General features: G+C 65.9%; 56 protein-coding genes and 2 pseudogenes. 26 read left to right on the top strand and 32 right to left on the bottom strand.

All coding sequences use genetic code 11. The annotated features are described in order from the left end of the window. Positions 1–198: 198 nt before the first annotated feature. Positions 199–798 (top strand): DUF8453 domain-containing protein, encoded by a 600-nt coding sequence (locus GOALK_RS23835; RefSeq protein WP_157139134.1) that lies wholly within the window; start codon positions 199–201, stop codon positions 796–798. A 52-nt stretch (positions 799–850) separates the two neighbouring features. Here GOALK_RS23835 and GOALK_RS04285 read toward each other — a convergent pair whose 3' ends face one another. Continuing rightward, positions 851–2,773 (bottom strand): hypothetical protein, encoded by a 1,923-nt coding sequence (locus GOALK_RS04285; protein WP_157139133.1) that lies wholly within the window; start codon positions 2,771–2,773, stop codon positions 851–853. An 84-nt stretch (positions 2,774–2,857) separates the two neighbouring features. Next, entirely contained in the window at positions 2,858–4,000 is a 1,143-nt protein-coding gene (locus tag GOALK_RS04280) for a hypothetical protein (protein ID WP_006357569.1), read from the bottom strand. Positions 4,001–4,462: 462 nt separating this feature from the next. Here GOALK_RS04280 and GOALK_RS23045 point away from each other — a divergent pair, with 462 nt between their 5' ends. Then, complete coding sequence (locus GOALK_RS23045; protein WP_157139132.1) at positions 4,463–5,209, top strand: hypothetical protein; 747 nt, start codon at positions 4,463–4,465, stop codon at positions 5,207–5,209. A gap of 205 nt (positions 5,210–5,414) precedes the next feature. Here the strand turns inward: GOALK_RS23045 and GOALK_RS04270 are convergent, their stop codons facing one another. After that, the gene (locus tag GOALK_RS04270; protein ID WP_040003998.1) at positions 5,415–5,792 is read right to left on the bottom strand and encodes an SRPBCC family protein; all 378 of its coding nucleotides are present in this window, start codon (positions 5,790–5,792) and stop codon (positions 5,415–5,417) included. Between the two features lie 394 nt (positions 5,793–6,186). Next, the gene (locus GOALK_RS04265) at positions 6,187–7,020 is read right to left on the bottom strand and encodes a DUF4436 family protein (protein ID WP_006357566.1); all 834 of its coding nucleotides are present in this window, start codon (positions 7,018–7,020) and stop codon (positions 6,187–6,189) included. A 250-nt stretch (positions 7,021–7,270) separates the two neighbouring features. Here GOALK_RS04265 and GOALK_RS04260 point away from each other — a divergent pair, with 250 nt between their 5' ends. Beyond that, complete coding sequence (locus GOALK_RS04260; protein WP_035752373.1) at positions 7,271–7,660, top strand: DUF1304 domain-containing protein; 390 nt, start codon at positions 7,271–7,273, stop codon at positions 7,658–7,660. 33 nt (positions 7,661–7,693) lie between these two features. Here the strand turns inward: GOALK_RS04260 and GOALK_RS04255 are convergent, their stop codons facing one another. After that, the gene (locus GOALK_RS04255) at positions 7,694–8,341 is read right to left on the bottom strand and encodes an LGFP repeat-containing protein (protein WP_035752370.1); all 648 of its coding nucleotides are present in this window, start codon (positions 8,339–8,341) and stop codon (positions 7,694–7,696) included. Between the two features lie 240 nt (positions 8,342–8,581). Between GOALK_RS04255 and GOALK_RS04250 the strand changes: the two are divergent. Beyond that, a pseudogene (locus GOALK_RS04250) lies at positions 8,582–9,909 on the top strand (oxygenase MpaB family protein). Positions 9,910–10,077: 168 nt separating this feature from the next. On the opposite strand, the gene GOALK_RS04245 reads toward GOALK_RS04250, so the two are convergent. From GOALK_RS04245 to GOALK_RS04230, 4 genes are all read right to left on the bottom strand, one after another. After that, positions 10,078–10,281 carry a hypothetical protein gene (locus GOALK_RS04245; protein WP_230461933.1) on the bottom strand — a complete coding sequence of 68 codons (204 nt, stop codon included), beginning with the start codon at positions 10,279–10,281 and terminating at the stop codon, positions 10,078–10,080. 122 nt (positions 10,282–10,403) lie between these two features. Further along, entirely contained in the window at positions 10,404–10,859 is a 456-nt protein-coding gene (locus GOALK_RS04240) for a nitroreductase/quinone reductase family protein (RefSeq protein WP_035752364.1), read from the bottom strand. A 66-nt stretch (positions 10,860–10,925) separates the two neighbouring features. Then, the gene (locus GOALK_RS04235) at positions 10,926–11,540 is read right to left on the bottom strand and encodes an AMIN-like domain-containing (lipo)protein (RefSeq protein ID WP_040003990.1); all 615 of its coding nucleotides are present in this window, start codon (positions 11,538–11,540) and stop codon (positions 10,926–10,928) included. 22 nt (positions 11,541–11,562) lie between these two features. Beyond that, positions 11,563–12,195: an LGFP repeat-containing protein gene (locus GOALK_RS04230; protein ID WP_035752551.1), complete on the bottom strand. Its 633-nt coding sequence runs from the start codon at positions 12,193–12,195 to the stop codon at positions 11,563–11,565. Between the two features lie 121 nt (positions 12,196–12,316). Here GOALK_RS04230 and GOALK_RS04225 point away from each other — a divergent pair, with 121 nt between their 5' ends. From GOALK_RS04225 to GOALK_RS04195, 7 genes are all read left to right on the top strand, one after another. Continuing rightward, entirely contained in the window at positions 12,317–12,940 is a 624-nt protein-coding gene (locus GOALK_RS04225) for a TetR/AcrR family transcriptional regulator (RefSeq protein WP_040003989.1), read from the top strand. 43 nt (positions 12,941–12,983) lie between these two features. Beyond that, positions 12,984–13,646, top strand: coding sequence for an enoyl-CoA hydratase-related protein (locus GOALK_RS04220; protein ID WP_006357556.1), 663 nt, complete (start codon positions 12,984–12,986; stop codon positions 13,644–13,646). A gap of 127 nt (positions 13,647–13,773) precedes the next feature. After that, positions 13,774–15,276, top strand: coding sequence for an APC family permease (locus GOALK_RS04215; RefSeq protein WP_006357555.1), 1,503 nt, complete (start codon positions 13,774–13,776; stop codon positions 15,274–15,276). Positions 15,277–15,334: 58 nt separating this feature from the next. Next, positions 15,335–16,336 (top strand): alpha/beta hydrolase, encoded by a 1,002-nt coding sequence (locus tag GOALK_RS04210; RefSeq protein WP_006357554.1) that lies wholly within the window; start codon positions 15,335–15,337, stop codon positions 16,334–16,336. Positions 16,337–16,441: 105 nt separating this feature from the next. Continuing rightward, entirely contained in the window at positions 16,442–17,071 is a 630-nt protein-coding gene (locus GOALK_RS04205; protein WP_035752350.1) for a TetR/AcrR family transcriptional regulator, read from the top strand. A 32-nt stretch (positions 17,072–17,103) separates the two neighbouring features. Beyond that, the gene (locus GOALK_RS04200) at positions 17,104–18,333 is read left to right on the top strand and encodes an oxygenase MpaB family protein (RefSeq protein ID WP_040003988.1); all 1,230 of its coding nucleotides are present in this window, start codon (positions 17,104–17,106) and stop codon (positions 18,331–18,333) included. Further along, positions 18,330–19,481 carry an SRPBCC family protein gene (locus GOALK_RS04195; protein ID WP_006357551.1) on the top strand — a complete coding sequence of 384 codons (1,152 nt, stop codon included), beginning with the start codon at positions 18,330–18,332 and terminating at the stop codon, positions 19,479–19,481. The genes GOALK_RS04200 and GOALK_RS04195 overlap by 4 nt, the downstream gene beginning before the upstream one ends. Before the next feature lie 157 nt (positions 19,482–19,638). On the opposite strand, the gene GOALK_RS04190 is transcribed toward GOALK_RS04195, so the two are convergent. Next, a complete protein-coding gene (locus tag GOALK_RS04190) occupies positions 19,639–20,130 on the bottom strand; it encodes a GyrI-like domain-containing protein (protein WP_006357550.1) in 492 nt (163 codons plus the stop codon). Positions 20,131–20,490: 360 nt separating this feature from the next. Between GOALK_RS04190 and GOALK_RS04185 the strand changes: the two genes are divergently transcribed. Next, entirely contained in the window at positions 20,491–21,237 is a 747-nt protein-coding gene (locus tag GOALK_RS04185; RefSeq protein ID WP_006357549.1) for an MBL fold metallo-hydrolase, read from the top strand. A gap of 22 nt (positions 21,238–21,259) precedes the next feature. Here the strand turns inward: GOALK_RS04185 and GOALK_RS04180 are convergent, their stop codons facing one another. Further along, complete coding sequence (locus tag GOALK_RS04180) at positions 21,260–22,432, bottom strand: acetyl-CoA C-acyltransferase (RefSeq protein ID WP_006357548.1); 1,173 nt, start codon at positions 22,430–22,432, stop codon at positions 21,260–21,262. Between the two features lie 121 nt (positions 22,433–22,553). Between GOALK_RS04180 and GOALK_RS04175 the strand changes: the two genes are divergently transcribed. Further along, positions 22,554–23,027, top strand: a complete 474-nt coding sequence (locus tag GOALK_RS04175; protein ID WP_035752544.1) for a winged helix-turn-helix transcriptional regulator — start codon at positions 22,554–22,556, stop codon at positions 23,025–23,027. Between the two features lie 149 nt (positions 23,028–23,176). On the opposite strand, the gene GOALK_RS04170 is transcribed toward GOALK_RS04175, so the two are convergent. Then, positions 23,177–24,553 (bottom strand): NAD-dependent succinate-semialdehyde dehydrogenase, encoded by a 1,377-nt coding sequence (locus GOALK_RS04170; protein ID WP_006357546.1) that lies wholly within the window; start codon positions 24,551–24,553, stop codon positions 23,177–23,179. 297 nt (positions 24,554–24,850) lie between these two features. On the opposite strand from GOALK_RS04170, the gene GOALK_RS04165 reads away from it, so the two are divergent. Next, on the top strand, positions 24,851–25,852 hold the full coding sequence (locus GOALK_RS04165; RefSeq protein WP_035752334.1) for an alpha/beta hydrolase: 1,002 nt from the start codon (positions 24,851–24,853) through the stop codon (positions 25,850–25,852). Between the two features lie 64 nt (positions 25,853–25,916). On the opposite strand, the gene GOALK_RS04160 is transcribed toward GOALK_RS04165, so the two are convergent. Next, positions 25,917–26,360, bottom strand: coding sequence for a hypothetical protein (locus GOALK_RS04160; protein ID WP_230461930.1), 444 nt, complete (start codon positions 26,358–26,360; stop codon positions 25,917–25,919). Positions 26,361–26,811: 451 nt separating this feature from the next. Here GOALK_RS04160 and GOALK_RS04155 point away from each other — a divergent pair, with 451 nt between their 5' ends. The 4 genes and pseudogenes from GOALK_RS04155 to GOALK_RS04135 all read left to right on the top strand — a co-directional run. After that, on the top strand, positions 26,812–27,177 hold the full coding sequence (locus GOALK_RS04155; RefSeq protein WP_006357543.1) for a hypothetical protein: 366 nt from the start codon (positions 26,812–26,814) through the stop codon (positions 27,175–27,177). Between the two features lie 45 nt (positions 27,178–27,222). Beyond that, positions 27,223–27,708, top strand: coding sequence for a GreA/GreB family elongation factor (locus tag GOALK_RS04150; protein WP_006357542.1), 486 nt, complete (start codon positions 27,223–27,225; stop codon positions 27,706–27,708). 736 nt (positions 27,709–28,444) lie between these two features. Next, positions 28,445–29,803: an NADP-specific glutamate dehydrogenase gene (gdhA, locus tag GOALK_RS04140; protein ID WP_006357540.1), complete on the top strand. Its 1,359-nt coding sequence runs from the start codon at positions 28,445–28,447 to the stop codon at positions 29,801–29,803. Positions 29,804–29,880: 77 nt separating this feature from the next. Then, positions 29,881–30,457 (top strand): annotated as a pseudogene (locus tag GOALK_RS04135) (hypothetical protein); the annotation flags it as partial. A gap of 46 nt (positions 30,458–30,503) precedes the next feature. On the opposite strand, the gene GOALK_RS04130 reads toward GOALK_RS04135, so the two are convergent. The 14 genes from GOALK_RS04130 to GOALK_RS04070 all read right to left on the bottom strand — a co-directional run bounded on the left by GOALK_RS04130 (position 30,504) and on the right by GOALK_RS04070 (position 43,666). Further along, complete coding sequence (locus tag GOALK_RS04130) at positions 30,504–32,171, bottom strand: gamma-glutamyltransferase family protein (protein ID WP_006357538.1); 1,668 nt, start codon at positions 32,169–32,171, stop codon at positions 30,504–30,506. Beyond that, positions 32,168–32,638 carry an allophanate hydrolase-related protein gene (locus GOALK_RS04125; RefSeq protein ID WP_006357537.1) on the bottom strand — a complete coding sequence of 157 codons (471 nt, stop codon included), beginning with the start codon at positions 32,636–32,638 and terminating at the stop codon, positions 32,168–32,170. The genes GOALK_RS04130 and GOALK_RS04125 overlap by 4 nt, the downstream gene beginning before the upstream one ends. Next, positions 32,635–33,324 (bottom strand): GntR family transcriptional regulator, encoded by a 690-nt coding sequence (locus GOALK_RS04120; RefSeq protein ID WP_006357536.1) that lies wholly within the window; start codon positions 33,322–33,324, stop codon positions 32,635–32,637. Before GOALK_RS04120 ends, GOALK_RS04125 begins: the two co-directional genes overlap by 4 nt. Positions 33,325–33,327: 3 nt before the next feature. Further along, positions 33,328–34,197, bottom strand: a complete 870-nt coding sequence (locus tag GOALK_RS04115) for a hypothetical protein (protein ID WP_006357535.1) — start codon at positions 34,195–34,197, stop codon at positions 33,328–33,330. Then, positions 34,198–35,568, bottom strand: coding sequence for an allantoinase AllB (allB, locus tag GOALK_RS04110; protein ID WP_006357534.1), 1,371 nt, complete (start codon positions 35,566–35,568; stop codon positions 34,198–34,200). Positions 35,569–35,582: 14 nt separating this feature from the next. Then, positions 35,583–37,034: an aldehyde dehydrogenase family protein gene (locus GOALK_RS04105; RefSeq protein ID WP_006357533.1), complete on the bottom strand. Its 1,452-nt coding sequence runs from the start codon at positions 37,032–37,034 to the stop codon at positions 35,583–35,585. Next, entirely contained in the window at positions 37,031–37,810 is a 780-nt protein-coding gene (locus GOALK_RS04100; RefSeq protein ID WP_006357532.1) for an ABC transporter permease, read from the bottom strand. The genes GOALK_RS04105 and GOALK_RS04100 overlap by 4 nt, the downstream gene beginning before the upstream one ends. Then, a complete protein-coding gene (locus tag GOALK_RS04095) occupies positions 37,807–38,613 on the bottom strand; it encodes an ABC transporter permease (protein ID WP_006357531.1) in 807 nt (268 codons plus the stop codon). The genes GOALK_RS04100 and GOALK_RS04095 overlap by 4 nt, the downstream gene beginning before the upstream one ends. Next, positions 38,610–39,440 (bottom strand): ABC transporter ATP-binding protein, encoded by an 831-nt coding sequence (locus GOALK_RS04090; protein WP_157139131.1) that lies wholly within the window; start codon positions 39,438–39,440, stop codon positions 38,610–38,612. Before GOALK_RS04090 ends, GOALK_RS04095 begins: the two co-directional genes overlap by 4 nt. Before the next feature lie 2 nt (positions 39,441–39,442). Next, positions 39,443–39,577 (bottom strand): hypothetical protein, encoded by a 135-nt coding sequence (locus tag GOALK_RS24475; protein WP_269724172.1) that lies wholly within the window; start codon positions 39,575–39,577, stop codon positions 39,443–39,445. 174 nt (positions 39,578–39,751) lie between these two features. Continuing rightward, positions 39,752–40,513 (bottom strand): ABC transporter substrate-binding protein, encoded by a 762-nt coding sequence (locus GOALK_RS23040; protein WP_006357529.1) that lies wholly within the window; start codon positions 40,511–40,513, stop codon positions 39,752–39,754. Positions 40,514–40,608: 95 nt separating this feature from the next. Next, positions 40,609–41,574, bottom strand: a complete 966-nt coding sequence (locus GOALK_RS04080) for a 2OG-Fe(II) oxygenase family protein (RefSeq protein ID WP_040003987.1) — start codon at positions 41,572–41,574, stop codon at positions 40,609–40,611. A gap of 117 nt (positions 41,575–41,691) precedes the next feature. Next, entirely contained in the window at positions 41,692–43,005 is a 1,314-nt protein-coding gene (locus GOALK_RS04075) for an amidohydrolase family protein (RefSeq protein ID WP_006357527.1), read from the bottom strand. An 85-nt stretch (positions 43,006–43,090) separates the two neighbouring features. Further along, on the bottom strand, positions 43,091–43,666 hold the full coding sequence (locus GOALK_RS04070; RefSeq protein ID WP_006357526.1) for a TetR/AcrR family transcriptional regulator: 576 nt from the start codon (positions 43,664–43,666) through the stop codon (positions 43,091–43,093). Positions 43,667–43,690: 24 nt separating this feature from the next. On the opposite strand from GOALK_RS04070, the gene GOALK_RS04065 reads away from it, so the two are divergent. Continuing rightward, positions 43,691–44,959, top strand: coding sequence for an MFS transporter (locus GOALK_RS04065; RefSeq protein WP_006357525.1), 1,269 nt, complete (start codon positions 43,691–43,693; stop codon positions 44,957–44,959). A gap of 14 nt (positions 44,960–44,973) precedes the next feature. On the opposite strand, the gene GOALK_RS23315 is transcribed toward GOALK_RS04065, so the two are convergent. Both GOALK_RS23315 and GOALK_RS04055 read right to left on the bottom strand, forming a co-directional pair. Continuing rightward, the gene (locus GOALK_RS23315) at positions 44,974–45,471 is read right to left on the bottom strand and encodes a DUF2332 family protein (protein WP_230461929.1); all 498 of its coding nucleotides are present in this window, start codon (positions 45,469–45,471) and stop codon (positions 44,974–44,976) included. 88 nt (positions 45,472–45,559) lie between these two features. After that, positions 45,560–46,243, bottom strand: coding sequence for a DNA alkylation repair protein (locus tag GOALK_RS04055; RefSeq protein ID WP_040003991.1), 684 nt, complete (start codon positions 46,241–46,243; stop codon positions 45,560–45,562). 70 nt (positions 46,244–46,313) lie between these two features. Here GOALK_RS04055 and GOALK_RS04050 point away from each other — a divergent pair, with 70 nt between their 5' ends. After that, entirely contained in the window at positions 46,314–47,972 is a 1,659-nt protein-coding gene (locus tag GOALK_RS04050; protein WP_006357523.1) for an alkaline phosphatase D family protein, read from the top strand. 25 nt (positions 47,973–47,997) lie between these two features. On the opposite strand, the gene GOALK_RS04045 is transcribed toward GOALK_RS04050, so the two are convergent. Together GOALK_RS04045 and GOALK_RS04040 are read right to left on the bottom strand one after the other, a co-directional pair. Then, positions 47,998–48,435, bottom strand: coding sequence for a VOC family protein (locus GOALK_RS04045; RefSeq protein ID WP_006357522.1), 438 nt, complete (start codon positions 48,433–48,435; stop codon positions 47,998–48,000). A gap of 64 nt (positions 48,436–48,499) precedes the next feature. Further along, positions 48,500–48,931: a PPOX class F420-dependent oxidoreductase gene (locus GOALK_RS04040; protein WP_006357521.1), complete on the bottom strand. Its 432-nt coding sequence runs from the start codon at positions 48,929–48,931 to the stop codon at positions 48,500–48,502. A gap of 105 nt (positions 48,932–49,036) precedes the next feature. On the opposite strand from GOALK_RS04040, the gene GOALK_RS04035 reads away from it, so the two are divergent. Continuing rightward, positions 49,037–49,942 (top strand): hypothetical protein, encoded by a 906-nt coding sequence (locus GOALK_RS04035; protein WP_006357520.1) that lies wholly within the window; start codon positions 49,037–49,039, stop codon positions 49,940–49,942. 49 nt (positions 49,943–49,991) lie between these two features. Further along, the gene (locus GOALK_RS04030) at positions 49,992–50,546 is read left to right on the top strand and encodes a DUF4334 domain-containing protein (RefSeq protein WP_006357519.1); all 555 of its coding nucleotides are present in this window, start codon (positions 49,992–49,994) and stop codon (positions 50,544–50,546) included. Positions 50,547–50,591: 45 nt separating this feature from the next. Here the strand turns inward: GOALK_RS04030 and GOALK_RS04025 are convergent, their stop codons facing one another. Continuing rightward, positions 50,592–51,485 (bottom strand): hypothetical protein, encoded by an 894-nt coding sequence (locus GOALK_RS04025; protein WP_006357518.1) that lies wholly within the window; start codon positions 51,483–51,485, stop codon positions 50,592–50,594. Between the two features lie 128 nt (positions 51,486–51,613). Here GOALK_RS04025 and GOALK_RS04020 point away from each other — a divergent pair, with 128 nt between their 5' ends. The 4 genes from GOALK_RS04020 (at position 51,614) to GOALK_RS04005 (ending at position 57,109) form a co-directional block, all read left to right on the top strand. Next, the gene (locus tag GOALK_RS04020) at positions 51,614–52,033 is read left to right on the top strand and encodes a Fur family transcriptional regulator (RefSeq protein WP_006357517.1); all 420 of its coding nucleotides are present in this window, start codon (positions 51,614–51,616) and stop codon (positions 52,031–52,033) included. A gap of 139 nt (positions 52,034–52,172) precedes the next feature. Beyond that, on the top strand, positions 52,173–54,401 hold the full coding sequence (gene katG, locus GOALK_RS04015; RefSeq protein ID WP_006357516.1) for a catalase/peroxidase HPI: 2,229 nt from the start codon (positions 52,173–52,175) through the stop codon (positions 54,399–54,401). Positions 54,402–54,590: 189 nt separating this feature from the next. Then, positions 54,591–55,841 (top strand): GTP cyclohydrolase II, encoded by a 1,251-nt coding sequence (locus GOALK_RS04010; RefSeq protein ID WP_006357515.1) that lies wholly within the window; start codon positions 54,591–54,593, stop codon positions 55,839–55,841. Next, on the top strand, positions 55,838–57,109 hold the full coding sequence (locus tag GOALK_RS04005) for a URC4/urg3 family protein (RefSeq protein WP_006357514.1): 1,272 nt from the start codon (positions 55,838–55,840) through the stop codon (positions 57,107–57,109). The genes GOALK_RS04010 and GOALK_RS04005 overlap by 4 nt, the downstream gene beginning before the upstream one ends. Positions 57,110–57,182: the final 73 nt, after the last annotated feature.

The following is a 57,182-nucleotide window of genomic DNA, read 5'->3' as shown; positions in this document are numbered from 1 at the left end:
GACGTTCTAGAACGACTACCTGATTCTGGGACTAGTCTACAACCGAACACGTTGCGTCGCATCTGTTTTCACCCGCCCAGTTAACTGGTAACGGGACGTGTTGAAGTGGGACGAGTCGACCTCGAAGCGATGAGGGAAGCTGAGCGACACGTGGCCGGGAACGCCTACATCCGCCTGCCGGTAGCTGAGAATGTCCCCATGGACGCTTCATCTATCGTTGCGGCAATCGCCGCCGGCATCGCCCTCGCCGCGTTGTACTTCACCTGGCGCCAGGTGAGCGCCGCCGAGGAACAAACCGCCCTCCAACGTCGGATACACGAGGATGCTGGGCAACCATATGTGTGGGCTGATATCCGCCCTCATGCCCAGCACGCCTCGTTCATGATGCTTGTTGTAAAGAACGATGGGCCGACCGTGGCCACGAGTGTCTCAATAAGTATCGATCCGCCATTTCCATCGGAATGGTCACGAGACGGTGACAACGAGAGGTTCGCGAACAATCGACGTTTTGCATCGTTACCGCCCGGACGAGTGATGCAGTGGAACCTCGGGCTGCCACAGAATATCTTGCCATCGCCCAGGAGTCCGGTCAACGAAAAAGGCCAGTTTAAGATCACAATATCATTCGATGGGCCATATGGACCCATTGATCCCTTGACGTACGCAATCGATCTTAGCGAGTATCGCTGGGTGGCGAAAACAACGCCAGGCACGCCGATGAGTATCTCCAAATCAGTGGATGACGCTTCGAGGGAATTGAGCAAGGCTATTAACAAAGTGGCAGAGCGGATCTCATAAACTAGCCACCCCTCTCGACCCTTCCAATGTCTATATCAGAAAAGCCGATGCACTACTCATCGTCAATCTGGTCAGATGACTGACGAGCCCGTAGTTCATCGCGACGTTGCCAGATCAACCGGTTGAGTGCATCGTTATCCCGGAGCATCCGCTGTGGGATAGGCGCCGGAAGCGAAACAATATCCAGGAACTCGCGCAGTGAGACAGGAACTGGGGTCGGCTGGTTAGTCCATCCACCCAACAGGTCCGCGATATCTCTAGTGTGCGTTGAGTAGAGCTCCCCGAGTCCCTCAAATATCGCGAGATCGCTCATCCTTAAGGGCACCGGTGGCCTTATGGAGCCTCGCAGTTCCTCAAACGGCGCTGCCCGAGTGCGCCAGTCTAACTGAACCGATGTAATGCTAGATATACCGTTGTCTGGCACCACAACATACGGGTAAAACACAGGGTTATCCTCTATGCCAAACGACAGGCGCTCTCTAGCTAGCTTCGCTGTCGAAACGATCTGTTTGAACTTTGTTGATACAAAGGCCGAGTCCATATCCTCGTTATAGGTTGAGAGATCCGCCAAACCTTGCGCCAATCCAGCGCTAAGGTGGTGGTTGGTGGCGTCGAGAATGATGCACGCGCGGCCGGCTACGAGCATGAAATCGCAGACTGAAGGCGTTCGCCCCGCGCCCGACCACTCGGCCTGCATTTCGGTCTCGGAAACCAACCGACTAATCTTAGAGCTGTACGAGGCAATCTTCTCCAAGATGTCGCCAGCCCTCCGCTCAAAGGCGTAATTCATCGCTTGGCTGAAAGTTTCAGACAAAGATCGTGGAGCGACAGGACCGAACGAGAAGAATGTTTGCCAGTAGAGCTGTGCGCCAAAGAATCGGTCCACAATCCATTGATATCGCAGGGCGAATACTGTCTCTCTGCCTCGCCGAAGAAAGGGTCTTTCAGTAAAGACGTAGCGCTGATTTGTAACAGACCCCTGTGCGCGATCGTCGCGAAGTCGTCTTTTAAACTGGGTCGGTTTGTAAGCCATATTGTTGAAGACGAACTCCACCGCGACTTCGGTTGCTCCAGATCGAACTAAGTCCGCACGATCGAACTCGAACTGTCCGGCTACGATTCTCTCGCTCACGATCTGCCCTACAAGCATCACATCGAGAAGCGGGACTTTGTTGGCCAGCTCGAACGCCTCCGCAGGGTTTGATCCAATCCGCGGGTCAGTTACTCGATCAGGCCAAGGCTGGAACCATAGGTCGTAAGTGGAGGCCTTGATCAACTCGATTTTGACGGGTTCGTTGCTGAGTAGGTTCGCCATATCGTTCAGGGCGTGTTGCCGAACCGCTACGACAGTCTCGTCGGAGGTGTACGCCTCGATCGCCGCGATCTGCGCTCTGTACTCGGCGGGATCTGGATTCGCCAGCATGTCGAGGGGGTTCTGTTCACCAGCGTGCTCACTCGTAATCGACATCACGAGTTCAAGAACGTCAACAATCTCAATATCTCGTACACCGCTGCCATCGACTTCGGAACACGCCTCGAAAGCCTCGCGTATCAGCTGTGTCATCGATCTCGGAGGAACGAGGCGATGAGTCACTCCCACCTTAGTTGCCAATTGGGCGGCCCACTCCGTGCCGGCCTCCGCAAGCATCGCTCGTTCAACACGCGATTCCGACCAGTCAGTGGTGGTTGCGACATCGAGTCGAGACTGAATTGCGGCCAGAACATGAAGAGCGGATGCCTGCGAAATCTGGCCAAGACGCTCGGCCCGCAGGGTGTGACTCAAGGCAGTCAATCCGGCATGATCAGAGATGATCGGAAATACTGGCACCGGTTGTCCACTGGGTACTCCACTAATTTCGGCAGCACCTGCAGTCGTCCTACGCGAACCGTCTGAACGAGCTTCGCGGCGACGTTGTTTCGTCGTCTTTCCTGTCCGAGGGGTCCCGCGCTTCTTTTTCGACATCATTGCCTCCATCTAGGTGTCGACCGTAGCCTGATTGTTCGAAACCACAAGCTTCTGAATGACGCTGGCCACGAGTGCATCCCAGGCTGCGCAAGCTCAGGCATCAGCGTCAAACATCGATACATATCGGGCATAGGTGGCGGCAGAAGCCACCGCATGTCGCTCGATGGTGGCAGGGGAGTAGCCGAGAGTGTCGGCGAGTATCGCTGCGGGTGCGAGCTTGGTGAGTTCATGTAGGGTGCCCAACCGGGCGGTCCGGGTACTGAAAGTCGCCTTCAACCGGTTCCGTAGGTGAGTCGGGTTGATGTGTCGGCCTGGGACGTAGCCGCGCAATACCCAGTTAGTGGCCGGGTGCGCGGCGGTATTCGCGAGGTCTCGTTCTCCGGCGAGGTGGCGGAATGGTTCGTCGAGCGGGGCCGGCAGGGCTATGGCGATGGCGCCGAGTGTGACGGTCACGAGTTCGTCTGAGACTATGACGTGGTCCCAAGTGAGTTTGACGACACGGTCGATCTGCTGGCCAAAGACGAGCACCAGGATCGCGGCGGCTCGGTCCCGTGGATTCAGTGCCGGTTGGTTCGATGTGATGCTGTCGACGGTGTCTTGCTGAGCCTCGGCACTCATCTTCGGGCTGGTGCCACGTCGGTGAGGTGTCATTGTGAGGTCTGCGGCGACCAGCTTCATCTTGAACGCCCACGCGAGGAAGCGGATGGCGAACTCTCGCGTGCTCGGACCTTCGGCCTGCCATGAGTCTAGGTCCGCTTGGGATAGGTCGCCGATCGAGACGTCGCGGTCGGTGAGCCAGTTGAGGAATTCGATTGTGACGGTGACGGTTTGCTTCGACCGTAAGAACGTGCCGTGCGACACCGACTCCATCGAGTGCATCTGCCGCAGGTGGTGCCAGCGGATGTAGCGGTTGACGATGTCGCGATGTTCCGCCGATTTCAGGCGGTCGAGGGCGTCGTTTGACCAGTCGATATAGCGGTGCAGCAGTCCGTCCCTGGGCGGCAGGATCTGATGGGTGACCAGGAGTTCTCGCACGTATTCTCGGGTGCGCGATCGGGGGAGTTGATCGATGACGTCATGGGAAACGAGCGGCGTGCGGGCCAACTCGGTGAGGAACGCTGTGACATGTTCTTGGTTGATCCAGGTCAGACCGCTGTTGGCCCGTTTCATCGACTTCAGGGCAGTTGCAAAAGGTTTCAGCTCATCGTTGATGACACCGGTCTCTGGATTCGTCAATAGTCGGTCGACGGTCGCTCCCAGGACGCACCGCCAGCTGTTTGCGTTTACCGATGCTGATCCGCAGATTGCGCTGCTGGATCGCCACGACCCAGCAATTCGCCGCGGGTCGTAGCCAGCAGTTTCGGTCGAGATCAGCTAGGACGAGTGATCTCATCCAATTGAACTCGTCCTAGTTAAGTGCCGATAATAGTAATTATGTCAAGTAGTCGGTAGCGAGTTGCATCATCCGCGAACTCGAGGTCATGCTCCGATTCGTCCAGTCACTCCTCGTCGACCCCGGCGACCCTCCTCGTTCGCCAGAGGAACTACGCGCATTCCTGCATCGTTGGGTTGGAACGCCCATTGAGGCGAAGATCCCGACGTCCTAGTCGGCTCGCCGATGGCCCGATCAAAGACATTGCCGCAGAGGGGGCTTCACCTCTCTGGACCCAACGCGCCGAAAACACTGTGCTCGCAGTCGTGGCCGACTCCGGCACAGCACCCACGCCACATCAAGCGACGGCCGACGCCGTGATCGCAGCGTCTCTGGCCAACGTTGCTGTCGCTCAGGCGACTCTGGCCGCGGCGCGGGCAGCCGGGATACCGACGCCCACGCCCAACCGACGAGCCTTGAGCCGAATCGCCGCACTCAGGTTCACCGACTCCCTCCCAGGGCTGGGCCGCGACGTCATTGCCGAAATACGTCACATAGTCGCCGGGCAACCGCGTTCGATACTGCTGCGTATCGCCATCACCCTGGCTCTGAGCGCGGCGCTGGTGGTGAGTTACCACACCCTGGGATGGAGACGGTACGACGACGCCGCATCACTGACCCTGTATGTGTTCTCGGTGATCGTCGGAAGCGTGGTGTGCACCAACGCTCTGTGCTTCGAAGCCGGCCGAGTACGCCGCCGGCTGACAGGTGGTCAACGCCTTTGGCAATTGCTGATCGTCAAGAATCTCGCAATGGCGGTCCTGGTGACGGCAGCCGGCACGCCGGTGATGGCCGTGCTCTCCCTCACCGCCGGCACCAACCCCATCGCGATGGTCGACCAGTTCATCACGATGGTCTTCATCTGGCTGGGAGTGGGCAACGTACTCTCGGTGGTCTTCCCCCTACGCCAAGAGCCCTTCTCGGCTCGTCTGCGAGACGGCACCTGGGTCCCGTATCTGCTGTCCTACGGGATCGGGCTCACGGTCAACCTCATGATCTACTGGCGGCTCTAGGCCCGCCACAGCGCCGGCGACCACATCACCGGCGGCAACACCACAGCCTTCGTCGTGGTCGTCGCCAGCGCACTGAGCAGCTGGATACTACTGACACTCCTCGCGGTCGCCTGCAGTCACAATCCACGAATACGCCAACTCCTCTCCCAAGAAATGGTCGAATACCAGGCCCAGCGCACGCGACCCTGACACCACGGCCCGTCCCCTATTCCAGACGCGCCGCGATCCGTTCGATGCGCGGCAACGCAAAGGCCATCACCGGCAGATACGCCGCTGCCCAGACCGGCGCGCCGAAGCTGAGAACGCAGCCGCCCGCCATCGGAATCACCTCGTGCCGCGTCGCGTTCACACCTGCCACCCTCCAGGCCCACAACCGTCCATCCACGAACTCGGTGACCTCGAAAGGCAGCGGCACCCCAGCGATAGTCGTGATCGTCCCGCGTGCCCCGGACGCCAACTCGACGTCTCCGTTCACGCGTGCCCCTGTGACAGTGGGCCCCCATCTCGGCCAGGCGTTCACATCGGTGATCGTTGCCCACACCGCTTCGGGGGGCAGGTTCATCCGCAATTCGGTCGTCGGCATGCCGTGGCGGAACGAAGTGCGGACCCGCAGAGCCGACATCAGCGACGCTGGAGTCGCCGGACAACTCATCGTTCGGCCCGACCGAACAGCTCCCGCGCCCAGTCGACGTCTTGCAGCAGCCGTTTCCACCCCCGCGGTGCAGGACTGCCGTGGTCGAAGGTGTTACGCAACATCGAACCATCGTCGCAGAACGTGGTCGGGACGGCACTCGTCGCCACTCCCGGACGTGGCCGTCCATCTGGGTTGCGCGAGTAGGGTGCGCCTGTGAACGAGCGCCCCGGGTTGTCTACGTGAGTGCCGGCCAAACCTGACGACGAACCGATCGCGCCCAGGCGTCGTCACCGCGATCCCGGGAGGACCCGCAAAGGCTACGCGCGTTTCAACGTGCCCCGGATCAGGGAGCCTGTTTCCACCACGCGACGACATACAGCGCGAGCGACGCGACGAGACCACCGAGGACCCAGAGAACCACCGAGTAGTCGACCCATGATCCGAACGGGGGCGAACCGGGGAAGATGTTGCGCAGGGGTAGCACGGCAAACAGCATCACGGCGAACCAGGTCACCATCGGAGGCTGAAACGCCTTGCGGTGGCGGACCGTCTGGATCGAGACGAACAGGGTGCAGATCGGCAGAACGACCAGCATCGCGCACAACGCGAGATCAAAGGCCAGCGATGCGGCCGCCCTGGACGAGGTGACCGGGAACGCCTTTCCGCCGGCGACGGTGTCCCCGGCTTTGATGTCCCAGCCGATCAGCGAGTCGATCAGCACGACCTCTGTCGGCAACGCGGGATCGTTCGGACCGAACGCCTGTACCGTCACCGACTCCGCGACGTATCTGTCGAACGGCCAGAGCCGGATGTCGCCGTCGCTGTACAACGACACCGGCAGAACCCCGGGGCGTGTACCGGCGGGGAACGTCAGCTCGGTGTCGGAGACCGTCGGCGAAACGTCTACGGTCAGATCCTGTTTGAGGTCGCCTCGACCATCGAGCAGATCACCACCGGCATCGATCGAGACGGTGCCGGCCACCTCGAAGTCGGCGCCGTTGACCGTGTTGATATCGAGGTACACCACGACGCCGTTCGCCACTGGTCTACTTGCTTCCGCACCGTCATCGGTTCCACCTTTGGCGTAGACCACCAGGACGGAGACATAGGCGATCATCAGGCCGACCACGATCGCCAGCGCCACAACCCACGAGAATCTTTTACCGGTCTCCGCCATACTCCAGCCTCCACGCTCATCACCCGTTCGGCGGCCGTAAGCAGGCGCCGGCTGCCGGAAAGTCTATGGGTGCACGCCAATACCGTTCCGGGCCGGGTGGAATTCGGAATGCAGAGCACGTCAGCAGCAGCAACCGACTATTCCGGGCAAGATCCCGCGGCGGGCGCAGCGGTTCCGAGGAGGCGTCCCAGTGGCACACTGGTCGGAACGCACTACTTCCGACGAAGCGAGCACGCGTGAGGAGTTCACAATGGTCATCGCAGGTTTGGTACTCGCCGCGGTCGCGGGGCTCCTCCACGTCCTCATCTTCTATCTGGAATCCATCGCCTGGACGAGCGAGCGCGCCCGCGCGACGTTCGGCACCGGGACGGTGGAGGAAGCGACAGTTCAGAAGGAACTCGCTTTCAACCAGGGGTTCTACAACCTGTTCCTCGCGATCGCGGTGTTCGTCGGAATCGTGTTGTACGCCATTGGATCTGACGCCGTCGGGGCGACGCTGGTCTTCACGGGCACCGCGTCGATGGTCGCTGCGGCATTGGTTCTGGCGCTTTCGAGCCCCGACAAGATCGCGGCCGCACTCAAGCAGGGCGTGGTTCCCTCGCTCGCAGTGATCGCGCTCGCCGTCGGCCTGATCGTCTGAACCCGGCGAACTCCTCGCCTACGCAGCCGCCGCTCACTTCAGGCCCGACGGAACGACCTTGCCGTTGACCGTCACGATGACGTCGCCGGTTGCTGTGTTCTCCGAGATGGTGCCGTACTCGAAAGTCACCACTTCGAGGTCACCGTCGGTGGTCACGTCGCTCGTGGGCACACCGAGCGGCCCGGCCGAGCCGTTCTTGCCGGTGAGTAACGGCACGCCGTCCGGGGCACGTTCGGTATTCCATGCATCCCGGATCTTTCCCGAGGTGACGATATACGCGGGTGTCCCGGGGTTGGCGTTCTTCGCGATGATCACGCCGCGTTGGAATTGCTGGTACACGACGCCGCTGTCTCGGGTTCCGGCATTGTGATCCCCGGTCAGCGGTATGCCGATGGCCCGCTTCTGGGCGTCGGTCGCCGCCGCGTATTTGACTGCGAGCGGGCCGACCAGAGTCACCGCGACGTCGTCCACCCCCGTGATCGTCACCGTAGCGGGCGTCCCCGGGGTGCTGGTCTCCGCAACCGTCCGATCGTCGGCGTCTGACGGGGAGACGGAAGCCTCGGCCGATGATGCCTTCGATGACGTGTCGTTCGCGTCGGCACCACCGCAGCCGGCAGCGATCAGCGCGACGACGAACATTCCAGCAGCAAGGTTGGCAAGACGGAGAGCCACACGCGTCATGTTTTCCTCTCGGACATCGACACGTAGCGAATCCGGTACGCGCGAACCAGTATCGTGTCGGAGTCTAGCGGCTCGACGCCCCACGTCGGCAGGTCCTCATCGTAGGCGGACACGATTCGATGCCATGTCACCAGGTGAGACGTTTTCGATGCAATGTCCCAAATCGGTCATGGCAGGTCGCCAGACCTGCTCCAATGGCGATGAGAGCAATGACTCGTCGACGGTGACTGAGAGGTCGGGATGGCGCACTACTACCCAGAACTGGCGGAGCGGGTCGCACGGCAGGCCGACGAGTTGCCCGAGCTGTATGGCGACTTCGACTTCGACACGACCCCGGAACGTTTCACCACCGACCCCGATGTCGAGTCTGCGCTGCCGCGTCGATTGGGCGATCGCAGCAAGTATTTGAACGACCCGCGTCTGATGGAACTGGTCCACACATCGACATTTCTGGCCGACGTGCCCGCCGATCGGGTGGCTGCACTGTCTGCGCAGTATCCGGTCTCCGAACTCGTGAGTCTCGTTCGACGCGTATGCCGCGCGGGCGCGGAGAATGTTCCGGACGCTCCCCCGGAGATCGGCGAACTCATCGCCGTGATGCAGGAGAAGCCCGACTGGATCGACTTCGATCTCATCGACGACGGCGCCGCATACTCCCGTCTGTATGCCGCGCTCGTGTCACCCTTCATGACCCGGGGCGCATTCCTCGCGACCTTCACCAACAGCTATGCGGCGCTGCCGATGACGATCACCGGCGCGCTGTCGGGCACCCGAGCCGCACACCGTGTCAACGAGACCACCGCCTACTTCGCGGTCACGGCGCTACCGGGCGGTCTCAGGCGTTTCGGTCCGGGCTTCGAGGCGACCGTGATGGTGCGCCTGATGCATTCGATGGTCCGGTTCAACGCATTGCAGCGTACCGGCCACGGCAACAGCAGGAAACGAACTTGGGACACCAGGATCTACGGCCTGCCGGTCCCCAGATCGACCAGTTCCCCGCAGGCATGATCGGCCCTTATCAGAAGGCAGACAAGGCAGTCAGGGCCAACCGTGAACTCCCCTACGACGAGCGGGCGATGGTCGAGTTCCATCGCTACCGCGGGTTCCTGCTCGGACTCCCCGAGGAACTGCTGCCCGGTTCCGCGCAGGAGATCGTCGACCTGTTCAACGCGCGGGCCGCAACCCTGCGCCACGGCTACGACGACGACTGCCGCAAACTCGTCAGCTCCACGATGGACGCCTACCTGCGCCCAACGGAGAGCCCCTTCGACCGTGTAGCCGACGCCGTCGAAAAGAGCTACAGCAAGCTCGCTTTCGCGGCCGCCTTCTGCGAGGGAAACCTCAGGAAGGCTGCCGACATGGGCGTTGACCTCTCGATCGCCGACCTCGCGCGTGCAGCCGCGACCGCGCCGTGGTTGACCGGCCGGTTCGCCGCGGTCCGCATCGCCGGCAAACTCCCGGTTCTGCAGAATCTCGCCGATCAATACATCACCGAACTCGTCAGGAGGCGCCTCGACGACTACGGAATCCCTGAGTACACAACCGATTCCCGTGAATACGCACACTGACGGACCCGTGCACAGTGCGGCCGGTCAGCGGTGCCGGGGCGACCGATACCGGACGACTTGCAGAGGCTTCATCGCCAGAGCACCGGGGGCACCCCTTCGGCCGTCAGACTTCCGCCGCCGGCGCGCCACAGTCGGCCATCTCGAGAACCGGTACCAACAAAACCGAAGTCAGGCGAGCTTCAGGACTGCCGGTTCCGCACGCGGGAGTTGGTCGGGACATGGCGTCGTGGCGCCGGCCTCCGACGCCGTGTCGAGCGAGTCGCGTCGCCGATTGCCGCCGGGATACTCCATGCGGCGCTGGAAACGATCCATGCCGACAGTGAACACCGTGAGCCCCACTGGGGCGAACAGTCCCACGATGAGTGCGACCATGCGTCGTTCCTCCTGGTGTTCCGATACGTTGACCGGGAGGGAATATAGCCATTCGTTCGTATCGGTAAACATCGCATCGCCGTCGTCGGCGACCGAAGGTCACCACAGCCCGGCGGCGCGGGTCAGCGGGGGTCGATTCGGAACACCCCACAGCGTCCCGCAACGGCGGCGAAAGCGTCCGGGGTGACGTCGGTGACCACGCCGGCATCCTTCATCATCTTCGGTCCGTCACTGCCCGACAGTTCAGGCCAGGCGCGGAGTACCGGCACCGCCTGGTCGGCGGGCAGTTCGACAAGACGGACATCGGTCACGTCCCCGCGAATCGACAGCTGCGCCAGCCCGTCGGCGGCGCGGACGTTGCGAGCCCAGTCGGCCCCGGGGAATCCTTCGAGGAGGTAGCGGCCCCCGTCCACGGCGACGACGGTCAGCGGCGTCCGCCGAGGCTTCCCGCTCTTTCTGCCGGGCACGATCAGGACCGGCAACTCCTTCATCCCACCGAAGCGTTGCAGGAACAGGAACACCTTGTTCATCGGCTTGAGCCAGCGCGGCGGCGTGACAGTTCGCGGTGACGTGGGCATGCTCGCTCCTTCCGGCGCCTTACTCCGTACACCGTACTAGGTTTACGGCGGCGGGTACACCGGCGGTCAGCGCTGCACGTCGATGACGAGTCGCGTCGGGTTGGTCAGCACGTCGACGGTGAAAGGAGCTCCGCGTTCCGACACCCCGATGAAAGACTGTGTGACACCTTCGAATACGAGCGCGCCCCGCACCTCCACCACCGACCCGCCTGGCTGTGCACGAATCGGATCGGGACCGGCATACGGCTCGACCCCGCTGTCGAAGGGGTACGCCGACCCGGTGATCTGGACGTCCAGGATCGCTCCACCCGCGACATCGACCGGGAAGCCGCTTCCGTCCTGGAGCGCCTCGTCGACATAGGCGACGCGCCAACCGGGCCGGCCGCTGCCCCCGAGCTCGTAGACGACCCGATCGAATCCGTCGTGCGAGCCGGTACGGATGTCGGTGACGGTTAGTCGAGCGCCCTCACCTGCGGGCGCGGTCTTCGGACCGGCGCTCTCGCCATCGGTCGGCACATCGGACGCCGTCGAACCGGTCTCGGACGGCGGCGTCGACGTCACCGTCTCGGTCACCGTCGGGGCGACACCGACGTCACTGTCACGCTCACCGTCGGCAGCCGAACAGCCCGCAACGACGAGAGCAGCGGCGACCAGGACCACCGCGGCGCGCACACGCATCATGAGCGCCCACGCTACCCGGGGATCAGGGCCAGAAGATGGTGCCGTTCTGGAAGTCCTGGGCAAAGCGGCTGCCGATGCGGTACTCGCCGCCGAGCGGAACGCCGTAGTACCCCTTCGCGGCCCCCTGCGCGCGCCACTTCTGCAAGATCCCGCCCCAGACGATCTGGGCGCCGCCGTTCTTGGACCAGGTGATCGTGCCGCCCTGGAAGTCGCTGGTCCGCCCCTTGCCCGACTTGTACTCGTTGGTCGTGGGGAAGCCCAGCGCGCCGCGCTCGGCGCCGATCTTCTGCCAGCGAGTCCGGATCGCGCCGCCGACCTGATGAGCCGTTCCGGCGTCGACCGTCGGGTGCCAGTAGAACGACACGTCGCGGGAAAAGGTCTGGTACCGGCCACGCTTGGCGGACGCCCGTTCGGGACCGGTCGGTGCGCCCCACTTCCAGAAACCGCCGGTCTTGGAGTAGGCCTCCTCGATCTTCCCGCCGACGACGATCCCGTTGATCACCCGATCGGCCTGGGCGTTCGGAGCGAGAACGACGAGAGACATCGCGGTGGCCAGGATCGCCAGTCCCACCGAGGCAAACCGCGACCGGTTACGGCCGGCGGCGGGGCGGGTGTCACGTGAGGCGCGTCGAATCAGGGACGAGAGACCAGACATGGGCGTGATCATACGGATGCAACGGGTACATCGTTAGGGCAGCTCACGAGCGTCGTCACGAATCAGTCGCATGGCGGGGATCACAGCGGTAACAGAGCAACTGCTCTGTTACCGTCTTCTCGTGCCCCGGCCCAGAACTCATGACCTCGAGCAGTTGCTCGATGCCGCCGAGGCGCTGGCGGTCCAATCGGGCGCTGCTGCAGTCACGGTGCGAGCCCTCTCAGAGTCGACGGCAGTGTCCAACGGTGCGATCTATCACGCCTTCGGCTCGCGAGCGGGTCTCGTCGGGCGGGTATGGCTGCGCGCCGCACAGCGTTTCCTGACCGCGCAACGCGAGGCAGTGGAGGCGACCCTCGACTCCGGGCGGGGCCGGGACATCGCCGTCGAGGCGGTCGTCGTTGCCGCCGACGCCCCGGCGCGCTTCGCTCTCGATCAGCCCCTGTCCGGGCGATTCCTGCTCACCGTGGACCGAAGCGAACTACTCGGGGACGCCGATCTACCCGACGATCTGGCCGATGAACTCCGGGACCTCGATCAAGCTCTCGTCGACCTGTTCCGGACGCTGGCGCACGCGGTCTGGGGACGCACCGACCGCCAGACGGTGGAGGTCATCAGAGATTGCGTCGTCGAGCTCCCGACCGCCCTCCTTCTCCGCGGCCGACGTACCGCCGACGCCGCGGTCCGCGAACGCCTCGCCGCGGCCGTCCGCGCCGTGCTGTCACTCGACCCTCCTGGAACCAACTGATCAGCCGCTGCGACAACAACTCTCCACGGACAAGGAACCGAACATGACCGCAACACTGGAATTCCACGACGACATCGCAGTCCTGATCCTCGGCGAGGACGAAAACCGTTTCTCCCCCCGCTTTCTCGAGTCAGTCAGCACCCATCTCGACAAGGTCGAATCCGACGCCCACGGTCTGGTGACCGTGGGCTCGGGCAAGTTCTACTCCAACGGACTCGACCTCGACTGGCTCCTCGCCAACGGCGACAAGGCCGACTCCTACGTCGGACAGGTGCAGGAACTCTTCGCCCGGCTGTTGAACTTCCCGCTGCCGACAGTGGCCGGGGTCAACGGTCATGCGTTCGGCGCCGGCGCCATGTTCGCCCTCGCTCACGACTATCGCGTGATGCGTGAAGACCGTGGCTACTACTGCTTCCCCGAGGTCGACATCCGAATCCCGTTCACCCCCGGCATGGCTGCGCTCATCCAGGCCAAGCTGACACCCCAGGCCGCCCTGACCGCCATGACCACCGGACACCGTTACGCCGGACCGGAAGCGGTCGCAGTCGGACTGGCCGACTCGGTGGCCGACGAGCACGCCATCGTCTCCAGCGCGCTCGATCGGCTCAAGCCTCTCGTCGGCAAGGACTCGAACACCCTCGGCGCCATCAAGTCCACGATGTTCCGCTCGGTCACCGAAGTGTTGCGCGAGGGCCACACACACTGACCTGTCCGAGGCCCTCGCTGTTCGCGCACCCGTTCACCGCGTAGGCCGACCGGACGACGTTTCTGCGTTTTGCGTCGTTCGTGACCGTCGCTGTCTAGGTTTGACTGACCTGAGCAGCGGAGGCCAGATGAGCAATCAGTCATCCCACAGTGATGCGAACGAGGTGTCCGCCGAGTTCGGTTACACCCCAGAGCTCAAACGCACGCTCGGCTCGTTCCAGGTGTTCGCCGTATCGTTCGCGTTCATCTCCGTCGCCGTCGGGATCTTCGGCACCTACGGCATGTTGCTGAACAACGCGGGCCCGGTAGGCATCTGGACCTGGCTGATCGCGCTGGCCGGTCAGATGCTGGTGGCGTTGGTCATCGCCCAGTTCGCCGCCCGCATCCCGCTCAGTGGATCGTCGTACCAGTGGGCGTCTCGGCTCGCCAACCCGCGCGTGGGTTGGATCTTCGGCTGGCTGACCTTCTGCTACCTCGTTGTGGGACTCATGGCAATCGACTTCGCGATGGCCAGCCAGTGCCTGATGCCATTGTTCAACATGACCCCCGACGAGCAGACCGCCCGCATCCTCACCGTCGTGATTCTGCTGGTGCAGGCGGCGCTCGCGATCGCATCGACCCGACTCGTCGGGCTGATCAACTCGCTGGCAGTGGGCGTCGAGGTGACGATCGTGGTGGTGCTGGTGGTCGCGCTGCTGGTGGCGGTCGCCGTGACCGGCGACGGTTCGGCCGCCAACCTCGGATCACGTGGCGTCGCAGCGGATTCAACAGAATACTTCGCGTTCGGCGGCGGCTTGATGGCCGTGATGATCGTCGGCCTGGCAACACTGGTGGGCTTCGACTCCGCGGCGAACATGGCTGAGGAGGCCAAGGATCCGCACCGCACGGTGCCGCGGGCCATCGTCGGCTCGGTCGCAGCGGCCGGAATCCTGGGAATGCTGTTCCTCATCGGACTGACCGTGGCGATCGACGACATCACCAAGGTGACCGCGTCGGAATCGCCGGTGGCGACCATCATGCGGGATCAGTTCGGAGCTCCGATGGAGCGAATCCTGTTGGTGGTGATCGCGATCGCATTCTTCGGCGGCGGACTGGTGTCGCTGACGTCGTGTGCACGCATGGTGTTCGCGATGTCGCGTGACGGGCGGTTCCCGGCGCATCAGGTGATGCGACGGGTCAACAAGCGGTCCCAGACCCCGATCCCGGCCACCGTGCTCCCGTTGGTCATCGGGATCGTCGTGATGATCGTGCTGCCGGGCGACGCGCTGATCGAACTCATCACCGCGGGCACTCTTTTCCCCGCGATCACCTACGGACTCGTCGTCATTCTCTATCTGGCCGTCCGCAAACGCCTGGACCGCAAGCGCGGTGCCTTCGACCTCGGTCGGTTCGAGTTGCCGGTGGCCGTGGCCGCCCTGGTGTGGTCGGTGTGTGCTGTCGTCATCCTGCTCTCCCCCATCGACGCGACCGTCCCCATGATCATCGTGGGCGGGCTGATCCTGGTCGGCTGTCTGTATTTCGGCTTCATGCTGATGTTCCGGCGGGAAGTCCTCGACAGCGAACCCGGACAGGACGTGTTCTCCGACACCGACCGTCGTACCGACCCCGACCCTCAGGACGCCGAGGTCTGATCCGGCCGGGCGCCCGCGGTTTCGGTCACGATTTCCCCACCCCGAGACCGCCGCCGGCATGATTGAATTCGGCGTGCGCGTACATCATTTGATCGCAACAGCCGCAGCGGCTGTGTTCGTCGTCGGATCCGCCGGATGTTCCACCGATTCCGGCGAATCCCCGCAGCCCTCGTCCACGGCGGCAACCGAGACCACCCACGCGCCCACCGCAGCTCCGCCGGTCCCGCAGGGTTCCGACGGAATCGACATCGAACGCATCGAGTATCTCGATCCCGCCGACGCCGACCCGGCCGAGAACTGGGCCAACCTGTACCTACCCGCGGGCGACCACGGGGACGGAACCGTTCCTCTCGTCACCATCATTCACGGCGGCGGCTGGGAGAGTCGCGCCGGCGCAGAGCAGTTCGACGACATGGCCCGTGATCTCGCCGCCCGCGGACTCGCCGTCTACAACGTCGAGTATCGCCGCGTAGGCACGGGCGGCGGCTGGCCGACGACCTTCCACGACGTGGCCCGCGCACTGGACCACGTACCCGCGATTGCCGAGGCACATCCTCAACTCAGCATCGACGACGAGCTGGTGATCGGCCACAGTGCCGGTGCGCAATTGGCCGTCTGGGCAGGCACGCGACACCGCCTCGACGACGATGAAGTGGGCTCACGTCCGGCATTCGGCCCATCCCGAGTGGTTTCCATCTCCGGCCCCTTGGACATGCGCTACGCCGTGAACCACGGCAACGGACGGGTCATCAAGCAGATCCTCGGCGGCACACCGGAACAGGTGCCCGATCGGTACGCATCGGTGGACCCGATCCAGAACCTGGATCCCGCAATGCCGGTGATCCTCTTCCACGGTCTCGCCGACGACGACGTCGACCCGGACAACTCGCGGCACTACACCGCCGCAGTCCGGGCGGCGGGCGGCAGCGCCGAGTTGCACCTGGTGGCCGGCGAAACCCACACCTCGCTGGTGCATCGACGATCTCCTGCGTACGAGCAGATCCTGGACCGCCTCTCCGTCGTGGCCACGACCGACCTCGACAGGCTTCGCAGCGAGTAGGGCTCGACCGATCTGGCCGCCCCTTCGCCCCCGGGTGCGCGAGTAGGGTTGTCCCCCGGGCAGTCCTGAGGTCACGAGGACCGCAGATATGACCGGGAGGTGCAGATGGCCGCAGAATCGACCCGGCGCGGTCGAGGTAGACCACCGGGACCCCCGGTCGACCTCGACGCGCGACGGGAGATGTTGCTCGACGCCGCAGAGGCGACCATCCGCCAGTCCGGCGCCGCGGTCGGGCTCGCGGAAGTCGCCAAAGCTGCCGGCCTCACCCGCTCCGCGGTGTACGCGGCGTTCAACGACCGCGATGGGGTGGTCGACGCGCTCGCAACCAGACATGCACGACGGATTGTCGAGCGACTCACCTCGGTCGTCGGCGGAACCGCCGATCCCGCCGAACAGACGCGCGCCGCCATCGACATCCTGGCCGCCTGGTTCGACGACGAACCCCAGCTGGCCCACCTACTGACCGGACGGCTCGATCAGACGGCCGAGAACACTCCCGGTGCCATCGTCGAAACCGTCGCAGACATCCTGCGAGCCGGTTTCCGGGCGCGCGGCGCAGACGACTCCCCCGCCGAACCTTGGGCATACGCCCTCGTCGGAGCGGTTTCCTCGGCCGTCGGATGGTGGTCACGAACGCGAAGCATCCCTCGTGCCGACCTCGTCGACCACTTGCATCGACTCATCTGGTCAGGCTTCGAAGGCGCGGGAGGCGCAGCACCGAGCAGCAGACCTTGACCGACGCCCACCTAAAAGACACACTGTATTTTATGACCTCAGTGTGGACAGTCAGTCCCGAACGCGCAGCCGCCATCACCGGCGCGCGCAACTGGACGGACGTGAGAGCCGAGCATCCCGACGCCGTCGACGCGATGGCCGACGGCCTGATGCTCGGCGACGCCGCAGCCGATGCGGTGATCGCGGAGATGTATTCCGGCCGGGGTTGGGCATGGTCGGACATCACCGCGGCCCTCGACAGCCCCTCCGAGATCTCCGATGCGCCACCCGCATTGCGTCATTTCCTCGAGGTGGCGACGGACCTTCCCTCCTGGTTCGATCCCGCCCTCGCGCGTGCGGGTGCCGAGGCCTGGTGGCGCTTCGGGTCACTCCAGTCGAGCACGTTGTACCAGTCACTGATCTACGGATACCGGGCACGCGGATTCACCCGGCCGCTGGTCGCCACGGGCCGCTTGACCGAGGGCACCTGGGATCGCGTCGTCGCCACCGGCCGATGGGTCACCCTGGCCACCGCCCCGGGGATGATGGATCCCGGCGAACCCGGATGGTCGGAGACGCTACGAATCCGGCTGGTGCATGCGATGGTTCGGCATCACCTCCACATGCACGGCCACTGGGACGACGAGCATTGGGGCGTCCCGATCAATCAGACCTACTCCCAATTGACCATCACCGCAGGTTTCCTCGTCTTGCCGCTGCGAGTCGCCAAAGACTTCGGAATCCATTACACGCGCGCTGACATGGAAGCGATGACCCACCTCTGGAGGTGGGTCGGCTGGGTGATGGGAATCGAGGAGCACCGACTCCCCCGCAACTTCGGCGACGCTCGCCGCACCGATCGGATCGCGCAGGACTTCCGCCTGGAACCGCCGCCGGAGTCCAGGGAACTCGTCAAAGCGCTTCTCGACGACGGCTATCGCACCAACCTCGGACTACCTGGTCCACTGAACGACATCGTCCACGTCCTGTCGCGTCCGTTCCTACGGACTCTGTTCGAATCGGTGTCCGCGAGATGGGTTGACGACGAGGTCGCCACCGCAATGGGTTTGCGCTCCACACCGATGCACCACCTCGTGACCCTGGCTCGGCCGGCAATCCGGTCCAGGGAGATCGCACGCTGGTTCGGTCTGCTCGGCTCTGAGCACGCGGTGGCCCGCCGCGAACTCCGTTTCGTCACCTCGAGATTGGGGCTCGACCTCCGCCGTATCGCCTCGAACCGTTATGACTCCGCTGACAAAGGACACCTGGAGACCGTTGCATGACCGCCACTTTCACCCTCCGGCAGAACCTCGACTGCACCCCGGAGGCCGCCTGGCATCTACTCACCGATCCTGACCAGATGTGCCGGTGGTCGACCGCGCCGATCACTCCTATCTCACTCGGCCCGCAGGATCGTCCCGACACCGCCGGTGCGCTGCGGATGGTCACGCTCCCCGGCGGAAGGATCCGGCTCCGCGAAGTCGTCGAGTACGCAGAGTTCCCACGAACTTTCCGTTACCGGGTCTACGACGGGGGTCCACTGCTGGTGGCACATCGGGGCGAGCAGCGCGTCGTCGAGACCTCGGAGGGTGTCGAGGTGCAGTGGACGGTGGACATGACGCTCTTCCCCCGTCCGTTGTCGCATCTGATGGCTTGGCAGATCCGACGCGAGGTGCAGCGCTCGCTGACGGAGATGGAGTCGCTGGCCCGAGACCTCGACACGGCGACGCTGACCTCTCCGGACGAACTTCCCCGGAGGACCGCTCACAACCTGGACGACCTCGTCTCCTCAGCCCTCGAGATCCGTGTGTTGCAGCAGGAGATCGCCGACGAGCTCGCCGGCGCGGACGACCCCAAGCAGTGGTTCGCCAGGGTCTATCAGTACGTCACCGAAACCATGATCGAGGCGGCCACCGGAAGACTGGAACTCGGCCTCACACACCCTGATTGGGTCCTCGCCCTGATCCCGGTCTTCCACCGGTACTACGCCGGCAACCTCGACGCCTACCGCAACGGGGGTGTAGTCGAGGACGCATGGCAGGTCGCGTGGTCGACGTGCGAGATCGTCGATCCGGACCGGCCGCACGAGCCGGTCGTGAAAGGACTCCTCGCGGGAGTGGCCGCGCACATCGACGCCGACCTACCGCGTGCGCTGGCCGCGCTTCACCTGGACCGATACCCCGACCGTGACCTTCGCGAGTTCCGTCCCGATTACCTGCGACTCGCACCGGTGTTCACCGTCGCCTCCGACCGTTTGCTCGCGGATCTACCCCGTAGTCACAAGCCGTGGTGGACGAGTATCGCCGGCCGGGTCAACACCGGGATGCGCGACTCACTCCTGGCCAGGACGGGATACGACGTGTCCCGCCACCGGGTTCAAGCGTTCGAAGCGGCAGTGCAACGAGCGTCGTCGCAAACCGGGCCGGCCTAGTCGCGCTCACGTACTACTGGGCCGACATCGCCGAACTCCTGCCGGCTCTGGCGCTTCTGGTCACCTGGCGGTCGGACCACTGCGGATTCGCCGAACGCTCGAGGTCACGAACCCTCCCGGGATCGTCGCCGCTACGACGCCGCCCGAACTGCGGGCCTCAGCGACCGGTACCCGCCGTCAACTCCGGTTCGGTGGGTCGAAAGGGCTGGACGATCTCGGTTCGCCAGCCCGCCGGATCGGTGGAGGGATCACTGAAGTAGACCTCCCAGGGATCGCCGGCCTTCCCGCCATGCTCGTTCACCCACGTCTCCAGAGCCTTGTACGCCGGCTCCATCGCGTCGTAGGGTCCGGCGTGGGTGGTGACGGCGACCTGCCCGCCCGGTAGTTCGGAGGGCCCGACGTCGCCGACCGGGTCGATCGGCGACGTCGTGGGAAACCCTGCCTCGATCTCGAATCGGCCTTCACCGAGCATGCGATAGCGAGCGAAGGGCGGCCCGGTGGGACCCGCCTGACGTTCCGACAGCACGCGATCGATGTCCCCGTAGGTCTTGTTCAGCCAGGGCCCGATCTCCTCGACTGCCAACGTGGACCTCGCAACGGCTGTCACCTGGGCGGTCCGGGACTCCTCATGCACTTCATAGTCCTGCATTCTCACAGAATCGCTCTGCGGAGCCCCCTGTCACAGGGCCATTGGTCAACTGTTCGGGAGGTCTTGTCGACTTCGATCGCCAACGAGGACCTCAGCGACATCCCCCGGACACTCGAAATCCCGTACACCAACTGAAAATTCGGCGGGACCGAGCCCGGCCCCGCGTCACCGTTCCGACCGTTTGCGACCGGCGTCAGAACCCTCCGATGGCAGCGCCGCCGAGGACAACAGCGACAGCTTCTCCGCAAGACGTCGTGCGAGCCCACAGCTCGCGGAACCACGGGCTCACCAGGGACGATTCGCCCACCAACTCGACGAACCGTGGGTCGCCGACGTCGGTTCCTGGGGTTACGCTGAGGCATGGTCTTCCAACGCGACGTCGCACCGGGAATCCATCGCCTCGAACACGCGTACACCAACCAGTACCTGGTCGAGGACGGCGACCGACTCGTGATCGTCGACGCCGGACTGCCCCGCTCGTACGGTCCCCTGGTCGACGCGATCCACCATCTGGGCCACGACGTCGATGCGGTGTCTGCATTGATCGTCACCCACGGGCATTTCGATCATGTGGGCACCGCACGACGCCTGGCCAAGCAGTGGCGCATCCCGGTCCACATCCATCGCGACGATGTGTGGCTCGCCGCTCATCCCTATCGGTACGCGCACCAGAACGCCACGCGCGTCGGAGTTCCGCTGTGCAACCCGCCGTCGTGGAAATTGCTCAGTCGCATGGCCTTTGCCGGAGCCTTCAGGGTCCGCGGAATAGACGAAGCCCATGTGTCCGCCTTCGCCGACAACGGCGAGCTCCCGGGAGGGGCCGAGGTGATCCCGACGCCCGGGCACACCTTCGGCCACGTATCCCTCTACTTTCCCGACCGCGATGCGGTCATCGCCGGCGACGCATTGGTCACCCTCGATCCGTATACCGGGGCGCACGGGCCCCGGCTGATCGCCGGGTCGGCAACCGCCGACTTCGAGCGGAACCGTGACTCACTCGACGCACTCGCCGCCACCGGCGCGAAGTCCGTCCTGCCCGGGCATGGCGTCCCGTGGCACCACGGTGTGGCGGCGGCCGTCGAGCGCGCACGCCACACCGACAGTTGACACCGACCGGCGCCTGCGCGACTCAGCCGAGGCGTTCGTAGATCGTCGCGTTCGCGAGACCGCCTGCCTCACACATCGTCTGGAGCAGGAATCGTCCGCCCCGCTGTTCCAGCGCGTTCAGCCCGGTGGTCGCCAGGCGGGCACCGCTGGCTCCCAGCGGGTGACCGAGTGCGATCGCCCCGCCGTTGACGTTCACCTTGTCGAGGTCGACGCCGAGCTCCTGTGTCCAGGCCAGGACAACCGGAGCGAAGGCCTCGTTGACCTCGAACAGGTCGATGTCGGCGAGGTCGAGTCCGCTGCGCGCGAGCACCTTTCGGGTCGCCGGGATGATCGCGGTGAGCATGAGGAGCGGATCGTCGCCGGCGACCGCGATGGTGTGGATCCGTGCCCGCGGCCGCAACCCGAGCTCCGCCGCCTTCTCCTCGCTCATGACGAGGACGGCGGCCGAACCATCGCTGATCTGGCTGGCACTGGCGGCGGTGATCCTCCAGTCGATCTCGGGGAATCGCCGCGCGATCGCCTCGTCGTAATAGGCGGGCCGCAGGGCGGCCAGACTCTCGAGGGTGCCGCCCAACCGGATCCCCTCGTCGGCGGTCAGACCGGAGATCGGTGCGAGCTCGTCGTCGAACATCCCGTTTTTGGTCGCCTGCGCCGCCAATTCGTGTGACCGAAGGGAGAATTCTTCGATCGCGGTGCGGGCGATTCCCCACCGGGCGGCGATGAGTTCCGCAGAGATCCCCTGCCCGACGAGCCCGTCGGGATAGCGCTCGTCGAACGCGACACCGTTCAGGTCCGACGTCCCGGCCGCGGCCGAACCCATCGGCACCCGTGACATCGATTCGACCCCTGCGGCCACGACCACGTCGTAGGTGCCCGCGATGATCCCCTGGGCGGCGAATGCGATCGCCTGCTGACCGCTGCCGCACTGGCGGTCGATCGACACACCGGGCACCGACTCCGGAAGACCTGCTGCCAGCAGGGCGCGCCGTGCGATGTTGAAACTCTGCTCACCCACCTGACTGACGACTCCGGTGATCACGTCGTCGATCTCGGCCGGATCGAGGCCAGTACGGTCGACGATCGCCCGGAGGCTGTGTGCGAGTAAGTCGACCGGATGGACGTCGTGGAGCCCGCCCGACGGCTTCCCCTTGCCGATCGGCGTGCGTACCGCGTCCACGATGACTGCAGTTGCCATGTCTGACCTCCATCGGTGTCGGATCGTCGACGACGATCCCCGTGTGGCTGACTTTTGTCTGCCATAGTCAGAGGTCTACGCCCTGACTATGGACTTGTCAAGTCAGGGTAGGATGGAGCACATGATGAAGCTGGTGGGACCGCTCGCGGAACGAGATCGGTGGGAGGCGACGCATTGCTCGATCGCCAAGGCGGTCGAGCTGGTCGGTACCCGATCAGCGATCCTGATCCTGCGCGAGGCGTTCTACGGCGCGACCCGGTTCGACCAGTTCGCCCGCCGGGTCGGCATCACCGATGCGGTCGCGTCGGCCCGGTTGAAAGAGCTGACCGAGGCGGGCGTCTTCTCGAAGGTCCCCTATCAGGAGCCTGGCCAGCGGGTCCGTTACGAGTATCTGCTCACCGACATGGGCCGCGACCTGTTCCCGGTCGTCATGTCGCTGATGCAGTGGGGAAACGAGCATCTCCAGCCCGACGGCGCACCGCTCACGATCACCGACGCATCCCGGAATCCGGTTCGCGTCGGGGTGGTGACCGGCGAGCAGAAGACCCTCGACCCCGAGGATGTCGAGGTGAGGGTCAACCGCTCGCGGCGATGAGTACCCGATCACGGATTCGTCGGAAGACGAATCCACCTGCTAGTCTCGGGCTCACGTTCACGCGGTGCTGTAACCCGCTTGTCGAACCAGAGGCCGGGGCGCTTACAGGAACCCCCGGTCTTGTCCAAACTTCCGCGGGTTCCGGCGAACTACTTCGCTGCCGTGCGCCGCAGCTTGGTGTTGACGAATTCGCCCAGGCCCCAACGTCCGAGTTCGCGGCCGTAGCCCGACCGCTTGACGCCGCCGAACGGCAGACCCGGCAGCGTGGTGCCGTGCTCGTTCACGTAGGCCATACCCACTTCGAGTCGGTCGGCGACCTCCTCGGCTTTCGCGGTGTCGGTGCTCCACACCGAACCGCTCAGACCGAACTCGACGTCATTCGCCAATGCGACGGCCTCGTCGGCCGAGGACACCTTGTAGACCATGGCCACCGGGCCGAAGATCTCCTCGGCGTAGGCATCCATGTCCGGAGTGATATCGGTCAGCACGGTCGGCTGGAAAAAGGCACCGTCACGATCGAGCGCGGCGCCGCCGGTCCGCAGCGTCGCACCCTGGTCCACCGCGGTCTTGACCTGGTCGGCGACGGTGTCGCGTGCCGAGATCGACGACAGCGGTCCCATGCGCGTCGACGAATCGCCCGGGTCCCCCACCGTCGTCGCCTCGAACTTCTCGACCAGCCCTTGCACGAAGTCGTCGTAGAGCTCGTCGAGCACGATGAATCGCTTCGGCGAGTTGCAGGCCTGGCCCGCGTTGGACAGCCGGGCCCGCGCGGCGATCGTAGTGGTCCGGGCCATGTCAGCGGAGTCGAGCAGGATGAACGGGTCCGAGCCGCCCAGCTCGAGGACCGACTTCTTGAGATTCTCGGCGGCGACCTTGGCCACCGCGGCGCCGGCACCCTCACTGCCGGTCAACGACACCCCGCGGATGGCCGGATGCGCCAAGAGCTCCGCGACCTGGTCGCTGCTCGCGTACACGTTCGCATACACGTCCTGCGGCACCCCGGCATCGTGCAGGATCTCCGCCATCAACGCCGACGACGCCGCGCAGATCGACGCATGCTTGAGGACGATCGTGTTGCCGGCCAGCAGGTTCGGAGCTGCGAACCGGGCCACCTGGTAGTACGGGTAGTTCCACGGCATCACACCGAGCAGCGGCCCGATCGGCGCCGTCTGCACGATCGACGACTCGGCGCCCTGCGGATCGAGTTCCTCGCTGACCAGCAGGTCCGGGCCATGGTCGGCGTACCAGCGATAGATGTCGGCGGCGAGCTGCACTTCACCTGCCGCCTCCTTGGCCGGTTTGCCCATCTCGGTCGTGATCGTCGACGCCAGCTCGTCCGCACGCTGCTCGTACAGATCCGCGGTCCGGGACAGGATGGCCGCACGCTCCGCGACCTCGGTGCGCCGCCAGCTCTCGAAAGCTTCGAGCGACCGTGCCGCGAGCCCGTCGATCTCGTTGTCGGCGAGACCGGGGAACTCCCGGTCGGTGACGCCAGTGGTGGGATTCGCGGTGACGTAGGTGCTCACTGAGAACCGTCCTTCCGATGTCGGTGGTTCAGATCGGCCGCGTTGATGAGCCCACTCGATGGGGCCGGCCCTGGTCACGAACGGGTACCCGCGCGATCTCGACGCAAACACGAGCACCAGGGTCCACTCCAGACGGTCGTGCTAGTCCGTTCGGACGATATTCGGCGAAGCTCAGGTGGCGGACACGCGGACACTCGTCCAATACCTCGGCGGGTCGGCGGCGTCTAGTACATGATTGAGCGGATATCGCCGACGCGGAGCGTGGGGGCGCACCGTCGGAAAGCAGTAGGGGGAGAAATGTCGATCTGGCAGAGAGCCGTCGTACTCGCGTGCGTGGGCGTCGTCGTCATGACCGCGAGCCTGGCCGTCCGAGGATCGGTCGCCGCGGCGCCGAGCACTACGCCGAGTCGTGAGGTGACGCGCGTGCTGTCGGTGTCGCCGACGACGCCCACGCGTTCGACCGTGACGGTCTACTCGGCCGCCATGGAGCGACCCGTTCGGGTGAGCGTGCTGCTCCCCCGAGATCGTGAGAAGCCCCGCCCGACTCTGTACCTTCTCGACGGGATCGACGGCGGCATCTACACCAACTACACGCAGAGCGGCTGGACGTTCCAGACCGACATCGTGAAGTTCATGGAAGACAAACCGGTCAACGTCGTCATGCCCATCGGCGGCATGGCCGCGTACTACACCGACTGGCAGAAGACCGATCCTGTTCTGGGACGGAACAAATGGGAGACGTTCCTGACCGAGGAACTGCCCCCGCTGATGGACAAGCGCTTCAACGGCAACGGTCGCAATGTCATCGGCGGACTGTCGATGGGCGCTCTGGGCGCGATGTCGATCGCCGTCCGCCATCCCGACCTCTATCGCGGTGTCGCGGCGTTCAGCGGTTGCCTCGACCAGGGTTCACCCGAATACCGTCAGGCCACGGCCGCGTCGGTGTCGACCCGCGGCGGTAACCCCGACAACATGTGGGGACCGGTGGGCCACTCGACGTGGGACGACCACAACCCGGCCGCTCATGTGGAGGTACTGAAGGGCAAGCCGATGTACGTCGCCGTCGGCAACGGATTGCCCGATCCATCGCTGGGCATCGCCGGCCTCGCCTCCCCGGTGGGCGGTGTTCTCGAAGGTGTCGTTCTCCAGTGCACGCAGAGTTTCAAGCGTCGGGCCGACGCGGCGGGCGTGAAGGTCACCTACGACTTCAGGTCCGGACTGCACTCCTGGGGCTACTGGAACCAAGACCTCCACCGTGCGTGGCCGACCATCGCCAAGGGCCTCGGCGTCCGACGCTGACCGTATCCGACCAGCGCCGTGCGTGGGACGTGCTCCTCGCGCCCCGTCCCACGCACAGGTGCGCCTATCCGGCGGTGAGGGCCGCGGCTCGTCGGGATCGGCTGCGGACCGGCCGGTGCACTCCCGCCGGCGCTTCCTGGATGTCGAGCGTCCGGCGAGCCACGTCGAGGTGATGGCGGGCGATCCCCAACGCGGCGTGGTAGCCGACCCGGAACTCACTGTCATCGGGGTCGGCGGCCCACCGACCCTCTCGCTCGAGCCGGTCTGCCAGTCCCTGGATGATGTCGAAGTCCCGGCGCAGACCCCCTGAGTACACAGCTGCGCCGACGAACGCGTCGGGACGGAGAGACTCGGTCGTGATCTCGTCGAGGACGCAGACACGTGCAAACGTCATGCCCGCCCGGAATCCGCGAAGGAGCTCCGACTGCGGCCGCTCGACCGCGGCCAGCGTCGAGAAACGGTCGTGGAGATACGTGAGAACCTCTGCGAGGCGCGTGTTCTGATCCACGTCATCCCACATTCTTCCGTTTTCGGATGATCGAGCTGTCTTCACTCGCACGGTTCTTCTCGCGTCGCAATTTCAACTCTTGGCGGCGTTTTTTCGAACTGGAATTCTTCTCTGCCATGATTCCTCGCTGACATGAATGATGAAGTGGGGTTGGGCACCCACTCACCTCCGTGACCATAGCCCAGAAAAAATAAAAGTCCAGTCGCCGAATCTGCTGCTGAACAGCAGATCTCACAGACCGTTCGCCCTGGGTCGGCGCCGACTGGCTTTTATATTTTTTTCGGCTAGAGTCCGTGACACCGGCCCGACAGGCCGGTTTTCAGTGAAAGGGAGAGTCGCCGTGCAAGCGGTTGTCATGGAATGTCGTATCCGAGTCTGCGCATCGAAGAGTCGGGTGAGGAAATTTCTCGACCAGGCGTCGTCGCGCGCATTCAACGCTTTTCCGAAATCGGTGAAGTCTTCGCTTGTCGTCGAGGATTCCGACTCTCTGCTCCTGCGCCGGCAGTGGCATCGGGAAAACGATGTCGACGACTTCGGCGTGCCGGTGGGCAAGGACGCCTGTTTCGCGTTCGCGGATCCGTCGGGCCGGCTCACCGCATCGAAGTTGGAAAGCCTGTCGCGGGACATTCTCGGCGATCTCGAGCTCGATCCGTGGGACTCGAGTTCGGGGGTCGGATCGCCCGCGGGCGGGGCAGCCGAGTCGGTGCCCTGGATTCTGACCCTCAGCACCGACCTGGACCACATCGCGCGTGCGGAGATCGCGGCACGCCATCCGATGCTCGAGCTCCGCGCGAGGCCCCTGATCGCGACGTCCTGACCGGGACGTCAACACTCTCTTGCCACTGAAGCAGAGGAAGCAACGATGACCACCGCAACACCTGCCCCGAGGGCCCGCCTGACCCGACATCTGCTGGAGCGCGAACTGGCCGCCGAGATCCGCGATCGAGCCGTCGTCAGTGCCGAGGTCCTCGATCACCGCGCCGCCGGCGATCTGGACAACAACGACGCCTACCACCGCGCCCTGGCGCGCCTCGAGACCCTCGACCGGCATCTCGCACAGCTGTATGCCGCCCTGTCCACGGCAGACGCCGAACCGGCAGCGGACGGCACGGTGCAGGTCGGCTCGGTCGTCACGGTCGTCTTCGATGACGATCCGACCGACGTCACCACCTTCCTGGTGGGACCTCCGGAGCAGTATGCCCTGGTGGGGATGGACGTCTGTTCACCCGACTCACCGCTCGGACGTGCGGTGCTGGGCGCCGACGTCGGCGATGTTCGGACCTATCGGCTGCCCAACGGGCAGGAGAGCACGGTAGCGGTGAAAGACCACCGGATCGAGCTTCTCTGACGCAGCGTGGCCGTGTGCTCGCGGTCGCGCCCGTCCGGCGGCGCCCCGATGAGGGCCGGCGCACGACCGGCAGAGGTCTCGTCGAGCGACCTTCGGCCGTCCGCGCTTCCGACTCGGAACCCGACGGCGACTGCCGATGTCCTCGTCATCGGACGACCGGGCGCGTTGACCACCAGGCTGTGCCGAACCCTCCGCAACCACGGGTTGAGCATCGAGGTCGTGGACCTCGGGTTCGATGGCCCGGGGGTTCGCGATGACCGCTACGACCCTGTCCCGGCGCGGCGCATACCGGTCGGGGCGAGGTCGTGCATCGCCGTGCTGGGTCGCGCGCCACGGCCGCGGCGCAGATGGTGGGACTGGCGTGGCCGTCGGCTCGAACGGCGGCAGGAGGACGAACTGACAGACGCCGTGCTGACTGCCGCGTCCAACGCCCGCAGGCTCGGTTTGCTCGTGGTCGCCGAGGCATCAACACCGGGTGAGACCGAGGTCGCACGAGAGCGTGCCCGACACGTCGCGCGTGTCGCAGGCTACGAGGCCGCCGTCAATGGAAACGCTCTGACCTCGGCTTTCTATCTTGTGACGAGCGCGTCGGATTGCGCCCCCGAGAACTTCCCGGCGATCGTCGCCTGGGCGCGGCGCCGAGTGGATTTATAGATACTTCCTGCCGCTCGATAGGCTGCGGGGTGGTGACCCGGTTCAGGGTGCACCGGCGTTCCCTGGAGAAATCGAAAAGGAAGTGGTGGCCACCGTGGTCGTGCTCGACGAGAAGATCAGCGATCTGTACGAACAGGTGATTACCCGCAATCCCGGGGAGGCCGAGTTCCATCAGGCCGTTCGTGAGGTCTTCGACAGCCTCGGACCCGTCCTGGCCAAGCACCCGCACTACGCCGACGCCGGCATCATCAAGCGTCTGACCGAACCGGAGCGGCAGATCATCTTCCGCGTGCCGTGGATCGACGACCAGAACCAGGTACAGGTCAACCGCGGATTCCGCGTCGAGTTCAACTCGGCGCTCGGCCCCTACAAGGGCGGCCTCCGCTTCCACCCCAGCGTCTACCTCGGCGTGGTCAAGTTCCTCGGCTTCGAGCAGATCTTCAAGAACGCACTGACCGGCCTGCCGATCGGTGGCGGCAAGGGTGGCTCGGACTTCGACCCCAAGGGCAAGTCGGATCTCGAGATCATGCGGTTCTGCCAGTCCTTCATGACCGAGCTCTACCGCCACATCGGTGAGTACACCGACGTTCCCGCCGGTGACATCGGCGTGGGCGGCCGCGAGATCGGTTACCTGTTCGGCCAGTACAAGCGCATCACCAACCGATACGAGTCCGGTGTCCTGACCGGCAAGGGACTCGCCTGGGGCGGGTCGCAGGTGCGCACCGAGGCCACCGGCTACGGCGCGGTCTTCTTCGTTCGCGACATGCTCGCCGCAGTGGACGACAAACTCGACGGCAAGACGGTTGTCGTGTCCGGCTCGGGGAACGTCGCCATCTATGCCATCGAGAAGATCCAGCAGCTCGGTGGCCGCGTCGTCGCCTGCTCGGACTCGAGCGGTTACGTCGTCGACGAAGCGGGCATCGACCTGGAACTCCTCAAGGAGATCAAGAACGTCCAGCGGGGTCGCATCGGCGACTACGTGAACGCCCGCCCCTCGGCGCGGTTCGTCACCAAAGGCTCGCTGTGGAACGTGCCCACAGACATCGCGATCCCGTGCGCGACGCAGAACGAACTGAACGGCGCCGACGCCGCACAGCTGGTCAAGAACGGGGTCCGCATCGTCGCCGAGGGCGCGAACATGCCCTGCACCCCCGAGGCCGTACGCATCTTCGGCGAAGCGGGCGTCAGCTTCGCGCCCGGTAAGGCGGCGAACGCCGGCGGCGTGGCCACGAGCGCACTCGAGATGCAGCAGAATGCATCTCGCGACTCGTGGAGTTTCGGCTACACCGAGGAGCGCCTCTCCGAGATCATGACCTCCATCCACGATCACTGCCTGCACACCGCCGAGGAGTACGGTGCTCCCGGCAACTACGTGATGGGCGCGAACATCGCGGGCTTCACCCAGGTGGCCGATGCGATGCTGGCTCTCGGTCTGATCTGAGCCGCCACCCGCTCTGAATCCGTATGACGTTGTGCCCGGTTTCCGGGTACGACGTCATACGGCTTTCAGCGGACCCTCAGCAATACCGAGCCTTCTTGAGCGGTGGCGGGATCGGCGGCAGCCGTGACGCCGCGAAGATCATCGACGCCTGCCTGATCATCTTGACCAACACCACCGGTCGCCCGATGTTCGGCAACTCCGTTGTCGGAAGCTACGGCCTGTACGTGAACAAACAGGGCATGCTGCAGAGTCCCGCGAACGCGAGTGCGCCTACGCGACAAGTCAATTCGCTGATCGCCCCCCGGCGGGTACGTCGGCACGTGGCTGCGCGACAACGGGGCGACCGACACCCTGCTGACGCTCTACCGGTCGGCCTACACGATCGAGGTCCCGTTCGGCTTTGTCGCAGAACAGATGTCGGGCGCCGCACAGTTGGTGACCAACACCAAGGCCAGCGTGACCAGTACCGTCGGCATGTCGATGGCGCCGCCGCTCTGGATTGTGAACTTCGCACTGCTCTACGTCGTCAAGCCGTCACTCGCCGCCGCGATGCCCGCCTACTGGGCACCCATCCCGCCGGCGGTGGCCGCTGCGATCAAGGCCAGCCCCAACGGTCAAGTGCCCTACAGCGAGTACGCGTCGTACTTCGACTGAGCACGAACGGCGGACCCGTCGTACCAGGACTGCGGTATGCCGCCGCCTACTCACTCCGCAGTAGGTCACCATCTCGGTCGGGCACCGAGCCGGCCAAGGCCACCGACTCGAGCCGGCGGTCGGCCCCTCCCCGTCGAAGTCCGGACACCGGATCGACCTCGACGGCCTGACCTGTACCGAAGGTGTCGTCGGACATCACGACCTCGTGACCGCGCGACCGAAGTGCGGCGACGAGCCTGTCTGACGGTGGGGTCGCCGCCTCGAAGAGAACACTCCGCCCGTCGGAACCACGCAAGAACCTCGGCGCGTTCACCGCGTCGTCCAACGTCATCCCGAAATCGAGCACGTTCACCAGCATCTGCCGAACCGTCTCCACCCGGGTCTTTCCCCCGGGGCTCCCGACCACCAGTCGCACCTTTCCGTCCGCGTCGAACACCACGGGCAGGCACGGGTTCTGCTCCAACTTGCCACCGGGCCGGATGTCGTTGAACCCGCAGTTGCGTGGGTAGCTGAACGACGCACTGGTGTTGGTCAGCATCCCGGTGCCGGGCACGACCGCTCCGGTCCCGAAGATCCCACCGACCGTCTGCATCAGGTTGACCGCGTTGCCCGCGGCGTCGACGACACACAGGGTGATCGTGTCGCCGGCGGAGAGGTCGGCGGCGATCGGCTTCGCCCGGTCGGATATCTGCGAACGGAGCGACTCGGTGTGCGACTCATCGAGGAGCCAGGCCACCGTCTCTGGAGGGGTTCGGTCGCCGATGTACCGGGCGCGTTCCCGGGCAACGAGTTTCGCCGACTCGACGCTCACATGGACGTACTCCGGGTCGTCCGGCGACCTGAAAGGAGGCCATTGCTCGAGCACGTTCAGACCCGAGGCGAACGACACGTCACCGAGTGGCCCCGGCGCAGCGTGGATCTCCCAGCCGCGGTACGAGGTCGTGAGCGCCGGATGCCATTGTGGGCATTGCCCTCTCAGGTCATCGGCGCCCACCACGCCGCCGTTGTCGGTGTAGAAGCGTGCGACCGCCTCAGCGGTCGTGCCGGTGCGGAACTCGTCAGGTCCGTTATCGGACAGGCGGGTCAGCGTGTCGGCGAGATCGCTCTGCACGAGCAGATCACCGGCGGCGAGCGGCTTGCCGTCGCGGAAGAACACCGACCTACTCGACGGCCATCTCTCGAGGCGATCGACGAACTTGGACAGCATCGCGCCGAGCAACGGCGACACCGTGCAGCCCTCAGCAGCGAGTTCGATCGCGTACGTCAGGACGCGATCCACCGGCCAGGTACCTTTCCGCGCGACGAGCTCTGCCCAGCCGATCGCCAGCGCCGGTGTCAGACCGGCGAGGAGCAGTCGCCGGGTCCTCTCCAGTTCCGCCACATCGCACATGCCGGTGTCATCGACGGGCAGCGCGGCGGGATCGAGACCCAGCGGGACCGTTCCACAGCACTCGAGCACTTCGGTCAGGCCGGTGGCCGCGTCGTGCACCGTAGCCCATCCGACGCCGGCGAGGCTGCTCGAAAATGGTTGCACGACAACGCAGACGGCGGCAGCGGCGACGGCCGCGTCGACGGCGTTGCCACCCTTGGCCAGCACATCGACAGCCGCCTCGGACGCGGCCGCGTGAGGGGTCGACACCGCGTACGCGCCGGCGACAGCCGAGGTCTGGCCGGTCGTGGTATCCGAGGTGACCGCCGCGGACGCCTCCGTCATGGTGCGTGGTTCTCCACGGCCTGCTGCGCGCGCGACCCGAGATGGATACGCCAGCCGGTACCGGGGGTGATCACCGCGAGCCCGTTCCGTTCCGGATCTTCCAGTACGACGTCCCGATACTTCATGGCCAGGGCTCCTGATCCGTCCTGCAGCCGGATGACGCCCAGTTCCAGCTCGACCGGCTCAGCGGGTAACAGTCGGCTCCGCAGCACCTCGTAGTCGACGGCGTAGAGCTCTCCCGGCACGGACCATCCGCCGACCTCGACGGGGTACAGGCCCGGAAACTCGTCCCGGCAGGAGAAGAAGGCGTAATCGGGTGCGGTGGACACCTCGCCCAGGAACGTCGCGGTACCGGCGAATGCGTCGTGGATCTCGCCGCCGCGCATGGCCTGTCCGTTGACGAACATCCGCACTGTCTGACCCGGTCCCGGCATCAGGTTGCCGAGTGGCGTGAGGTCGTCGGTCATGAGGTCCGTCCTTCGCGAAAAGCGAGCTCGATGTTGCGTAGGTCCGTGCCGTCCTGCGACGGCCGGCCACGAAGCGCATGGGTGTACATGGCGGTGACCGCCCGATTCTCGTCACCACTGCTGAGATCATCGAGCAGGGTTCGGTGCTGGGCCACGGGCTCGTAGCCGTCCTGCTGGACGTAGTCGTCGGTCTGATAGGCGCCCGGACTGCCGCCGAGGGCCACCCCGCGGGCACGGGTGAATGCGGCCTCGTTGATCGCTGTGTGGAGGTCGAGGTGCGCCAAGGAATACTCGGGCGATCGGATGCCGTGCACGGTCGCGGCTTCGCCGAGAGGTTCAAGGAGCGAATAGAGCTTGTCCCACTCGACGGTGTCGGCCTTCCGGGTCAACAACCGTGCCACCACCTCGTCGACGGCGACCCGAAGCATGTGCAGTTCGTTGCGCTCGGCCTCGTCGATCCGGACGACCTCGAGCTGGCCGCGTCGGATACGGACCAGCAGCCCCTCACTGCGAAGACGCTGGAGCGCCTCCCGAACCGGGGTTCTACTGACCGCGAGGTTCTCCGCGATCTGCTCTTCGATGATCCGCGTTCCGGCCGCGATCTTCCCGCAGATGATCGCCTGACGGAGATACCGGTAGACCCGGGCGTTGGCGGACAGGACCTCGTCGTCACCGCCGCTGACCATGCCTCACTCCCCTTTCGCCTGCTGGTCGAGCGCCCACGCTGCGCCGGCCGCCCGGCAGGCATGCGTGATCCGTTGCATCAAAGTCCCTGACATCACAGCACAGCCCGCCGCCAGTGCCTGAATCTGCAACGCACTGTGCCGGTTGTTGAGGTCGAACAGGATACGTCCGGGTGCGAAGAGCTCCCCTGCCGGAAAACCGAAGGGCGACGCCTCCGATTCATCGGTCTCACCCCAGGTGGTCGCGTTGATCACCACCGACGGCTCCACCTCGGCGGTGTCCGCGGGTGCGACGGCGGTGACGCCGTACCGTTCGGCGAGTCGGCAGGTCGCCTCGGGGCGGCGCCCGCTGACGAACAGCTCCGCATCCGGATGCGCCCTCGCGAGTCCGAGCAGCGCCGAGTGGGTCGTCCCGCCTGTCCCGAGCACGAGGATCCGGGGACGATCGAGTCCGCGGAGCAGCACCTCACCGGCGGCGGCGAGCGCCCACGAGTTGGAGTTCAGGCCGACGACGCCGGTGCTGGTCCGAAGCAGCGTGTCGACGATTCCGGTCCGTGCGGCCGACGGAGTCAGCCTGTTGGCATGGGCCCCTACTTCGGCTTTGAAGGGGCTGAGCACCAGGCCCAGAACCCACGTCGGCTCGACGAACGCCTCGCCCGGAACGGTTGTGACGTCGGTCGTGGCGATGCTCAGGTTCTGCCCGGCCAGCGCCGCGTCGAGCATCTGCGACTTGGCGGCGCGACCAGCGGTGGTACCGAGAGCCAGAACGTCAACTGTGCGTGCGACATTCGACTTCACGACAGCCACACTCAGTTCGTTCTCCAGGCAGGCGGCCACGGCCTCGGCGACCACGTCTGTCTTTCCGATGATGCTCATCTATACCCCTAGCTGATCTCGGTGCCGGATTGGTGTGACCTGGCGTCCACTCGGTGTGCCGACCGGTTCACCGTCGGCGGCGATGAGAGATCCGCGCAGGTACGTCGCGCGAACCGCACCTACCGTGGACCATCCGTCGAACGGTGTGATCGGGTGCATCGAGTGAAGTTTCTGCTGGACCACGGTTCCGGCGGCGTGTTCGTCGACGAGGACGAAGTCGGCGTCGCCACCGATTCCCAGATGCCCCTTGCGATCGTCGATGTGCCACAGTTTGGCCGGCGTGGCGCTGCAGAGACGAACGATGTCGCTGACCGAGAGCCGTCCCTCCGCGGCCTGCGTCAGCAGCAGCGGCAGCATCGTCTCCACGCCGATCCATCCACCATGGGCGCACCACACGTCCGCGGCCCCCTGTTCCTCGACCGAATGGGGTGCGTGATCGGTGGCGATGATGTCCACTTCTCCCGCGGTCACGCCGGCCCACAGCGCGTCGACGTTCTCGCGCGGACGGATCGGCGGGTTGAGCTTCACGAGGTTGCCGAACTCCTCGTATGCCTCGTCGTCGAGCAGCAGATGTCCGACCAGGGTTTCCACCGACACGCGGTGCCCGAGCGCACGCATCAGCCGGACCCGGGCCAGTCCCGCCTCGGTCGACAGATGATGGATGTGCAGCTGGACGCCGGCGGCCCCGGCGAGGGTGATGATGCGGGTGACCGCCTCGACCTCCACGACGTCGGGCCTGCTCTCGAGATGAGCCCTCGTGTCGGTCCGGCCCTGGGCGCGCAACTCGCGGGCGAGCTGCTGCAGGAGCGGGTTGTTCTCCGCGTGCACACCGACGACGAGCCCCGCCTTGGCGGCCTCGACGAGACCGGCGTAGATCGCCCCGTCGTCGGGGCACGGGTTGTCACCGGTCGTCTGCCCCATGAACAGTTTGAGTCCCGGCGCGCCCTGAGCCGCGAAACCGGCGATCTCGTCCGCGTTCGCCTGCCCCAGCATCCCGTAGATCCCGAAGTCCACGTGAGCCTTCGGCGCCACGGTGGCGATCTTGTCGGCATGGATCTGCGCGGTCGACACCGGCGGCACGGTGTTGGGCATGTCGAACACCGTCGTCACGCCTCCGACCGCGGCCGCCCGGGACCCACTGCCGAAGTCCTCCTTGTAGGTCATGCCCGGATCCCGGAAGTGCACGTGTGCGTCGACGAGGCCCGGGAGGACGAGCAGTCCGCGCGCGTCGATCTCGGTGGGCGCCGGCGGAACCGCGGTACCCACCTCACAGATTCGTCCGTCACGGATACCCAGGTCCGCGTCGAACCGCCCATCAGGGGTGACGACGGTTCCGCCGCGGACGACGATCTCGGGTGATTGGCCGGCCATGTCTCTCGTTCCTCTCACTTCGTGTTCTGCGTCAGCGGACGGTGGATCGACTTGACCTCCGACAGCTCCGCGAGTCCTTCGAGCCCGTGCTCACGTCCGATGCCCGATTCCTTGAAGCCTCCGATGGGTGCGTGCAGGTTGAACGGCCCGCCGTTGACCACGACCTGACCCGCCTGGATACGCCGTGCGACGCGGATCGCCTCGTCGACGTCGCCGGCCCACACCGAGGCAGTCAGCCCGTAGCGGGTCGCGTTCGCGAGCTCGATCATCTCCTCGACTCCGTCACAGACCTGGATGACGAGGACCGGCCCGAAGATCTCCTCGTTGGCAAGGCGATGATCTGGCGGGACCTCGCTGAAGACGGTGGGCCGCACGAAGAATCCGGCGTCGGGGACCCCCGCGGGCCGGCCCGATCCACCGGCGACCACTCGGAGCCCGGACTGTTCCCCGTACGCGATGAACTCCGACACCCGACGATGCTGCGCGGCACTCACCACCGGACCGAGCGTAATTCCCGACGCACGCGCCGGGCCCGTCACCACCGCACCGACGATCGACGCGATCCGCTCTTCGACCTCGGCGAGTCGGGACCGTTCGACGACGAGCCTCGTCTGCGCACCGCAGACCTGCCCGTTGTTGAAGAAGCAACTCGCGATCACAGCGGGCAACGCCTCGTCGAGGTCGGCGGACGGGAGGATCACTGCCGCGTTCTTGCCGCCGAGTTCGAGCACACACCGGGTCAGCGTCCGGGACGAGACCGCCACGATGGCCTTGCCCACGTCCCGGCTCCCTGTGAAGCTGATGACGTCGACCGCGGTCTGGTCCACGAGAGCCGCACCCACGGTCGGACCGCGACCACCGACCACGTTGACGACGCCGCGCGGAAACTCCAACTCGGCCAACAGTTCCACCGCGCGCCACGCCGCCAGCGGCTTGATCTCCGACGGTTTGACGACGACGGTGTTGCCCATGATGACCGCGGAAGCCAGCTTCGAGACGAGCATGTTCAGCGGGAAGTTCCACGCCGTGATCGCTGCAACCACTCCGGCCGGTTCGCGCACGACCAGCGAGTTGCCGACTTCCCGCTGCTGACCGAGGATCGTCTCGGCCATCTCCGGCAGGTGTTTCAGACTATCGATCGCGCGGTTCACCTGTGTGTTCCGCGCCACCGCCGGTGGCAGGCCCAGTTCGTCCACGGTGAGGTCGACGAGGGCATCGGCTTCGGCGGCGAGCTTCTCACCCCACTTGGTCAGGTACTCGGCGCGCTCCGCCACGGCGGTGGTGGCCCAGTCCCGCCCGGCCCGGGACGCGGCCCGAACCGCATGGTCGACGACATGTGAAGAGGCCTCCGCCGCATGGCCGATGACCTCACCGGTCGACGGATTCACCACCTCGATGGCGTCCGACACCGCACCGGCGATCATCTCGCCGTCCACGAAATGCCCTGTGATCGTTCCTGTACTCAACCTGCCGACACCTCCATTACGAATCCGAACCTGCGCGCGAGACCGACCAGCGCGCCGGGCATCATGTAGGCGATCAGCCCCACGACCGCGGCCGCCACCGTTGCCGCCCACAGCATGGTCACCTCACGATTGGCCTGCGCCGTCGTCATCAGGCTCCCGATCCCGTCGTGACCCGACAGCCATTCCGCGAGGATCGCCGCGACGATCGCCATCGGACCGGAGATCCTGAGCCCCATGACGATTCCGCCGACTGCGGCGGGAACCCAGGCGTACGCGGTCTTCCGGACGAACCCGGTGTCGTACAACACCGAGAGGTCGGTGACCGCTGGAGGAAGGGCTCGCATGCTCTCCAGGATCGCGACGAACAGGGTGAACACCGTCACGATCACCACACAGATGACGGTGGCCATGACCCCGCGGCCGGCCACCAGCGTGACCAGCGGCGCCACCCCTACGATCGGCAGCGTGCGAATGATCAACGCGTAGCCCGTGATCGGCCTGGTGAGCACCGTCCACCGCGACACCAGGACCGCGAGCACCATCGCCAGCACCGTCGAGACGACGAGCCCGGCAGCGGCGTCACGCAGGGTCAGCGCGCAGCGACCCGCGATTATCGGGAAGTCGTCGATCAGCGCCTGCATCGTCATCGCCGGTGTCGGGACGCTGTAGGCGGGTATGTCCTGGGCCCAGATCACTCCTTGCCAGACCACGCCCACGAACCCCAGAACCGCCACCGCACAGACGACGTTCACCCACCAGGGCTGTTCCTTGTTCATCGCACCGCCCGTTCCAACGGGGCCATCAACAGCGAGACGACGGCCAACAGCACGAGCGAGACCACGGCGGCCAGCATCAGCGTCGCCCACAACAGGTCGATCTGATAGCTGAAGAGCGCGTTGGCCATCAGACTCCCGAGCCCACGTTCACCGGCGGCACCCGACCACTCGGCCACGATCGCACCGACGAAGCAGGCCGGCAGCATGGTGCGGAGACCGACTCCGATCGACGGAATCGACCGCCAGAAACCGACATTCGTCCACCAGGTCAGACGACCGGCCTCGTACAGCGCGCCGAGCTCCTCATAGCCCTGCTGCGACACCCGCGCACAGGCCGCGAGGGTGGCCGCCACCGGGACGAGCCCGGCAAGGACGACCACGGTGGTGATGAGTGCCGTTCCCCGGCTGAAGAAGAGCGACAGGGCCGGGGTCAGGCTGATGAGCGGCACGCTGCCGACCACCACGCTCAGCGCGACGAACCATGGTGTCACCGAGGACAGCACGCCGGCGACGAAAAGCCCGACGGCCATCATCGCGACCAGGATGAGCGCACCCGTGACGGCCGCACTCACTGTGGGTAATGCGTTGTACCAGACGATGTCCCATTGTTCGATCAGAGCCTTCACGGCTTCCCCGGGACCGATGAAACCAGGCCCGAGCACACCGGTCGCGGCCACGGACCACCACGCAACCGGTACGAACGCGACCATGCCCACGACGATGGCCGTGTCACGGAGCCCGCCGACCTGCCGGCTTCGTGCCCTCTTGCCGGTCATCGCGATGTCGAGAACGGCTGCGGTCATCGCAGACCCAGATCTGCGCGGAGCCTGCTGCAGTGTCCGGCGAAGTCCACGGTGTCCCGGAAACCACGACGGTCCTCACGGGCCACGTCGATTCGGTACCGGGAACGAATCCGGCACGGACGTGGACTCAGAACCAGTACCTCGTCACCCAGAAGAGTCGCCTCCTCCACGGAGTGCGTCACCAGCAGACAGGTCGTCCCGGTCTGACCGATGATGTCGAGCAGCTCGAAATTGAGTTCGGCCCTGGTGATCTCGTCGAGTGCGCCGAAGGGTTCGTCGAGGAGCAACACGTCGGGCCGGGTCGCCAGTGCACGTGCGAGGGCGACCCGTTGCCGCATCCCTCCCGACAGTTGCCCGGGCCGGTGGCCGGCCCACTCCGTCAGGTGGGTGATCTCGAGCAGGTGGTCGACCCACGACGAGTCCTTCGGCAGGCCCGACAGGTTGAACGGCAGCTCGATGTTGCGGCGGACACTTCGCCAGCTCAGCAGACCCGGATCCTGGAACGCGAAGCCGATTCGCCGTTCCTCACGCATGTTCTGCATGGTCGCGCCGTCGAATGTGATGGTCCCCGACGTCGGCTGAACAAGGTCGGCGACCAGACGCAGGAGCGTCGACTTTCCACAGCCGGACGGTCCCAGAAGGACGCCGAGTTCGCCGCGCTCCAGCTTCATGCTCACGTCGTCGACCGCCGGCGTCAGCTCGCCGCGGCGCCCCGGATACCCGTAGGTCACCTTGTCGACCGCGAGGCCGACCCGGCGATCGATGGTGGACGGATGCGGCTCGTCGGCCAGTTCCGCCGCGTCCTGTGCCACTCCTCCGGACGTCATGATCAGGCTCCAGACCCGTGGGCCGCCTGCAGCAGGGACTGGGTCATCACGGCGTCGAGATCGACTGGCGACGTGATCTTCCCGGCGGTCTCGTACAGTTCGTACACCGACTTGAAGGCCGCGGGTTCGATCCACATGAGGCCGTGGTCGGCGGCCGCGCCGGAGGTGATCAGCGGGACCGCCGCCTGGGCGGCGACCTTCTCGTCCTCGATCGCGGCGCCGGTCTCCTTGTGGTACTGATCCCAGGTGTACTGGGCGATCTCTTCCGGGTGCTCGACGAAGTACTCCCAGCCGGCGATGTCGGCCTTCAGTCACCGGCTCAGCACGTCGCCCTTGTCCGCGATGGTGTCCGCGAGGGCGAACTGCGCGTTGCCGTAGTCGGGGTCGCCCAGTTCGCTGAAGTAGACGACGTTGACCGGCACGCCGGACTGTTCGAGCGAAACACCCTGCTGCGTACCGTATCCGATGTAGCCGTCGACCTGACCCGAGGTGAGGATCGACGGGTCGGTGCCGACGGGGACGATGGACACCGAGCCCGGGTCGACCCCGGCCTTCTTCAGCATCGCCTCGATCAGGACCTTCTCCGTGTTCGGGACGCCTACTTTCTTGCCCACCATCTCCTGCAGTGAGGTGACCGGATTGCTCTTGAGCGACATGAGTGCGTTCGGGGTCTGCTGATAGATGGTCGCGAACGCGGTCACCGGGATTCCCTTGCTGCGCGAGAGCAGGATTCCCGATCCGTTGTCGTCACCGATGTCGGCTTGCTTGTTGGCGACCACGGCCACCGGGTCGATGTTGGGTCCGCCGGCAAGGAATTGTGCGTCGATGCCGTTATCGGTGAAGTAGCCCATCTTGATCGCGGCGAAGTGCCCGCCGAACTGGCTGAGCTTCTTCCAACCGAGCTGTGCGACAACGGTGTCGAGTTTCGCTCCGTTGGCCGCGGTCGTCGACGTACCGGTGCTTCCGCTCGCGCAGGCCGCGAGGAGCGGGCCGCTACCGAGCAGTGCGCCCGCGCCGAGCAGGCCCTGCAGCATCGTGCGACGGGAGAGACGAGGATTGGGAAGTTGGGTCATTGAGTACTCCTGCGACGGCCGTGCGCATGCGCGCACGGTGGAGATCGGGATGTGGATGGGTCGGGATGTGAACGGTGCGAGGCGACTCCGACTCGTCAATCCGCCTTGCGGGTGAGCAGCTTTCGATTGCGCACCCATTCGCCGACGCGGAGCGGTTCCGAAGCTGCGTCGCCGAGAAGGGGTGCGATGGTGTACGCGTCGTTGGGGCGGTAGAAGAACGGGATGGAGATACGCGGGGTGTCGGCACCGGGAGCACTCAGATCGGCTTCGCTCACCTCATGCGGGACCGCCCACCAGCGACCGTCGGTGAGGTAGGTCAGCAGTTCACCGACGTTCACCAGGAACACGTCGTCGCGGGGCGGAACGTCGAGCCACTCGCCGGCCCGGGTCTGCATACGAAGGCCGCCTCCGCCGCCCGCGTCCTGGTAGAGGATCGTGAACATCGTGAGGTCGGAGTGGATGGCGTTACGCACCCCACCCGATCCGGCGGTCGCCGGCGGATAGTAGTTGGCGGCGAGATCGGCCCAGTTGTCCTCGATGAGTTCCATCCATGCGGACTGTCCGACGCCGAGCGCGGCGGCCATGGCGAGGCCCAGAGTGGTTGCGTTCTCCTGCATCACGCGGAAGTACTCGTGCCAGGTCTGCCGGAACGCCGGCAATCGGTCCGGCCATAGGGGGCATTCGACGCCGTGGTCGTCGGACCACGCGGGGACCACACCGTCGGCGTCGGGTCCGGCCAGCGTTCCGTCCACCCGAGGCCCGATGTGGAACATCTCCTTGTGGTCCTGGAAGCCGAACTCGTTGACGTTGTTGGAGCCCTTCCAGCCCACGAACTGGTCCCCGTCGGCCGACTGGAGGCCCACCTTCGCCTCGTACGGCAGTGAGAAGAACTCGAGGGTTGCCGCGTGGACCCGATCGATCAGTCCGTCCGGCAAGGTCAGACCGGTCATTGCGAATGCGCCCACGTCGCGGCAGACCTCGTCGAATCGGGCGAGGAGACCGGCGTCTCCCGACGTCGTCGCCTCACCGAGTTCGGCAAGATCGAAGAGCTGTATTCCCACGGCGATCAAACCCTTCCGAGTTCTGTATCCAAGTTTGTATACGAATGTGCATACATAGTCTTGGCGAAGTATTGCCGTCGTGTTTCGCGACGGTAGACATCGCGAAACACACCTGACTCAGTCGCCGCGACGGCGCCCCTTGTCGACGAGTTGCACTCCACGGCACCACATCTCGCGGACGGTTGACCCTCTTGCGCCGGACAGGGCGACCTCCGCGCTGCCCCACCGCGGGTGCCGGATCACCTCGGCCCACCGGGTCAGGTCGTGTACGACGAAGTCGGCCAGGGCGCCGACCTGCAACGGTTCGGGGGCTGCGGCACCGAACGACGCCGCCGCCCCGACGGTCGCGGGCCCGAGCACCTCGCGCGCTCCGACCGTGTCGCGGCGCAACCCCTGCCAGAGCCCGCGAACCAGCCGCAGCTCCCGCCACATGTCGGCGTCGTCCTCGAGGGTCATCCCGTCCATACCGATGGCCACGCGTACTCCGGCGGTGGTCATGGCGTCGACGTCGGGAATCCCCGACGCCAGCCGGAAGTTGGAGGCGGCGTTGACGACGACGGTGCTCCCGCGCCGCGCGATCAGTTCCATCTCATCCGGCCTGAGATGCACCCCGTGCGCGAGAACCGTTTGCGCGGTGAGGAATCCCAGGTCGTCGAGCGCTCGGACGATCCCGTCTGGATATGTGCGGTCGGCCCACTGCCGCTGCGCCTCGGTTTCGAGGAGATGCATGTGCATGACACGTCCCGTCGCAGCACTGCGGTCGGCGCAGGCGGCAAGGGCATCTTCGTCGACCCACTGCGGACCGACCGGGTGATAGACCAGTGCGAGATCCGGGCCCTCGATCTCCGCCGCCAGTTCGTCGATCCGGTCCAGTTCGCGTTCGGCATGGGCGCGTGCTCGCGCATTCCTGCCCCGCCCCTCCCGCATGGCCCCGGCGGACAACGATGTCAACGGCACCCCGATACAGGCGCGCACACCGACTGCACGCACGGCGCGTGCAGCCTCGCGGACCTCGTGCGCGAGATCATCGGTTGTCGGATTGAGACAGATGTTGACCGAACCCACCCCGGCATCGCGCATGCGTTCCGACGAGCCGAAGACGTTGTCGTACTGCGAGTCACCGGGGGTGAGTGCGAGGAAATCCGCGATCCAAGGGTCGAGGCGGGCATCGCGCGCACCGAGCAACTGCGTGCCGTCACCGCGCCCGTGATCATGGGCATTCGCCAAGGTGGGCAGCGCCACGTCACAGCGTCCCGGCCGTGCCGGGACGGTGTCGATCGAGACGACCCGACCGTCCTCGATCCCGATCGCCCACCCGCCGTCCGATCCCGTGAGTCCGATCGGCGCACTCCCGAGCCCGATCGGCGCACTCCCGAGCCCGGTGACCATCGCGTCCACCACCACAGTCGCCGTGTCCCCGGTCGGCCGCATACGCGTCTCCTCGTTGGAAGTGTCGGACTCCGATCAGTCCGCAGGCACAGCTTGTATGCAAACCCGAAAGCGGGCAACTCGGACGCTACGACGAGTCACACGCGACCGCGATGAGTGTCACCGCGATCCCCCGGCCGAGTGTCGACTTCCGTAAGGGCCGGTCACGCAGTCTCATCGCGAGTTCGCCGGTGACCACGACGAGGATCTGCTCGGCCAGGTGGTGGGGATTCGCGCACGGCAGTTGCGCGGCGAGCTCGCGGAGGGTCTGTCGCATGTGGTCGGTGTCGCGCGTGACCGCGTCGGCGATCTCGGGCGGCGGGTCGGACATCTCGGCAGCGGTTCCCAGGAACGCGCACCACCGCGCGCCGTCGGGTCGGGCGGCGAACTCGTCGATGGCGTCGAAGATGGCCAGCAACCGGCCCTCGGCGTCGGGCGCAGCCGCGATGAGACTCCCCCACGTCTGGCGCCAGCGCTCGTGTCGTCGTGCGAGGGAGGCTGCGACCAGCGCCTCTTTGCTGCGGTAGCCGCGGTACAGGGTCGCCGCCGACACGCCCGCCCGCGCGAGGATGGCGTCGACGGGCGTCGATTCGATTCCGCGCGAGAACACCAGGTCATCAACTGCGTCGAGCAGTTTCTCCTCGGAGCTCTTGCGCATCGGCATGGCAATCAGCCTAGACTCGAAAATATGAAACGCACGTTTTCGTTTGGTCTCGGTCGTGAGCCATCGGTCATCGTGGCCGGCACAGCTTTCATCGCGGCGACCTACGGGCTGGTGCGACTCGCATACGGGCTGTTCCTACCCGACATCCAGGCGGACCTGGCTCTCGATTCGGCCCGTGGGGGGGATATCTCCTCGGGGTCGTCGCTGGTCTACTGCCTCGCGGCGTTGTGCGGGTTCCGCTACGGACGCCGAAATCCTCGGGTCTTGATCGTCGTCGCCACAGCCACCGCGGCGGGTGGGGTCTGGGGCATGGCCGCCGCCGGGGACCTGCTCACCTTCGGACTCTTCGCCGTGATCAGTTCTGCGGGAGCAGGCCTGGCGTCGCCCGCTATGGTGAGCGTCGTCCGGCGCAACATCGCCGCGAATCGCGTGGACCGGGCGCAGTCGATGGTCAACTCCGGCACCGGACCCGGACTCGTCGGCGCCGGGGCGCTGGCACTCGCCTTCCTACCCGAATGGCGACTGACCTGGGCGATCATCGGCGTGGTCACCGCGGTCATCGCGGTCGCCCTCCTCATCACCGACCAGCCGGGTTCCGCCGTCCAGGACGAGCAGTCGCACGCCCTGTCCGTCGGGTGGATCCGCCGCCACGGCACCGCACTGACCATCGCGGTTCTGCTGGGCGGGGCGTCGAGCGCCATGTGGACGTACGGCCGTGCGATCCTCGTCGACACCGGCGGATCATCCCAACGTGGCACGATCATCGCGTGGATCATGATCGGAATCGGCGGCGCCGCAGTGGCTCTCACCGCCACACCGTTGGCGAGGTGGTCGGCGACCTCGGCGTGGACACTCAGCTGCGGAACGATGACGGTCGGGATTCTCCTGGTCGCCGCTGCTCCGGGACAGATGGCGGTCACGCTCGTCGGCTGCCTCTTCTTCGGGTGGGGTTTCACCTCGGCGACATCCGCGCTCATCGCCTGGACCTCGACCATCGATGCGGCACGATCGGCTGCGGGTACCGCACTCCTGTTCATCGCGTTGATGTTCGGGCAGGCAGTGGGTGCCATCGCCCTCGGTGCCACTATCACCGCCGCGGGTTACGGGCTCGCCTTCGTCGTGGCCGCGGTGTTGTCGAGTGCGTCCATCGCCGTGTCCGCACTCGACCGCACCGGTCACCGGGTGCCCGCGGACCGCGCGGACCACTCAGGCGAACCAGGACATGAACCGTCCGCGGGACCAGCACCGGCCGACCGCGTCGCCGGCGACATCGAAGCGCGGCAATGTGGTTGACGGCTCGAACACGGTCAGCCCGATGATGCTGTGCCCAGACGCCGGACGATCCCCGAGGGCCGGAATGGTGGGCGCGACCCCGACCCCTTCGACCGACACCCAGGCAGTCCTCTCGCCGAGGAGAGCTCCTCCAACGCATGCACGAATCGGCGTCGTCTCTCCGGCGAGAACCCCGACAGCGACCAGGCGGTGATGACCAGAGGCAGCGCCCGATCCGGGACACACGAGACCGCATCCGACAGCGTCATGATCGGATCTCCCGAAATCTGTTGCGGTGGAGATGATTCTGCGTGATCGAGCTCGTCGTCGAGATCAGCCCTACGCGCTCGGCGGCGCAGCGTCGGGCCGCCTCGGCGATCGCGGGATAGAGGACCGCGTACCGCCCGGTGTGATCTGAGTGCTTCACCGAGACCATCAGGGAGAGCCCCATCTGACGCGACTCCCCCGGACGCTCGTGCCGACCGCTCCGCCAGCGTCGCGAAGGCCGTCCGCAGCTCTTTCGGGCCGATCACCTCGACATCGGCATCGAATCGCGCGAGCGAAGCGCACAGACCGACAGCGATCCTCGACGTCGCCGTGCAGTACACCGACGCATGACGCTCACGCCTGCTGTCGCTTTATCATCTCGGTGATCCAGGTGGGCGCGAACGGTGAGATACATCCGGGTGACGTGGGGTAGTCCTCGAGGACCCTCAGGCGCTCACCGATGGAGATGGCGCGCGCCCGGTATCCGGGGTGTTCGATGCCGATCGTCGCCAAACAGGTGTTCATCGCCCACTGCAGGCGGTCCGGGGCGTCCCGCATCTCCGATTCGATGATGTCGAGAAGCCCGACGAGGTCGAGTCCGTCGGGCTTCTTGGCCACCCGTTCGGTGGTGAGGACCCAGCCGGCGCTGCGCGCGGCCTCGTCCGCGTCGTCCATCCACGCGACGCGCAGTTCTTCCCTGTGCGGGTTCTTCTTCACGACGTAACCGACGAGCCAGTCGTGCACCTTCGGGCGACCGGCCTCGCGCACCATCGTGTCGAGCTGCGCGACGTCGAAGGCCTTCGGTCGGCAGATGAGCACTGCGACCAGTCGAGCGGCCGTGTCACCGGTAGCCCACAACGCCGAAGCGAGGTCGTGCTGGGTCTTCAGACGTTTGGCGACGGCCCGCAGCTTGGTCAGATTGACGCCGTGGTCGTCTCCGTGCCTCTCGTTGACCGCGCGGATCTTCGGGTCCTCGAGTTCGGCGAGTTCCGCGAGTACCCGGGCGACGGCAGCCTCGGTGTCGGCGGTTTCGGTCACGACGTCTCCGGTCTCCACCCAGATAGGTTATCGGCCCACGGACACCGTTCCACGGGCCTAGTCTGGGCGGATGGCGTTGGTACTGGGTCCGATCCTTCGGCACGTCGACGAGACATCCGCGCTGGTCTGGGTCCAGACGGACGGACCCGCGGAGGTGGAGGTCCTCGGCAGCCGCTCGCACACCTTCGAGGTCGTCGGAAATCACTACGCGCTCGTCGAGGTCACCGGTCTGACGCCGGACACCACGACTGAATACGAGGTGTTCGTCGACGGTTCTCGGGAATGGCCACTGCCGGATTCCGACTTTCCGCCCAGCATCATTCGGACGCGCGGACCCGAAAGCGCCCGCCATCACCGGCTCGTCTTCGGGTCGTGCCGCTACCCCAAGGCGGAGGACCCGAAGGTCGACGAAAAACTCGGACTCGACGCACTGGACTGTTATGCGGTCCGCATGCGCCACCTGCCCGTCGACGAATGGCCCGACACCCTCATCCTCCTCGGCGATCAGGTCTACGCCGACGAACTGACGCCGCAGGTCAAGGAGAAGCTTGAGTCGACCAGGACCTCGACCGCCGGTCCGTCTGACGAGGTGGTGAGCTTCCAGGAGTACGAGGGTCTCTACCGGCACACCTGGGGCGACCCGGAGATACGCTGGATCCTGTCCACCGTCCCGACCGCGATGATCTTCGACGACCACGACATCCGCGACGACTGGAACACCTCGGACACCTGGCGCCGGCAGATGGACGACCAACCCTGGTGGCGTGACCGGATACGCGCCGGACTCGCGTCGTACTGGGTGTATCAGCACCTCGGTAACCTGTCCCCCGCGGAACTGGACGCCTCCGACGGCTACCGCCAGGTGAGGGAGATCGCCGGGGACTGCTGGCCGCATCTGGTCGATCTCGCCGACCGCGCCGATTCCGAAACCGACGGCGTCAAAGGGATCCGGTTCAGCTTCCGGTGGGATCTCGGCGCGACGCGACTGACGATGATCGATTCACGTAACGGCCGCATTCTCGCCGGTGGCGTCCGGAAGATGTTGAGTGACACCGAGTTCGATTGGATCGAAGACCAGGTCAACGACGACGTCGAGTCGGTGGACCACCTGGTGCTCGGGTCGTCGTTGCCGTGGCTGCTCCCGCCCGTCCTCAGCGACGTCGAGACGCTCAACGAGATCGGGGCCCGCCACGACGGCCGGGTCGGACAGCTGGCCGAGAAGATCCGGCAGGGTGCCGACCTGGAGCACTGGCCCGCCTTCTTCGATTCCTTCACCCGGCTGAGTCGGATGATCAGTGGGGTCGCCGGCCTCGGCAACAGCGATCGAACCCTCGGTCCGGCGACCATCAGTGTCCTGTCGGGCGACGTCCACCACAGTTATGCCGCGCGAGCGGATTTCGCCGAAACCACCGGTGCGGTGGTCTATCAGTTGGTGTGCTCACCGGTGCACAACGCCATACCGCCGTACATGAAGGGCGTGTTCCGGCTCGGCTGGTCGCCGCGTCTTGCCAAGATCGTCCGACGCTGGGCCGGTTCCCGCGGAGCGCCGCAACTCCCCGTCACGTGGCACAACGCGCTCGGCCCCCTGTTCGGTAACACCATCGCCTCCCTGATCGTCGACGGACGGGACGCGCGGGTCACGTTCGAACAGCCCGACCTGGACGGCAAGCTGCACGTCGCAGCCGACATGTCGCTGACGGACGAATCCGTCGACCGCGTGGGGACATAGCGTCGTCGTCTGCTACGAAATGCGCTCAGTCCAGGCAGAATTCGTTGCCCTCGGGATCACGCATGACGATGTGCCCGGCACCGAGAGGCGGTTCCGGCTCAACTCGTCGAACGCGAGTTGCACCCAGGACCACGAGGCGGGCCGACTCCGCCTCGAGCGCGGCGAGGCGGTCGTCACCGGTCAGGCCGGATGCGGCCCGGACGTCGAGGTGTACCCGGTTCTTGGCTGTCTTGCCTTCCGGCACGCGCTGGAAGAAGATCCGTGGACCGCGACCGTCGGGGTCGGTGACCGCAGACGCGTCGTTCCTGCGTTCCGGCGGGACACCCATCGCATCGAGCGCGGCGTCCCAGCTGTCGAACCCCGTGGGCGGCGCCTGAATCCGGTACCCGAGCACCTCGGACCAGAAGGCGGCGAGTGCCGCGGGATCAGCGCAATCGAACGTCACCTGGATTTCTGTGGACATTCCTCCACTGTGGCGCACAATGAGGACAGCTGAGGTCCTCATCGCGAAGAACTTCGCCGGCGAATCAGCGAAGCCGCTCGCCGTAGACGCGCTTCACCGACATCACCATCAACACCCGACGATCAGAGACCATTACGCTGCGGTACTCGTCCCAGTCCGGGTGCTCCCCCGCGGCCTTCCGGTAGTAGTCGACGAGGGCCTCTACCTCGGGTCCGTGGGGATCGGTGCCGGGACCGATCAACACGACGTCACCTTCGGCCGTCGCCCACGTGTAGCGGTCGGGCCCGGTGACCTCCAGTGCTGCCCGCGGGTCGCGCCGCAGGTTTGCCGTCTTGGCCCGGCCCTCGGTCATCGACACGTAGATCGTGTCGGCATCACGGTCGTAGTACGCGGTCACCGGGGACAGCTGCGGGAGGCCGGAGGACTTGATCGTGGCGAGAACACCGAGCGATGATTCGGCGAGGAGGTCGCGCGGGTCGTACTTCGAGGTGGTCATGGTCTGGGCAACTGCCGAAGATCGGCGACTATTCCGGTGCGACGGCGACACCGACCCCGGTTCGGAACCCCGGCGACGGACAACGGGGACCGGTACTTTCGTACGGTGTTCACGATCGGAGTGGTGGCGGCTTCGCTCGCCGCGGTGGCCTACGGACTGTCGACGGTCCTGCGCGCACTGGGTGCACGGAACGCGGCCGGTACCACCGAGACCGCGTCGGTCACGACCGAGCGCGGACCGTCGCTGCGCTCCACACTCGACACCTTCCGCGATCCGGCCTTCCTCATCGGCACGCTCATGGTGATCCTCGGTTTCGCCGGCGGTGCCGTCGCGGCGCGGCTTCTCCCCCTCTTCCTGGCACAGACGATCGTCGCCGGGAACCTGATCATCACCGCGCTTCTCGGCAGCGTTCTGCTCGGCACGACGCTGAGAGGTCGGGACCTGGCCGCGATGGGCGTCGTCGTCGCCTCGCTCTGCATGCTCGGCGCATCGGCATCGCATGAAGCCGCGACCGCGCACGACATTGCGTTCCACTGGGCGCTGTTCATCGTGTCGACCACTGTCGCTGTGGTCGGTGTGGTCGTAGTGCATCTCCTGGGACGACGCGGCGCCATCCTGGCGGGAGCGCTTGCCGGCGCGATGTACGGCGCCTTGGCGGTGGCGGTTCGCGTTCTGGACGGCGTTCATCCGTTCGACGCCGCGGCGCTGGTCACCGACCCGGGGGCCTGGACGATCGCCATCGCCGGCGCCGTCGCGTTCTACGTACAGACGGTCGCGCTGCAGCTCGGACCGGTCAACGCCGTCACCGCTGTGCTGGTCGTGGGCGAGGTGGGCATCCCATCGGTGATCGGCGTCCTGTTCCTCGGCGACCGCGCCGTCGACGGACTCGGCTGGCTCGCGTACGTCGGTTTCGCGGGAGCGATCGCCGGCGCGTTCGCGGTCGCGTGGCTCACGTCGGAATCCGAGTCCGGGGCCGCGGCCCGCGGACTCACCGCCGGTTCACCCCCATGACGTTGCGACATTCTTCTCTATCTGTGTCTTTGCCCGTACGATCGGTGCCATGGACGTGCGCGAGATGCTGACCACCACCCCGACCGACACCGCCGAGGCGCTCGAGTTGTTCGACTCCTGCGACGCGGTCGAACCGGAGTTCATGATCGGCACCTGGCGCGGTGCGGAACTGCCGACCGGACACCCCCTCGACGGGTTCCTCGCCGCCAGCGGCTGGTGGGGAAAGCAATTCGTCGACGCCGAGACCGTGCACCCGTTGCTCTTCCCCACCCGCGACCACACCGCCCTCTGGGCGATGAACCCGGGGATCGCCTTCAGCGGACTCACGATCGCCGAGAAGGCACCACAGGTCAAAGCGATGTCTTTCGCCACACCGATCGCAGCGACCCGCTTGCTGAGCCAGACCCGCAAGGCACGCGCGCGGCTGCGTACCACCCGCTACCGCGGCACCGACACCGCCACGATGATGTACGACCAACTCCCCATCAACGACGTCTTCCGTCGCATCTCCGACGATGCGGTCATCGGCGCCATGGACCTCAAGGGCTCGCCCGCGCCGTACTTCTTCGTCCTTCGACGCGACGATTCGTTGCGTCTGATCTGAGGCTGTCACCTCGCCGGAAGTGGAGCACCGTCGGCGCACGCGACCTCAGAGATCCGTGAGCGCGGCCCTCAGCTTGTTCGACTCGGCAACCGCGTCGCGCAGCGCCACCTTGGCGTCCGACCGGCCCCGCTCGGCGGTCGACAGTCGCTGACGCGCGAAGCGCAGTGAGTCCTCGACCCGCGACAGCTGCTCGCGCAGTTCCCGCGCCCGTGCGACGAGTTCGTCGACCTCTGAGGACGCCTCGTCGACCGCGGTCGACGCATCGCCGAGACCGTCGCGCGCCGTCCGCTCGTCCTCTTCGGCCCGGGACAGGCGTGCCTCGAGTTCGCGCCTGACCGCGGCGTCCTCGTCGGTCTCGCCGGTCTCGCCGGCGGCCACCGCGTCGACATCACTCGAGGCATCCACACCGTCCTCGGCCGCGTGTTCCGGCTCGGCCGGCAGATCGGGCACGACGAACACCCCGGCCGGACCGAAGCCGCTGTACTCCGCGGAGGTGACGAGGCTGCCGCGTCGAAAGCGTTCCAGGGTCTCGGCGTCTGCGATCGCCGCGCGCAGCGTTGCCGCAACCTCGCGAACCGCACTGTCGGACAACCGTACTCCGAGGGAGGCGGCGGTACCGGCCACCCCGTCGGCGGCGGAATTGATCAACTCCTGGCGTCGGCGGGACAGCTCGCGCATCGCGTCCACTGCCGAACGCCGTTGCGCTGCAGACAGGTCCGCGGCGAGTGCGGTGATCTGAGCGCAGTCATCGGGATTCACTCGGACCCACTGATTGATCGCCCAGGCAGCCTGCGTGGGCCTACGGAGTTGCGAGATGTCCTTGGCCAGAGCGGATTCCCCCTCGGCCTTGACCTCCTTGGCGAGCTCGTTTCGGCGTTTCACGAACAGATCCGGCGTCAGACCGTAGAGTTCGTCGACGATCTCGTCGTAGCGAGACATCAGGTCACCCACGGCCGGCAGGACGTCGCTTCCACATGAGCCGATCGTACGTCGTACCCGCGTCACGATCCGACACATCGACAGCACCCAAACTTGAACCATTCCAGAAAAGTGTGCATACTCGAGTCATGCTCACCGACGACGACTGCGCCACCAAGCTGCGCGCAGCACGACTCCGCGTCACCCGACCGCGGGTCGCCGTCATGCGTGCGGTGCATGCGCATCCCCATGCCGACACCGACACGGTGCTTCGCGAGACGCGAACCGAAGTGCCCGACGTGTCGCAGCAAACCGTTTATGACGTGTTGGCCGCGTTGACATCTGCCGGTCTCATCCGTCGTATCCAGCCATCGGGTCACGTGTCCCGCTACGAATCGCGGATCGGCGACAACCACCATCACGTGGTCTGCCGTTCCTGTGGGGCGATCGGCGACGTCGACTGCGCGGTCGGCGCGGCCCCGTGCCTCACCGCGTCCAACGACCAGGGCTTCGTCATCGACGAGGCCGAGGTCGTCTACTGGGGCCTGTGCCCCGACTGCCGGTCCTGACCGCAGCACTGATCCACCACCGATTCACCGTTCACCGTTCGCCGAAGACCAACACATCCGACCGACCGGTCCACATCAGGGGACCGGGCGCGGTCACGTCTGCATCAGTCACCATCACCATTTCCCTGAAAGGAACGACATGGCACAGGAACACCCGCCGATCGCCGAGGCGAACACCGAACCGAAGGCCGGCGGCTGCCCGGTCATGCAAGATCGTGCCAAGCAGCCCACCGAGGGTGGCGGCAACCGTGACTGGTGGCCGAACCAGATGAATCTGAAGATCCTGCAGCATAATCCGGATGTCGTGAATCCGCTCGACGCGGATTTCGACTACCACGAGGCCCTCAAGTCCCTCGACGTCGACGCCCTCAGGGCGGATCTGACCGCCCTCATGACCGATTCGCAGGACTGGTGGCCCGCGGACTTCGGTCACTACGGCGGCCTCATGGTTCGTATGTCTTGGCATGCCGCGGGCACCTACCGCGTCCAGGACGGCCGCGGAGGCGCGGGAGCCGGAATGCAGCGCTTCGCACCCCTGAACAGCTGGCCCGACAACGCCAACCTCGACAAGGCGCGTCGTCTGCTGTGGCCGATCAAGAAGAAGTACGGCCAGGCCGTCTCGTGGGCCGACCTGCTGGTCTTCGCCGGGAACGTCGCACTCGAGTCGATGGGATTCGAGACCGCGGGCTTCGCCTTCGGCCGCGTCGACGAGTGGGAACCCGATGACGTCTACTGGGGTCCCGAACTCGAATGGCTGGCCGATCAGCGGTACTCCGGTGACCGCGAACTCGAGAAGCCGCTGGCCGCTGTGCAGATGGGTCTCATCTACGTCAATCCCGAAGGACCCGAAGGCAATCCAGACGTCCTGGGATCGGCCGCCGACATCCGGGACACCTTCGCCCGGATGGCGATGAACGACGTCGAGACCGCGGCACTCATCGTCGGCGGTCACACTTTCGGCAAGACGCACGGCGCCGGGGATGCGAGCCAGGTCGGTCCCGAGCCGGAGGCCGCCGCACTCGAGGACGCCGGTCTCGGCTGGCGGAGCTCGCACGGCGAGGGCAACGGTGCCGACACCATCACGAGTGGTCTCGAGGTGACCTGGAACCCGACCCCGACCCAGTGGGACAACGCCTTCCTGGAGACCCTCTACGGCTACGAGTGGGAGCTGTACAAGAGCCCGGCGGGCGCCAACCAGTGGCGTCCCAAGGACGGCGCCGGCGTGGGCACCGTGCCGATGGCCTTCGGTGACGGCAAGACCCACCCGTCGATGCTGACCAGCGACCTCGCACTCCGTTATGACCCCGAGTACGGGAAGATCACCCGCCGCTGGCTGGATCACCCGGAGGAGCTGGCCGAGGAGTTCGCCAAGGCCTGGTTCAAGCTGCTCCACCGCGACATGGGACCCGCGATCCGCTACCGCGGACCGCTGGTTCCCGACGTCACCTACGACTGGCAGGACAACGTGCCGGTGCACGAGGGACCGCTCGTCTCCGAGGCAGACATCGCCGCACTGAAGGTTGCGCTACTCGGGTCGGGCCTGTCGGTCTCGCAGCTGGTGAAGACCGCATGGGCGGCCGCATCGTCGTTCCGCGGCAGCGACTTCCGCGGCGGCGCCAACGGAGGTCGCCTCCGTCTGCAACCGCAGGCGAGCTGGGAGGCCAACGAGCCCACCGAACTCGCCGACATCGTCGCGACGCTGGAGGGCATCGCCGAGTCGTTCACCGGTGAGGCGGGCGCGAAGATCTCCTTCGCCGACCTCGTCGTCCTCGGTGGCGTCGCCGCCATCGAGAAGGCAGCTCGCGATGCGGGAGTCGACGTCACCGTGCCGTTCACGCCGGGCCGCACCGACGTGGCGCAGGACGACATCGACGTCGACTCGTTCGCATACCTCGAGCCCACCGCGGACGGTTTCCGCAACTACCTCGGCAGTGACAACGGCAAGCGGGGTGCCTCACAGCCGGCCGAGTTCACGCTGCTCGACCGGGCGAATCTGCTCACCGTGAGCGCGCCGGAGATGACCGCCCTCATCGGCGGCCTGCGCGTGCTCGGTGCCAATTACCAGAACTCGGCACTCGGTGTGCTCACCGACAAGCCGGGCGTGCTGACGAACGACTACTTCGTCAACCTGCTCGACATGTCCACCAAGTGGTCGAAGACCGACGACGAGAACGTCTTCGTCGGCACCGACCGCGCAACCGGTGAACAGACCTGGACCGGCAGCCGCGTCGACCTGGCGTTCAGCTCGAACTCGCAGCTGCGCGCCCTGGCCGAGGTGTACGCCTCCGACGACGCCGAGGAGAAGTTCGTCAAGGACTTCGTCGCGGCGTGGGACAAGGTCATGAACCTGGACCGGTTCGACGTCTGAGCCGATCCGTCGGTCAGCTGACTCGCTGATCGCCTCTCACACGACGATGCGGTGTTATCCGACCCGGGTGTCACCGCATCGTCGTCTCCGAGGAACGCAGTCGTTCCGCCCGGCACGATCGCGAATTCGGAACTATGCTGGCGCTTTCCTCGAGGTGGCGGATGACCGTCGTGACAGAAGGAGATCGCGATGTCCGGCGAGCACAAATCCCTGGGGCACATCCGACTGACCTCGCACAGCGGCGGAGTCGACGCCCCGCCCATCCACTGGGGGGCACCCACCGCGGCCGAGCGCGGGCCGGTCATCGGGACGACCGGAGTTCGCGCTCACCGCAACGTGATCGGCACCCACAGCGGGTCGTACAGCGTCTACCGTGCGCTGGCGGTGGCCGCCGGTGCGCTGGCCCGCGACCATCGCGCGGATCTGACCAACACCTCCCCGACCGACCACATCGGACCGTATCCGCAATGGGGAGATCCGAAGGCGATCGTCTCGCTCGATCCCTGGGGAGCGACGGTCGCCGAGAGCTTCCCCGACAAGATCGCCGCCGGCTACGACATCCGACCGACCATCGCGGTCACCAAGGCGCACGTCATCCTCCCCGAGATCGCCGAGGCCATCGAGAAGGGGCGGCTCGTCCCCGACGGCAAGCTGCTGCTCCCGAGCGGCGCCGCCCTGGTCACCAAGGCCGCGGTCGAGCCGGTGTGGCATCTGCCCGGTGTCGCCGAGCGCTTCGGCTGTTCCGAGGCCGAGCTGCGGCGGGTGCTGTTCGAGGAAACCGGGGGCATGTATCCCGAACTCGTCACGCGATCGGACCTGGAGGTCTTCCTGCCACCCATCGGCGGCCAGACCGTCTACGTCTTCGGCGATGCCCGTGATCTCGCCGATCCAACGGTCGAGCTGACCGCCCGCGTCCACGACGAGTGCAACGGCTCGGACGTGTTCGGATCGGACATCTGCACCTGTCGCCCGTACCTCACGCACGCGATCGAGGAGTGCATCCGCGGCACCCAGCGCGGAGGCGTGGGCCTGGTCGCCTACTCCCGCAAGGAAGGGCGCGCACTGGGCGAGGTGACGAAGTTCCTCGTCTACAACGCCCGCAAGCGACAGGAAGGCGGCGACACCGCCGACCAGTACTTCGCCCGCACGGAATGTGTTGCCGGAGTTCAGGACATGCGCTTCCAGGAACTCATGCCCGATGTGCTGCACTGGTTCGGGATCACCAAGATCCACCGGCTCGTCTCGATGAGCAACATGAAGTACGACGCGATCACCGGCTCGGGCATCGAGGTCGGCGAGCGGGTCAACATCCCCGATGAGCTGGTCCCGGCCGATGCCCGGGTGGAGATCGACGCCAAGATGGCCGCCGGCTACTTCACCCCGGGACCCGTGCCCGACGCCGAGGCGTTGCGAAAGGTCAAGGGCCGGGGGCTCGAGTGAGCGGCACCGTGCGGAACGGCACCGCCGACCGGTCCGCGAGGACACCCGACAATGACGTCGCCGCGGCCGCGCTGCTGCGAACGAGCACCGCGGTTCGCGAGCGTTCGCGCCGGCTCCTCGAGCGTGCCCGCGACGGCCGGTCCCCCTGGTTCACGGTTCACGACGATGCCCTCGGTGTCGCTGCGGACATCGTCGTCGAGACGACCCGCGGTCGCTATCCCGACGGCACGATCCCATTCCACAGTCGCTGGCGCCATTTCGAGGCCGGCGGCGTCGACCGGCTCGGAGCGCTTCGTGACGCACTACCGTCGACGAACTCCCCCGACCACACCCGTGCACTCATCGACGTCGTCCTGGTCAGCGTGCTCCTGGACGCCGGGGCCGGTCCCGAGTGGTCCTATCGTGAGGAGTCGAGCGGCCTGGTCCTGACCCGCTCGGAAGGACTCGGCGTCGCCAGCTGGCAGGCGTTCACCGCCGGGTTGTTCTCCGACGATGCGGCGCAACCCCTCCGCGTCGACGCGGCCGGCCTCCGTGCGGTGACGATCGAGAGTTTGGGCGGCGCCTTCCAGGTCTCCCCCACCAATCCGCTCACCGGATTGGCGGGTCGCGTCGAACTGTTGCGTCGGCTGGGCGACGTCCTCGCCGATGAGCCGACGGTGTTCGGCCCCGACGGCCGGCCCGGACGGCTGTTCGATCACCTGACCGCGGACGGTCGCGGAACGGTGACCGCTGCCGAGATCCTCGGCGCCGTGCTGACTCACCTCGGCCCGATCTGGCCGTCGGACAACAGGATCGGGTCCGTGCCGCTGGGCGATTGCTGGCCTCACCGCGCAGTGACCGGACCGGGTCTCACCGCCGGGTGGATCCCGTTCCACAAGCTGTCCCAGTGGCTGACCTACTCGCTGCTGGAACCGTTCCTCTGGTCCGGCGTCGAGGTCACCGGCCTCGACGAGCTGACGGGTCTCCCCGAGTACCGCAACGGTGGACTCTTCCTCGACACCGGCGTGCTCACACTTCGGGACGAGGACTGGGCCGACGTCGAATGGGAGGTCGGCGACCAGATCGTCATCGAATGGCGTGCCCTCACCGTCGCCCTGCTCGACGAGATCGCCGGACTCGTCCGCGAACGGCTCGGGACCGACGCGGCGACGATGCCGCTGGCCTGCATCCTCGAGGGCGGAACCTGGGCGGCCGGCCGGGTCCTGGCCACCCGCCTGCGGAACGGGCTGCCGCCCTTGTCGATCCGCAGCACCGGAACCGTCTTCTGAGAACCACGATAGGGGAACCCATGGGCACCGTCGCCGTCATCGACCATCCACTGGTGCAGCACAAGCTCACCCT

Source organism: Gordonia alkanivorans NBRC 16433, assembly GCF_000225505.1.
In the GTDB taxonomy this organism is placed as follows: Bacteria; Actinomycetota; Actinomycetes; order Mycobacteriales; family Mycobacteriaceae; genus Gordonia; species Gordonia alkanivorans.
The sequence above is the reverse complement of the archived record's forward strand: the minus strand, read 5'-3'. Positions and strand labels throughout refer to the sequence as shown.

Bases quoted from the DNA above. Each gene is read 5' to 3' on its own strand.
- GOALK_RS04245 (WP_230461933.1), bottom strand. From the start codon at position 10,281: ATGGTCGCACTCATCGTGGGACTGTTCGCCCCAGTGGGGCTCACGGTG.
- GOALK_RS04195 (WP_006357551.1), top strand. From the start codon at position 18,330: ATGACCGCCACTTTCACCCTCCGGCAGAACCTCGACTGCACCCCGGAG.
- GOALK_RS04065 (WP_006357525.1), top strand. From the start codon at position 43,691: ATGAAACGCACGTTTTCGTTTGGTCTCGGTCGTGAGCCATCGGTCATC.
- GOALK_RS04200 (WP_040003988.1), top strand. From the start codon at position 17,104: ATGACCTCAGTGTGGACAGTCAGTCCCGAACGCGCAGCCGCCATCACC.
- GOALK_RS04285 (WP_157139133.1), bottom strand. From the start codon at position 2,773: ATGGAGGCAATGATGTCGAAAAAGAAGCGCGGGACCCCTCGGACAGGA.
- GOALK_RS04115 (WP_006357535.1), bottom strand. From the start codon at position 34,197: ATGAGCATCATCGGAAAGACAGACGTGGTCGCCGAGGCCGTGGCCGCC.
- GOALK_RS04235 (WP_040003990.1), bottom strand. From the start codon at position 11,540: ATGATGCGTGTGCGCGCCGCGGTGGTCCTGGTCGCCGCTGCTCTCGTC.
- GOALK_RS04165 (WP_035752334.1), top strand. From the start codon at position 24,851: ATGTCGATCTGGCAGAGAGCCGTCGTACTCGCGTGCGTGGGCGTCGTC.
- GOALK_RS04270 (WP_040003998.1), bottom strand. From the start codon at position 5,792: ATGCCGACGACCGAATTGCGGATGAACCTGCCCCCCGAAGCGGTGTGG.
- GOALK_RS23835 (WP_157139134.1), top strand. From the start codon at position 199: ATGGACGCTTCATCTATCGTTGCGGCAATCGCCGCCGGCATCGCCCTC.
- GOALK_RS04190 (WP_006357550.1), bottom strand. From the start codon at position 20,130: ATGCAGGACTATGAAGTGCATGAGGAGTCCCGGACCGCCCAGGTGACA.
- GOALK_RS04255 (WP_035752370.1), bottom strand. From the start codon at position 8,341: ATGACGCGTGTGGCTCTCCGTCTTGCCAACCTTGCTGCTGGAATGTTC.
- GOALK_RS04210 (WP_006357554.1), top strand. From the start codon at position 15,335: ATGATTGAATTCGGCGTGCGCGTACATCATTTGATCGCAACAGCCGCA.
- GOALK_RS04230 (WP_035752551.1), bottom strand. From the start codon at position 12,195: ATGTCTGGTCTCTCGTCCCTGATTCGACGCGCCTCACGTGACACCCGC.
- allB (WP_006357534.1), bottom strand. From the start codon at position 35,568: ATGGCCGGCCAATCACCCGAGATCGTCGTCCGCGGCGGAACCGTCGTC.
- GOALK_RS04040 (WP_006357521.1), bottom strand. From the start codon at position 48,931: ATGACCACCTCGAAGTACGACCCGCGCGACCTCCTCGCCGAATCATCG.
- GOALK_RS04175 (WP_035752544.1), top strand. From the start codon at position 22,554: ATGATGAAGCTGGTGGGACCGCTCGCGGAACGAGATCGGTGGGAGGCG.
- GOALK_RS04260 (WP_035752373.1), top strand. From the start codon at position 7,271: ATGGTCATCGCAGGTTTGGTACTCGCCGCGGTCGCGGGGCTCCTCCAC.
- GOALK_RS04095 (WP_006357531.1), bottom strand. From the start codon at position 38,613: ATGACCGCAGCCGTTCTCGACATCGCGATGACCGGCAAGAGGGCACGA.
- GOALK_RS04130 (WP_006357538.1), bottom strand. From the start codon at position 32,171: ATGACGGAGGCGTCCGCGGCGGTCACCTCGGATACCACGACCGGCCAG.
- GOALK_RS04020 (WP_006357517.1), top strand. From the start codon at position 51,614: ATGCTCACCGACGACGACTGCGCCACCAAGCTGCGCGCAGCACGACTC.
- GOALK_RS04180 (WP_006357548.1), bottom strand. From the start codon at position 22,432: ATGGCAACTGCAGTCATCGTGGACGCGGTACGCACGCCGATCGGCAAG.
- GOALK_RS04265 (WP_006357566.1), bottom strand. From the start codon at position 7,020: ATGGCGGAGACCGGTAAAAGATTCTCGTGGGTTGTGGCGCTGGCGATC.
- GOALK_RS04185 (WP_006357549.1), top strand. From the start codon at position 20,491: ATGGTCTTCCAACGCGACGTCGCACCGGGAATCCATCGCCTCGAACAC.
- GOALK_RS24475 (WP_269724172.1), bottom strand. From the start codon at position 39,577: ATGTGGATCGAACCCGCGGCCTTCAAGTCGGTGTACGAACTGTACGAG.
- GOALK_RS04205 (WP_035752350.1), top strand. From the start codon at position 16,442: ATGGCCGCAGAATCGACCCGGCGCGGTCGAGGTAGACCACCGGGACCC.
- GOALK_RS04010 (WP_006357515.1), top strand. From the start codon at position 54,591: ATGTCCGGCGAGCACAAATCCCTGGGGCACATCCGACTGACCTCGCAC.
- GOALK_RS04030 (WP_006357519.1), top strand. From the start codon at position 49,992: ATGGACGTGCGCGAGATGCTGACCACCACCCCGACCGACACCGCCGAG.
- GOALK_RS04090 (WP_157139131.1), bottom strand. From the start codon at position 39,440: ATGACGTCCGGAGGAGTGGCACAGGACGCGGCGGAACTGGCCGACGAG.
- GOALK_RS04050 (WP_006357523.1), top strand. From the start codon at position 46,314: ATGGCGTTGGTACTGGGTCCGATCCTTCGGCACGTCGACGAGACATCC.
- GOALK_RS04150 (WP_006357542.1), top strand. From the start codon at position 27,223: ATGACCACCGCAACACCTGCCCCGAGGGCCCGCCTGACCCGACATCTG.
- GOALK_RS04070 (WP_006357526.1), bottom strand. From the start codon at position 43,666: ATGCCGATGCGCAAGAGCTCCGAGGAGAAACTGCTCGACGCAGTTGAT.
- GOALK_RS04215 (WP_006357555.1), top strand. From the start codon at position 13,774: ATGAGCAATCAGTCATCCCACAGTGATGCGAACGAGGTGTCCGCCGAG.
- GOALK_RS04220 (WP_006357556.1), top strand. From the start codon at position 12,984: ATGACCGCAACACTGGAATTCCACGACGACATCGCAGTCCTGATCCTC.
- GOALK_RS04125 (WP_006357537.1), bottom strand. From the start codon at position 32,638: ATGACCGACGACCTCACGCCACTCGGCAACCTGATGCCGGGACCGGGT.
- GOALK_RS04045 (WP_006357522.1), bottom strand. From the start codon at position 48,435: ATGTCCACAGAAATCCAGGTGACGTTCGATTGCGCTGATCCCGCGGCA.
- GOALK_RS04120 (WP_006357536.1), bottom strand. From the start codon at position 33,324: ATGGTCAGCGGCGGTGACGACGAGGTCCTGTCCGCCAACGCCCGGGTC.
- GOALK_RS04240 (WP_035752364.1), bottom strand. From the start codon at position 10,859: ATGCCCACGTCACCGCGAACTGTCACGCCGCCGCGCTGGCTCAAGCCG.
- GOALK_RS04075 (WP_006357527.1), bottom strand. From the start codon at position 43,005: ATGCGGCCGACCGGGGACACGGCGACTGTGGTGGTGGACGCGATGGTC.
- GOALK_RS04100 (WP_006357532.1), bottom strand. From the start codon at position 37,810: ATGAACAAGGAACAGCCCTGGTGGGTGAACGTCGTCTGTGCGGTGGCG.
- katG (WP_006357516.1), top strand. From the start codon at position 52,173: ATGGCACAGGAACACCCGCCGATCGCCGAGGCGAACACCGAACCGAAG.
- GOALK_RS23040 (WP_006357529.1), bottom strand. From the start codon at position 40,513: ATGACCCAACTTCCCAATCCTCGTCTCTCCCGTCGCACGATGCTGCAG.
- GOALK_RS04025 (WP_006357518.1), bottom strand. From the start codon at position 51,485: ATGTCTCGCTACGACGAGATCGTCGACGAACTCTACGGTCTGACGCCG.